The organism is Collimonas sp. (genome assembly GCF_044339385.1).
GTDB lineage: Bacteria > Pseudomonadota > Gammaproteobacteria > Burkholderiales > Burkholderiaceae_D > Collimonas.
The window spans coordinates 1-43114 of the sequence record NZ_JBIIVN010000002.1; the positions used below are offsets into that span (position 1 = coordinate 1).

General features: G+C 57.2%; 36 protein-coding genes and 2 pseudogenes. 25 read left to right on the forward strand and 13 right to left on the reverse strand.

Annotated features, from left to right (window positions below; all coding sequences use genetic code 11):
- Positions 1-126: 126 nt before the first annotated feature.
- Positions 127-1212: pseudogene (gene xdhA, locus ACIQ0R_RS00240) on the reverse strand (xanthine dehydrogenase small subunit); the annotation flags it as partial.
- Positions 1213-1548: 336 nt separating this feature from the next.
- On the opposite strand from xdhA, the gene ACIQ0R_RS00245 reads away from it, so the two are divergent.
- On the forward strand, positions 1549-2850 hold the full coding sequence (locus ACIQ0R_RS00245) for an NCS2 family permease (RefSeq protein WP_395822588.1): 1302 nt from the start codon (positions 1549-1551) through the stop codon (positions 2848-2850).
- Between the two features lie 71 nt (positions 2851-2921).
- Here ACIQ0R_RS00245 and metH read toward each other — a convergent pair whose 3' ends face one another.
- From metH to rocD, 3 genes are all read right to left on the reverse strand, one after another.
- A complete protein-coding gene (gene metH, locus ACIQ0R_RS00250) occupies positions 2922-6716 on the reverse strand; it encodes a methionine synthase (protein ID WP_395822519.1) in 3795 nt (1264 codons plus the stop codon).
- 128 nt (positions 6717-6844) lie between these two features.
- Entirely contained in the window at positions 6845-7723 is an 879-nt protein-coding gene (locus ACIQ0R_RS00255) for a dimethylarginine dimethylaminohydrolase family protein (protein WP_395822521.1), read from the reverse strand.
- Positions 7724-7739: 16 nt separating this feature from the next.
- Positions 7740-8966: an ornithine--oxo-acid transaminase gene (rocD, locus tag ACIQ0R_RS00260; protein WP_395822523.1), complete on the reverse strand. Its 1227-nt coding sequence runs from the start codon at positions 8964-8966 to the stop codon at positions 7740-7742.
- A gap of 233 nt (positions 8967-9199) precedes the next feature.
- Here rocD and ACIQ0R_RS00265 point away from each other — a divergent pair, with 233 nt between their 5' ends.
- Entirely contained in the window at positions 9200-9667 is a 468-nt protein-coding gene (locus ACIQ0R_RS00265) for an Lrp/AsnC family transcriptional regulator (RefSeq protein ID WP_395822525.1), read from the forward strand.
- A 291-nt stretch (positions 9668-9958) separates the two neighbouring features.
- A complete protein-coding gene (locus ACIQ0R_RS00270; protein ID WP_395822527.1) occupies positions 9959-10375 on the forward strand; it encodes a 4-oxalocrotonate tautomerase family protein in 417 nt (138 codons plus the stop codon).
- An 8-nt stretch (positions 10376-10383) separates the two neighbouring features.
- On the opposite strand, the gene ACIQ0R_RS00275 is transcribed toward ACIQ0R_RS00270, so the two are convergent.
- On the reverse strand, positions 10384-10704 hold the full coding sequence (locus ACIQ0R_RS00275; protein WP_395822529.1) for a 2Fe-2S iron-sulfur cluster-binding protein: 321 nt from the start codon (positions 10702-10704) through the stop codon (positions 10384-10386).
- A 129-nt stretch (positions 10705-10833) separates the two neighbouring features.
- Positions 10834-11808 (reverse strand): LysR family transcriptional regulator, encoded by a 975-nt coding sequence (locus tag ACIQ0R_RS00280; protein ID WP_395822531.1) that lies wholly within the window; start codon positions 11806-11808, stop codon positions 10834-10836.
- 220 nt (positions 11809-12028) lie between these two features.
- Here ACIQ0R_RS00280 and ACIQ0R_RS00285 point away from each other — a divergent pair.
- Positions 12029-12800: pseudogene (locus tag ACIQ0R_RS00285) on the forward strand (class II glutamine amidotransferase).
- 10 nt (positions 12801-12810) lie between these two features.
- On the opposite strand, the gene ACIQ0R_RS00290 reads toward ACIQ0R_RS00285, so the two are convergent.
- Positions 12811-13578, reverse strand: coding sequence for an exodeoxyribonuclease III (locus ACIQ0R_RS00290; protein ID WP_395822533.1), 768 nt, complete (start codon positions 13576-13578; stop codon positions 12811-12813).
- A 238-nt stretch (positions 13579-13816) separates the two neighbouring features.
- Between ACIQ0R_RS00290 and pyrE the strand changes: the two genes are divergently transcribed.
- A complete protein-coding gene (gene pyrE, locus ACIQ0R_RS00295) occupies positions 13817-14482 on the forward strand; it encodes an orotate phosphoribosyltransferase (protein ID WP_395822534.1) in 666 nt (221 codons plus the stop codon).
- 140 nt (positions 14483-14622) lie between these two features.
- Positions 14623-15225, forward strand: coding sequence for a DUF4124 domain-containing protein (locus tag ACIQ0R_RS00300; RefSeq protein ID WP_395822536.1), 603 nt, complete (start codon positions 14623-14625; stop codon positions 15223-15225).
- Between the two features lie 130 nt (positions 15226-15355).
- Here the strand turns inward: ACIQ0R_RS00300 and gatB are convergent, their stop codons facing one another.
- The 4 genes from gatB to gatC all read right to left on the reverse strand — a co-directional run bounded on the left by gatB (position 15356) and on the right by gatC (position 19319).
- Positions 15356-16816, reverse strand: coding sequence for an Asp-tRNA(Asn)/Glu-tRNA(Gln) amidotransferase subunit GatB (gene gatB / locus ACIQ0R_RS00305; RefSeq protein ID WP_395822538.1), 1461 nt, complete (start codon positions 16814-16816; stop codon positions 15356-15358).
- 102 nt (positions 16817-16918) lie between these two features.
- Entirely contained in the window at positions 16919-17443 is a 525-nt protein-coding gene (locus ACIQ0R_RS00310) for a hypothetical protein (protein ID WP_395822540.1), read from the reverse strand.
- Positions 17444-17458: 15 nt separating this feature from the next.
- On the reverse strand, positions 17459-18925 hold the full coding sequence (gene gatA / locus ACIQ0R_RS00315; protein ID WP_395822542.1) for an Asp-tRNA(Asn)/Glu-tRNA(Gln) amidotransferase subunit GatA: 1467 nt from the start codon (positions 18923-18925) through the stop codon (positions 17459-17461).
- Between the two features lie 91 nt (positions 18926-19016).
- The gene (gene gatC, locus ACIQ0R_RS00320) at positions 19017-19319 is read right to left on the reverse strand and encodes an Asp-tRNA(Asn)/Glu-tRNA(Gln) amidotransferase subunit GatC (protein ID WP_395822544.1); all 303 of its coding nucleotides are present in this window, start codon (positions 19317-19319) and stop codon (positions 19017-19019) included.
- 264 nt (positions 19320-19583) lie between these two features.
- On the opposite strand from gatC, the gene ACIQ0R_RS00325 reads away from it, so the two are divergent.
- The 13 genes from ACIQ0R_RS00325 (at position 19584) to ACIQ0R_RS00385 (ending at position 31970) form a co-directional block, all read left to right on the forward strand.
- Positions 19584-20627, forward strand: a complete 1044-nt coding sequence (locus ACIQ0R_RS00325; RefSeq protein WP_395822546.1) for a rod shape-determining protein — start codon at positions 19584-19586, stop codon at positions 20625-20627.
- Positions 20628-20856: 229 nt separating this feature from the next.
- Entirely contained in the window at positions 20857-21882 is a 1026-nt protein-coding gene (mreC, locus tag ACIQ0R_RS00330; protein ID WP_395822548.1) for a rod shape-determining protein MreC, read from the forward strand.
- Positions 21879-22391, forward strand: a complete 513-nt coding sequence (gene mreD, locus ACIQ0R_RS00335) for a rod shape-determining protein MreD (protein ID WP_395822550.1) — start codon at positions 21879-21881, stop codon at positions 22389-22391. Before mreC ends, mreD begins: the two co-directional genes overlap by 4 nt.
- Positions 22392-22475: 84 nt before the next feature.
- Positions 22476-24434 carry a penicillin-binding protein 2 gene (gene mrdA / locus ACIQ0R_RS00340; protein ID WP_395822552.1) on the forward strand — a complete coding sequence of 653 codons (1959 nt, stop codon included), beginning with the start codon at positions 22476-22478 and terminating at the stop codon, positions 24432-24434.
- A gap of 44 nt (positions 24435-24478) precedes the next feature.
- Entirely contained in the window at positions 24479-25591 is a 1113-nt protein-coding gene (gene rodA, locus ACIQ0R_RS00345) for a rod shape-determining protein RodA (protein WP_395822554.1), read from the forward strand.
- Positions 25592-25618: 27 nt separating this feature from the next.
- Positions 25619-25921 (forward strand): hypothetical protein, encoded by a 303-nt coding sequence (locus ACIQ0R_RS00350; RefSeq protein ID WP_395822556.1) that lies wholly within the window; start codon positions 25619-25621, stop codon positions 25919-25921.
- Entirely contained in the window at positions 25905-27029 is a 1125-nt protein-coding gene (locus tag ACIQ0R_RS00355; RefSeq protein ID WP_395822558.1) for a septal ring lytic transglycosylase RlpA family protein, read from the forward strand. Before ACIQ0R_RS00350 ends, ACIQ0R_RS00355 begins: the two co-directional genes overlap by 17 nt.
- Positions 27030-27211: 182 nt before the next feature.
- A complete protein-coding gene (locus ACIQ0R_RS00360; protein ID WP_395822560.1) occupies positions 27212-27397 on the forward strand; it encodes a hypothetical protein in 186 nt (61 codons plus the stop codon).
- A gap of 199 nt (positions 27398-27596) precedes the next feature.
- Complete coding sequence (gene phnC, locus ACIQ0R_RS00365) at positions 27597-28442, forward strand: phosphonate ABC transporter ATP-binding protein (protein WP_395822562.1); 846 nt, start codon at positions 27597-27599, stop codon at positions 28440-28442.
- A 91-nt stretch (positions 28443-28533) separates the two neighbouring features.
- Entirely contained in the window at positions 28534-29508 is a 975-nt protein-coding gene (phnD, locus tag ACIQ0R_RS00370; RefSeq protein ID WP_395822564.1) for a phosphonate ABC transporter substrate-binding protein, read from the forward strand.
- A gap of 27 nt (positions 29509-29535) precedes the next feature.
- A complete protein-coding gene (gene phnE / locus ACIQ0R_RS00375) occupies positions 29536-30330 on the forward strand; it encodes a phosphonate ABC transporter, permease protein PhnE (RefSeq protein ID WP_395822566.1) in 795 nt (264 codons plus the stop codon).
- 136 nt (positions 30331-30466) lie between these two features.
- Positions 30467-30961, forward strand: coding sequence for a GNAT family N-acetyltransferase (locus tag ACIQ0R_RS00380; protein ID WP_395822568.1), 495 nt, complete (start codon positions 30467-30469; stop codon positions 30959-30961).
- A 157-nt stretch (positions 30962-31118) separates the two neighbouring features.
- Complete coding sequence (locus tag ACIQ0R_RS00385; protein WP_395822570.1) at positions 31119-31970, forward strand: D-hexose-6-phosphate mutarotase; 852 nt, start codon at positions 31119-31121, stop codon at positions 31968-31970.
- A gap of 266 nt (positions 31971-32236) precedes the next feature.
- Here the strand turns inward: ACIQ0R_RS00385 and fmt are convergent, their stop codons facing one another.
- Both fmt and def read right to left on the reverse strand, forming a co-directional pair.
- Positions 32237-33193, reverse strand: coding sequence for a methionyl-tRNA formyltransferase (fmt, locus tag ACIQ0R_RS00390; protein ID WP_395822572.1), 957 nt, complete (start codon positions 33191-33193; stop codon positions 32237-32239).
- A gap of 226 nt (positions 33194-33419) precedes the next feature.
- On the reverse strand, positions 33420-33950 hold the full coding sequence (gene def, locus ACIQ0R_RS00395) for a peptide deformylase (protein ID WP_395822574.1): 531 nt from the start codon (positions 33948-33950) through the stop codon (positions 33420-33422).
- A gap of 178 nt (positions 33951-34128) precedes the next feature.
- Between def and ACIQ0R_RS00400 the strand changes: the two genes are divergently transcribed.
- The 6 genes from ACIQ0R_RS00400 to ACIQ0R_RS00425 all read left to right on the forward strand — a co-directional run bounded on the left by ACIQ0R_RS00400 (position 34129) and on the right by ACIQ0R_RS00425 (position 43014).
- Positions 34129-35202, forward strand: a complete 1074-nt coding sequence (locus ACIQ0R_RS00400; RefSeq protein WP_395822576.1) for a LysM peptidoglycan-binding domain-containing protein — start codon at positions 34129-34131, stop codon at positions 35200-35202.
- A gap of 56 nt (positions 35203-35258) precedes the next feature.
- Positions 35259-36416, forward strand: coding sequence for a DNA-processing protein DprA (gene dprA, locus ACIQ0R_RS00405; RefSeq protein ID WP_395822578.1), 1158 nt, complete (start codon positions 35259-35261; stop codon positions 36414-36416).
- Positions 36417-36587: 171 nt separating this feature from the next.
- Positions 36588-37067: a DUF494 family protein gene (locus ACIQ0R_RS00410; protein ID WP_395822580.1), complete on the forward strand. Its 480-nt coding sequence runs from the start codon at positions 36588-36590 to the stop codon at positions 37065-37067.
- Between the two features lie 266 nt (positions 37068-37333).
- Positions 37334-39964, forward strand: coding sequence for a DNA topoisomerase III (locus ACIQ0R_RS00415; protein WP_395822582.1), 2631 nt, complete (start codon positions 37334-37336; stop codon positions 39962-39964).
- Positions 39965-40160: 196 nt separating this feature from the next.
- Positions 40161-41117 (forward strand): sugar ABC transporter substrate-binding protein, encoded by a 957-nt coding sequence (locus tag ACIQ0R_RS00420; protein ID WP_395822584.1) that lies wholly within the window; start codon positions 40161-40163, stop codon positions 41115-41117.
- Between the two features lie 256 nt (positions 41118-41373).
- Positions 41374-43014, forward strand: coding sequence for a sugar ABC transporter ATP-binding protein (locus ACIQ0R_RS00425; RefSeq protein ID WP_395822586.1), 1641 nt, complete (start codon positions 41374-41376; stop codon positions 43012-43014).
- Positions 43015-43114: the final 100 nt, after the last annotated feature.

The window sequence follows — 43114 nt, forward strand, 5'->3', positions numbered from 1 at the left end:
AAAAAAGGAGTGCTTCAACACCAACTGTTTGATAGACTTATCCACAGCTGCTAACTCAAAACGCAGCGACCAGCCCTGGGTCACATTTCAATCAGCAGGCTGGGTCAAGATTCAATTAGCGCCAACAAGGTACAGCGCTTCCAGCGGCATCGGGCGTTGTCCGGCCGGGCCGCGCAAGACGACTTGTGCGCCGAGGGCAATCAGCCACGGTGGCGAATCGCCGATCGGCGAACCATTGGCGACATTGCCGCCCAGCGTGCCGGCATTGCGGATTGGCAGCGAGGCAAAGCGTTGCCACATTTCGGATAACTCGGGGTAGTGCTTGCAGATTTCTGCATAAGCGCCATTCAGCGTAACACCGGCGCCGATCTCGAGCTGCCGGTCGCGCACTGCCAGGGTATTCAATTCGGCTACCTGGCCGAGGTAGATGATATCGCCCAGATCGCGCATTTGTTTGGTCACCCACAGGCCGACATCGGTGGGTCCGGCCAGGATGCGAGCGGCGGGACAGGCAGCCCGCACTTGTACCAGTTGCGCCAGCGTGCGCGGTGCGTAGAAAGTCTGGCCTTGGTGGCGGTAGGTGAACATTGCGTCGCGCTGCAGCGCTTGCAGCGCTTGTTGCAAAGCCATGCGATCAAAGCTGACGGCGGGCAGCTCGACCATCCGATGGGCGGCGTCGATGATCGGCCGGTAGCCGGTGCAGCGGCACAGGTTGCCGGACAGCGCGATGTCAATCTGCTTGCGTTGCAGGGGCTCGCTGCGCCCATGCTCCAGATTCTGCGGTAGATTCTGCCGGAGATACAGATCCCACAGCGACATCACAAAGCCCGGTGTGCAAAAGCCGCATTGTGAACCGTGGCATTCGACCATCGCCTGTTGCACCGGATGCAGGGTACCGTCATTTTGTTTCAGATCCTCGACGGTATACAGCGCTTTGCCATCCAGCGTTGGTAAAAACCGGATGCAGGAATTGACCGATTTCAGCGTCACGCCGCCGGCCCGCTGTTCACCGATGAGCACCGTGCAAGCGCCGCAATCGCCTTCCGCGCAGCCTTCCTTGCTGCAGGTGCAGTGCAAGTCTTCACGCAGGTATTGCAGGATGGTGCGGGTAGGCGCCGCCTGCTCCACGGTGTGGATTGCGCCACGATAGTAGAAGCGGATGAGCGATTCGGTCGGGGAATTGGGGGCGGGCGTAGACAAGACGATCTCCATTCTGGCTGGGTGACTGAGCGACTAATGCAACATTTCTGCCTTGCTGGCCGCATGACCGGGCGCCGGGATGCGCTACTGATGATGGCAAGAGTGATGCCGCGGCCTGTTGATTATGATCGTAGATTAACATTTGCGCCGGCCATCCATATTGTGAAACGACCGATATCAATTATCTGTAATATGGAATAGGCAGCGAATAGGTGATTCGATTCGACCAATATCAGGCCAATATCGAGGTATCGAGGTATTGCTAGGGCGCTGTGTAGCATGGCCTTGTTGGTATTCGTCTGGCTGGTAAAAATACAAGGCAGTGACTTTAACAAGAGGGGCATGACCGTGCAATTTCTGGAAAAATTCTTCAAGCTGAAAGAAAACGGCACCGACGTTCGTACCGAGTTGATTGCTGGCCTGACCACGTTTTTGACGATGGCCTACATCATCTTCGTCAACCCCGCGATCCTCAGCGATGCCGGTATGCCGAAGGGGGCGGTGTTCGTTGCAACCTGCGTGGCCGCCGCCGTCGGCACGCTGATCATGGCCTTGTACGCCAACTATCCCATTGCGCTGGCGCCTGGCATGGGGCTCAACGCCTACTTCGCCTATGCGGTGGTCAAGGGTATGGGCGTGTCGTGGGAGGTGGCGCTCGGCGGGGTGTTCCTGTCTGGCTGCCTGTTTATCATCGTCAGCCTGGTCGGCATCCGCGGCATGATCGTCAACGGCATTCCGCCGACGATACGGATTGCCATCACCGCCGGTATCGGTCTGTTCCTCGGTTTGATTGCTCTGAAAAGTTCTGGTCTGGTGGTGGCAAATCCTGCCACCTTGGTGCAACTCGGCGACTTGCATCAAATTCCGGTGATGCTATCGATCCTTGGTTTCCTGCTGATCGTGGTGCTGGATCATCTCAAGGTCAAGGGGGCGATCCTGCTCGGCATCCTGAGCGTGACCGTGCCCAGCTTTGTGGTTGGCGACAATACCTTCAACGGCGTCCTGGCGCTGGCGCCATCGATACAGCCGACCTTGTTCAAGCTCGACATCATGGGTGCTTTGTCGATGGGTATCCTGAACATCGTGTTGGTGTTTTTCCTGGTTGAAATGTTTGACGCCACCGGCACCATGATGGGCGTCGCCAACCGCGCCGGTCTGCTGGTCAACGGCAAGATGGCGCGCCTGAACAAAGCCTTGCTGGCCGACAGCAGCGCGATTGTGGCGGGCGCCATGCTGGGCACTTCCAGCACCACCGCCTACGTCGAAAGCGCGGCGGGCGTCCAGGCCGGTGGCCGTACTGGCCTGACTGCGCTGGCAGTCGGCATCCTGTTCCTGGCTTGCCTGTTCATTTCACCGCTGGCCGGCGCGGTGCCGGCCTACGCAACGGCTCCCGCCTTGTTCTATGTTGCCGGCCTGATGCTGCGCGAAGTGGTACATCTGAATTGGGAAGACAGCACCGAAAGCGTGCCTGCCGTGATCACCGTGCTGATGATCCCTTTCACATACTCAATTGCCAACGGCATCGCCTTCGGCTTTATCGCTTACGCGGCGCTGAAGCTATTCACCGGCCGCGCCAGGCAGGTGCCGGTGATGGTGTGGGTGATTACCGCGATCTTTTTGTTCAAGTTCATTCATCTGGGCGGCGACTGAGCGCAGCGCTGGATTGACGGTTTGCCTCAGGTGAAAAAAAAGGGGGGGCTGCAGAGCCCCCTTTTTTGTTTTTACAGATTCGGCGCCAGCCAGCGCTCGATATCTTCCTTTGGCACACCACGCCGTGCCGCCATATCGCTGGCCTGATCGTCGCCGATTTTGCCGACCACGAAGTACTTCGATTCCGGATGCGCGAAATAAAAGCCGGAAACAGCGGCGCCCGGGAACATAGCAAAAGACGCCGTTAATTGCATGCCGATTTCACCGCATTGCAGCAGTTGGAACATATCAGCCTTGACCGTGTGTTCCGGACAGGCCGGATAGCCTGGAGCAGGGCGGATGCCGCTGTATTTTTCCTTGATCAGGGCCTCGTTGGACAATGCTTCATCAGGAACGTAGCCCCATAAATCCTTGCGCACCCGCTCATGCATGTATTCGGCAAACGCTTCCGCCAGGCGGTCAGCCAGCGATTTCAGCATGATCGACGAGTAATCGTCATGGGCATCTTCAAAGCGTTTTTCGTGCTTCTCGATGCCGATGCCGCTGGTGACGGCGAACAGGCCGATATAGTCGGCAATGCCGGATGATTTCGGTGCGATGAAATCGGACAGGCACTGGTTCGGCCGGGCCACGCCATCGATCACCGGTTTGACGGTTTGCTGGCGCACGCCGTAATAGGTGAAAGCGACTTTGCTGCGGGTGTCGTCCGTATAGATTTCGATATCGTCGTCGTTGACCGTGTTGGCTGGCATCAGCGCGATGACGCCGTTGGCGGTCAGCCAGCGGCCGTCGATCAATTTCTTCAGCAGCGCCTGACCTTCTTCGAATACCCTGCTGGCGGCTTCGCCAACCACTGCATCGGTCAGGATCGCCGGATACGGGCCAGCCAGATCCCAGGTCTGAAAGAACGGACCCCAGTCGATGTAGCGCGCCAGCGTGCCCAGATCGACGTTCTTGAAAACGCGGCGGCCGATGAACCTGGGTTTGACTGGCGCAAATTCGAGCCTGGTACGATCCTCGCGCGCCGCAGCCAGCGCCAACAACGGTGCGGCTTTCTTGTTGGCGTGCTGCGCGCGGATGCGTTCGTAATCGAGCGCGATTTCCGCAATGTATTGGTCGCGCTGTTGCGGCGTCAGCAGCGATTGCGCCACCGAGACTGAACGCGAAGCATCCGGCACATACACCACCGGGCCGTCGTAATTCGGCGCGATCTTGACTGCGGTATGGGCGCGGCTGGTGGTGGCGCCGCCGATCAGTAAAGGCATCTTGATGCTGCGGAAGTAAGGGTCGAGCTGCATTTCCTTGGCGACGTAAGCCATTTCTTCCAGCGATGGGGTGATCAGACCGCTGAGGCCGATGATGTCGGCATTCTCGGCCTTGGCCATTGCCAGAATTTCCGAGCACGGCACCATTACGCCCATGTTGACCACTTCAAAATTATTGCATTGCAGGACCACCGAGACGATATTCTTGCCAATGTCGTGGACATCGCCCTTGACCGTGGCGATGATGATCTTACCCTTCGGTTTGGCAGCGATACCGGTCAGTTCTTCGTGCAGTCGTTTTTCTTCTTCGATGTACGGGATCAGATGCGCCACCGCCTGCTTCATCACGCGCGCCGATTTGACCACCTGCGGCAGGAACATCTTGCCCTGGCCGAACAGGTCGCCGACGATGTTCATGCCATCCATCAGCGGCCCTTCGATCACGTGGATCGGGCGGCCGCCATTGCTCAGCAATTGCTGGCGCGCTTCCTCGGTATCTTCCACGATCCATTGCGTGATGCCTTGCACCAGCGCATGCGCCAGCCGCTGCTGCACGCTGCCGTTGCGCCACTCCAGCGTTGCTTCTTCTTTCTTGTCGCCGGCTTTCAGGGTCGAGGCAATTTCGATCATGCGCTCGGTCGCATCCTCTCGGCGATTGAGCACCACGTCTTCGACCCGCTCGCGCAGCTCAGCAGGCAGGTTGTCGTAGACGCCCATCATGCCGGCGTTGACGATCCCCATGGTCATGCCGGCCTTGATGGCGTGATACAGGAATACCGTGTGGATCGCTTCACGCGCCGGATCATTGCCGCGGAAGCTGAAGCTGACGTTAGAAACCCCGCCGCTGATCTTGGCGTGCGGCAGATTCTCGCGGATCCAGCGGGTAGCGTTGATAAAATCGACCGCGTAGTTGTTGTGTTCTTCGATGCCGGTGGCAATGGCGAAAATATTCGGATCGAAAATGATGTCTTCTGGCGGGAAACCGATCTGCTCGACCAGCAATTTGTAGGCGCGTTCGCAGATTTCGATCTTGCGTTCGAACGTGTCGGCCTGGCCTTTCTCATCGAAGGCCATGACGATCACCGCCGCGCCGTAACGGCGGCACAGCCTGGCCTGACGCAGGAATTCTGCTTCGCCTTCCTTCATCGAAATCGAGTTCACCACCGCCTTGCCCTGCACACATTTGAGGCCCGCTTCGATGGCGCTCCATTTAGACGAGTCGATCATGATCGGTACGCGCGCGATATCCGGCTCGGATGCGATCAGGCTGAGGAAGCGCTGCATGGCGGCGACTGAATCCAGCATCGCCTCATCCATGTTGATGTCGATCACCTGGGCGCCGTTCTCCACCTGTTGGCGGGCTACCGCTAACGCTTCGTCGTATTGTTCGTTGAGGATCAGCCGCGCAAACGCCTTGGAGCCAGTAACGTTGGTACGTTCGCCGACGTTGACGAACAGGGAGTTGTCATCGATGGTGAACGGCTCCAGTCCCGACAACCGCATTTCATGCGTAGTTTCCGGTACGCTGCGCGGCGCAATCCTGGCCACGGTGTCGGCAATCGCCTTGATGTGCGGCGGCGTGGTGCCGCAGCAGCCGCCGGCGATATTGACGAAGCCGCTCTCGGCGAAATCCTTCAGCAGCGACGAAGTCACGTCCGGGGTTTCATCGAAACCGGTGTCGCTCATCGGATTGGGCAGGCCGGCGTTCGGGTAGATGCAGATGAAGGTGTCGGCGATCTTCGACAGTTCTTCCGCATACGGGCGCATCAGCGCCGCACCTAGTGCACAGTTGAGGCCGACGGTGAGCGGCTTGGCATGGCGGATCGAGTTCCAGAAGGCGGCTACGGTCTGGCCGGAGAGAATACGGCCGGACGCATCGGTGACCGTGCCGGAAATCATGATCGGCAAACGCGCCTTGCCGTTATCTTTGGATTCTTCGAAGAAGGTATCGATGGCGAACAGCGCCGCCTTGCAGTTCAAGGTGTCGAAAATGGTTTCCACCAGCAGCACGTCGGCGCCGCCTTCGACCAGGCCGCGGGTTTGTTCCAGGTATGCGGCGACCAGTTGGTCGAAGCTGACATTGCGCGCCGCCGGATCGTTGACGTCAGGCGAGATCGACGCTGTTTTCGGCGTCGGGCCGAGTGCGCCGGCGACGAAGCGCGGCTTGTCCGGCGTCGAATATTTATCGCAGGCGGCGCGTGCCAGCCGGGCCGATACGACATTCATTTCGTAAGCAAGATGGGCCATGTGGTAGTCATCTTGCGCAATCGTGGTGGCGCCGAAGGTGTTGGTCTCGATCAGGTCGGCGCCGGCGGCCAGGTATTGCTCATGGACTTCGCTGATGATGTGCGGCTGGGTCAGCGACAGCAATTCATTGTTACCCTTGACGAACAGCTCGCGTCCCGGACCGGTGAAGTCGATGAAACGGCCGCCGGGACCGCCGCGGTAATCTTCTTCCGTCAGCTTGTATTGCTGGATCATGGTGCCCATCGCCCCATCCAGAATCAGGATGCGTTGCGCCAGCAGCTCACGCAGGCGGGTTTCGGTGGGATTGATCGGAGCGGTAGCAGTTGTTGCTGAAGGCGTCACGGCAGGTCTCATGAGGGTACTCTGGTCAAGGACGCAAAAAACCCGGTCGCCGATAGCGCCGGGTTTTTTACAAGGGTCATGCCTAAAATTATACGTTAAATCAGGGGCTTGCATATTTTCAATGGCAGCCCAAAGGCAGATTACGCAGCTTCCTGACGGACCACCTGCGCTGCGTCTTGACGTGGTTCATTGAGCTTCAAGGTCAGGCATTTTGCTGCGCCGCCAGCCTTCAGGAACTCGGTCAGGGCAGTCTGGTGAACGATGAAGCCACGGCTTTGCAGTTGCTCGACCAGCGCCGGGGACGCCTGATTGAGGAAGATATGACGGCCAGAGTTGACGGTATTGCAAGCAAAATGCAGCGCATCTTCGCTGCCGACCACGATGCGCTTGTCGGCCGGCACACGGGCGACGATTTCTGCTTGCGACGCTGCATCGAATGCTTCCGGGAAATACATGACATAGCCGCCAGCCAGTGGGCAGAAGCAGGTATCCAGATGATAGAAGCGCGCATCCACCAGCTTCAGCGGTTGCACTTCGATATCCAGCAATGCCGACAAGCCGGTCGCGCAGGCGCTATCAGAGCGGTGACCGTGACCGAACCACAACAAGCTCTCGCGGCGATCCATCAGCGCATCGCCGGCACCTTCAAACGGTAGTTCCGGCGGCAGGGTCAGCACTTCAAAGCCATGTTCGGTAAAGGCTGCGTCGAAATAGGCTTCTTCAGCTTGCCGCTCAACGTGGCGGAAACGCGACAGCACTACCTTGTTGCCGAGCACGACGCCGGCATTGGCGGTAAACACCAGATCCGGCACGCCCGGCATGGCTGGCATCAGCTTGACCCTGGCCACCTGGCGCATGGAAGCCACCAGTGCTTGCCATTGCTGCATGGCGAGGCTGCGGTTGCCATGCGCAATATTGCCGGCCATCCACGGATTAATGACATAAGACACTTCAAAATGATCCGGAGCGCACATCAGGAATGTGTCTTCCGCGGTATGGTCCAGCAGATGGTGGGTCATGCGTAGCTCCTTTCGGTCAGGTAATTTCGGGTGTATCGATGGTGGCAAATGTGTGGTGAATCGCAGCCAGTGCGGCGTCGATGTCGTTGGCAGTAATGATCAGCGGCGGCGCAAAACGCACTACGGTGTCATGAGTGTCCTTAGACAAGATGCCTTGCGCCATCAGGCGTTCGCAGAATGTGCGCGCAGGGATAAAGGCAGGATCGAGATCCATGCCGATCAACAGGCCTTTGCCGCGGATTTGCCGGATAGCGGGATGTTTAATCGCACGTAATCCGGCCAGCAACTGTTCGCCCATGCGTGCGGCATTCTCTGCCAGTTTTTCCTCGCGCAGCAAGCGCAGCGCGGCATGGCCGACCGCGGCCGACAGCGGGTTGCCGCCGAAGGTGCTGCCGTGGTCGCCGGGTGTGAAGACGGCCATCAGATCTTCACGGGCCAGGAAAGCCGACACCGGCAGCAAGCCGCCGCCCAGTGCTTTGCCGAGGATCAGGCCGTCCGGCTTGACAGCATCATGGCCGCTAGCCAGCAAGCGGCCGGTGCGGCCGAGGCCGGTCTGGACTTCGTCGCAGATCAGCAGCACGTTGTGGCGGTCGCAGATTTCGCGGCATTTGGCCAAATAACCTGTCGGCGGCACGATGATGCCGGCTTCGCCCTGGATCGGTTCCAGCAGAAAGGCGGCGGTGCGCGGCGTAATCGCCGCTTCCATGGCGGCCGCATCGCCGAACGGCACGCTGGCGAAACCGCCGGAAAACGGCCCGAAGCCGTCACGGTACTGGGCTTCCGACGAGAAACCGATAATGGTTGTGGTGCGGCCGGAAAAATTGCCATGGCAAACGATGATTTCAGCGCTGTTTTCGGCAATGCCTTTTACTTTGTGGCCCCATTTGCGGGCCGCCTTGAGCGCGGTTTCGACAGCTTCGGCGCCGCTGTTCATCGGCAACGCTTTCGGCATGCCGGTCATTTCGCACAGCAGTTGCAGGAACGGACCGAGCTGGTCGCTGTAGAAGGCGCGCGAGACGATGGCCAGCTGCGCGGCTTGTTTGGTCAGCGCCGCCACCAGCGTCGGATGGCTATGGCCGAAGCTGACGGCGGAATAGGCCGACATCATATCCATGTAACGCTTGCCGTCCTGATCCCACAGCCAGATCCCTTTGCCGCTGCTCAGTACCACTGGCAGCGGTGCATAGTTGTGCGCACAGTATCGGTCTTCGAGAGTTATTGCATGGTTCTCATGGTTCTTCATGATCTGCTCCGGTTGAGGCCACTTCTGTAAACCTAGCCTGACCAGAGGCCGACAGGCCGCTGAATTTGTCCGTTGGCGGACGCTGGCTGAGACGTGTAGAGGGGCACTAAAATGCTGTTAAATAGCTGCAATACATCTGACTACATGATAATCACAAGCACTGGAAATATTTGTGCATAATTGCTCAGGTATTGCATGTAATACGCACGAATCGTGCATCAACGGAGATTGAGATGGAAAAACTGGATCGTTACGATCGAATTTTGCTGCGAACCTTGCAGGCCAATGGCCGCGCCTCCAATGTCGAATTATCAGAGCAGGTGAATTTGTCGCCGCCGCAGTGCTATCGCCGGGTGCAGCGGCTAGAGAAGGAAGGCATCATTCGCGGCTATACGGCGCAGGTGGAGCCGGCGGCGATCGGGCTGGGCGTAGTGGCTTTCGTCAACCTGAACATCGCGCGTGAGCAGTTCAAGCAGGTACGCAAACTGGAAAAGGCGATCCGCCTGTTTCCGGAAATATTAGAGTGCTACACGATTTCCGGAGATTTCGACTACCTGCTGAAAGTCGCCGCAAGCGACTTGAAATCGCTGTCGGCATTCCTGACTGATCGCCTGATGCAAGTGCCGGGCGTGGCAGGGGTGCGCTCGATGGTGTGCCTGGAAGAAATCAAGCTGTCCAGCCCTTTGCCGTTGGCCGATTGAAGCTTGGAAATGTGAAGTCGTCTGGATAACCGGTCTGCGCATGCAACAGCGATTTGTGCGGAAACAGCACAAATCATGTACCACCTGCCTGCTGTGCTGTCGTTGTGCACGGCCTTAAGCTGTCTACTCCAAGTCAGCATCAGGTGTTCACATGAATCTCTCGTCTAGCCTCCCGAGCCGTAACGCAACCATTCGGAGCTCCGACGAAATCCTGGATTTTATCTGTTGACGCGGGATTTTTTGGTTGCTGCAAACATTGTTTATTTAATTACCCAACATTGAAAGTACATCATGCCCATACTTACCGTCATCCTATCCACGGCCCCGGACGCTGCGGTTTCCTTCAGCGTCGCCGCCACACTGTCGCGTCTGACCGAGGAAATCCTGCACAAGGACCCACAGCTGACCGCGATTGCCATTTCGCATATTGATCCGATGCACTGGTTTATCGGCGGCGCTTCTTTGGCTGCGCAAAAGAAAACCAGCTTCTTCCTGGATATCCGTATCACCGATGAAACCAATACCGCTGCCGAAAAGGCGCACTATATCGATGCCGTCTTCAGGGAAATAGAGGCGTTGCTGGGCCAGCTGCATCATGCAAGCTACGTCCATGTACACGATGTGCGAGCGGCGGCCTACGGCTTCGGCGGTTTGACGCAGCAGCACCGGGCCGTAGCGGCGCGCTTGCACAGTCCGGTGCCGGTTTAGGGCACGCTTTATCGGGAGATACGCGTGGCGCGCGGTTCCAGGATGACCAGGCCTGATTGCGGCCGGGCGATGCAGGGCAAGATGTAGCCTGCTTTCTTTTCGTCGCTGCTCAGGCCCGGCCACTCGATCTGGTAGCGTATTTGTCCGCTCAGTAGCAGGCACATGCAGGTTCTGCAGGTGCCATTCCTGCAGGAACTAGGCAAATCAATGCCGCACTGGCGCGCGGCCTCGCGCAGTGACATGCTGTCCGCTGCCGTGAAGCGCCATCCGCTGGGTTCAATCCGCACGCTGAATGCGCCATCGGCGGCGGGCAGGCTTTCGTTGCTCACAATTTCCTCTGGAAAATCATGGCATGAGCGCCGCGATCTGTTGGGATTTCCAGCTATTTTGCCGATGCGTTATAGCTTGCATTGTCGATGCATAAGCAGATTGCTGATGAATAAACATGTTCTCTCCTTTCACTCATTTCCGTTGTTGCCAACGGCCTGACAGATTGATGCCAGATCAGTCACGCTCGTCGCTACTGAACCAGCTTGTTCCCGGCACGGCCTGCTGTACCAGGACACTGCAAAATCGACGAAGGCCCTGACTTTGGGCGACAAATGGCGATTTTGCGGATACATCGCATACAACTCGCGCGGCTTCATCGTGAAGCCGGGAAGTATGCGCAACAGGTCGCCGCGCCGTAAATCCTCCTGCACGATAAACGCAGCGGTAGCGGTAATGCCTAGCCCGGCAAGCGCCGCCGATCTGAGTGCGATGCCGGTATTAGCTTGCAGGTTGCCGCGCACATCCACGACCTGTTCATCGCCGTCGGTACCATGAAAAATATACTCGCCGGGCTTTTCTGCGAGCGTATAAATCAGGCAATTGTGCTGCATTAAATCGGCCGGCTGACGCGGCACGCCATGTCGTTTCAGATAGCCAGGCGAGGCGACCAGCAGCACATCGCTGGTCGTCAGTCGCTTTGCCACTAAGGTCGAGTCGGCTAGCGAGCCGGTCAGCCGCAAAGCGACATCGAACCCTTCTTCAATGATGTCGACCAAGCGGTCGTTGCACACCAGGTCGACCTTGATCAGTGGGTTGGCGAGGATGAACTGGGGCAGCCATTGCGCCAGTTCCAGCGTGCCGAACGCCATTGGCGCATTGATCCGCAGCAGGCCGGATGGACGTGCCTGATGGGCAGAAACCGCGATCCCGGCGTCATCGATTTGATCCAGGATCAGTCGGCAGCGCTCATAGTATTGCCGCCCGGCCTCAGTCAATGCGAAGCGGCGCGTGGTGCGATTGAGCAGTTGCGTGCCCAGATGCACTTCCAGTTGGCGGACCTGGCGCGAGACGATCGTGTGCGATTGATTGAGTTCTGCGGCGGCGGTGAAGCTGCCGCTTTCCACCACGCGCCGGAACGCGCGCATCGCTGCCAGTTGATCCATGCCGCCACGCCCCAGAACAAATAAAAGCCCAACGCTATCAGAATCGGCGATGTATTGTCATCTGTTTGTGGCGCTTCACTTGCCACGCTTTGCTTGCCGGTTGCGATTGTTTGATTTTCAGAGGATGAGAAAATGCATCACCATATTTCACTTTTTATTACGAGTCACGCGTGATACCGTTATCAGATTGTGTTTTGCAAATTTTATTTGGCTCAGGAATATGTGTCAGTTACTAGGAATGAATTGCAATGTGCCGACCGACATTGTGTTCAGCTTTACCGGCTTCGCCACCCGCGGCGGCCAGACCGATCATCACAGCGACGGCTGGGGCATCGCTTTTTTCGAGGGCAGCGGGGTGCGCCATTTCGTCGATTATCAGTTCCGCCATCGCGTCGCCGGTGGCGGAACTGATCCGGCGCTGCCCGATCAAGTCAAAAAACGTCATCGCGCATATCCGCAAGGCCACGCAAGGCCAGGTTGCATTGCAAAATTGTCATCCATTTGTGCGGGAATTGTGGGGACGTTACTGGGTTTTCGCTCATAACGGCGATCTCAAGGAATTTGCGCCGCGTATCGACGGCCCGTATCGCCCGGTCGGCAATACCGACAGCGAACTGGCGTTCTGTTATCTGCTACAACAATTGCGCCAGCGTTTTGGCGATACGCCGCCGGCACAGGCCGATCTGACTGCAGCGCTCTCTGAGTTGACGCGCGAGATTGCCGCCTATGGCACCTTTAACATGATGCTGTCGGACGGCTCGGCCTTGTTCACCCATTGCTCGACCAATCTTTACTGCATCGTGCGCAAGCACCCGTTCGCCGAAGCGCATTTGTCGGATGAGGATGTCAGCGTCGATTTCTCGCAGCTCACCACGCCGCAGGACCGGGTCGCGGTGATTGTCACTCAGCCGCTGACCAGCAATGAAGTATGGACTAAATTCGCCGAGGGCGAATTGATCGTGTTTGTCGACGGCGAGCCGCTGCTGGCGTAATGACGCTTGGCTACGCATAGTCGATAGTCAGCGGCGCGTGGTCAGAGAAGCGCTCATCCTTATAGATGCCAACCGTGTGCGCCCGCGCTCCGATGCCGGGCGTGGTGATGTGATAATCGATACGCCAGCCGACGTTCTTGGCCCAAGCCTGGCCGCGGTTGCTCCACCATGTGTATTGCTCATCGCGCTTATCGACCTTGCGGAAGGCATCGACCAGGCCGACTTCATCGAACAGCTGCGTCAGCCAGGCGCGCTCCTCGGGCAAGAAGCCCGAATTTTTTTTATTGCCTTTCCAGTTTTTCAGGTCGATTTCCTGATGCGCGATGTTCCAGTCGCCACAGATCACCACTTCGCGGCCGCTCGCTTTGAGTTCCTGCAAATGCGGCAGAAAAGCTTCCATGAAACGGAATTTAGCAAGCTGCCGCTCCTCGCTTGACGAACCGGAAGGGCAATACAGAGAAATTACGGTCAGATCGCCGAAATCGCATTCGACGTAGCGGCCTTCGGCATCGAACTCGGCATTGCCGAAGCCGATGCGCACCGCATTCGGCGTGCGCTTGCTGTATAGGCCGACGCCGGAATAGCCTTTTTTCTCGGCATAGTGAAAATGGCCGACATAACCGGCAGGAGCCAGGAATTCCGGCGTCATGTCAGCGGCCTGGGCTTTCAATTCCTGAACGCAGACGAAATCGGTGGCTTGCTTTTCCATCCACTCGAAGAAACCTTTTCTTGCGGCCGAGCGAATGCCGTTGAGGTTGGCGGAAATGATTCTTAGCATGTTTGGGCGATAGGAAAAAAGTTGCAGGCAGAAATGCCGGGCATAAGGATAACCGATTCCACTCGGATGGCGCGTCGGTCATGGTGGTCAGTCATACAAAACATTGCCCCAAAGCAGGCACAGTGTTTGCACTTACTGCTGTGTATCGGATGAACTCCATTTAAAATGGCGGTTTGGTGTCGCTTTTGCCGGGCAAATAGCGACAAAATTTGTCAACTTAAACCGTCTGGAATGCATTTTGAACAATTTACGTCAACAATTTATTGAATTTGCGGTCAAGGCCGGGGTGCTGCGATTCGGCGAGTTTGTGACCAAGGCCGGGCGTACCTCGCCGTACTTTTTCAATGCGGGCATGTTTAACGAGGGCGCTGCGCTGGGTCAGCTGGCGCAATTCTATGCGCGCACCCTGATTGATTCGGGTTTGCAATTTGATATGTTGTTCGGGCCGGCTTATAAGGGCATTACGCTGGCATCGGCAACTGCGGTCGCGTTGGCAGCAGAAGGACGCAACGTACCGTTTGCGTACAACCGCAAGGAAGCCAAGGATCATGGCGAAGGCGGCAACATCGTCGGCGCTGAGCTGAAGGGCCGTGTGCTGATTATCGACGACGTCATTTCAGCTGGCACTTCGGTGCGCGAATCGGTGGAAATGATCCGTGCGGCTGGCGCCACGCCGTGTGCGGTGGTAATTGCGCTGGACCGGATGGAGCGCTCCGGCAAGGACGATGCGCTGTCGGCTAACTCCGCAGTCGAGGAGGTGACCAGGTCATATGGCATACCGGTGATTTCGATCGGCAACCTGAACGATTTGCTGGAATATATTTCCGGTGCCGGCGCCAATGCGGAACTGACGCGTTACAAGGCGGCAGTGGCGGCTTATCGGGAGCGATACGGCGTAGCCTGATCCGCGGTTTGATGCGACACGCAAGCCGTGGTTCTGGCGTTTTCTATGTGCTGCAGGAATAGAAAAAACTGTGTCGATACATGTCGTGGGTGGTGGGAATGAAGCGGATTGCGATAACTCTTGGACGCGGGTTGCTGTGCATGGTTGCGGGTTTGTCGCCGTTACTGGCGCACGGCCAGATTTTTACCTGCAAGGACGCGACCGGGCGCACGGTCACCGGCGATCATCCGATGCCGGAGTGCGCCGATCGCAAAATCGTCGAATTAAGCAAGACCGGCGTGGTCAAGCGAGAAATTCCTGCGCCGTTGACTGCCGAACAAAAGCGCCAGCAGCAACTGCTGGAGGACAAGCGCAAGGCTGAGACTGTGGCTGAAGATTTGCGTCGCCAACAGGACCGCGCCCTGTTGGCGCGTTACCGCAGCGAGGGCGATATCGAAGATTCGCGGCGCTATTACCTGTCGTTATCGCAAGATCTGGTCAAGCGCGACCAGGCCATGATCGACGATGCACGCAACCAACTCAAGGCCGCCAATACCGAAGCCGAATTCTATAAAAACCGCAAGACCCTGCCCGCAGAGCTGCGCAACAAGATGGACGAGGCAAACCGCGCCATTTCCGCCAACCAGAAGAGCATGGCCGATCATCAGGCCGAGATGGCGCGCATCAACGGCAAGTATGATGAAACGCTGAAGCACTACCGGGAACTGGTCAGCAACATGCCGGAGGCTCAGGGCGGGCGTTAGCCGCGGGGGCGATGAGGCGAGGTTTCGGGCGAAGAAAGCACGGCGGGCCATGGTTTTTTTGCCCACGCGTGTCACACAACAAATGCCAAGAACCGGCACGGGCGTCCAGCGCCCATGCCGCAAGCGCTCTTTAAGCCGTCAATTTCTGCTTCAACAGCTCGGTCAACTGCGCCGGATTGGCCTTGCCCTTGGTGGCCTTCATGGCCTGGCCGATCAAGGCGTTGAATGCCTTCTCCTTGCCAGCGCGGAATTCCTCGACCGATTTAGCATTCGCCGCCAGCACTTCATCGATGATTTTCTCCAGCGCGCCGCTATCGGAAATCTGCTTCAATCCTTTGCTTTCGATGATCTCGTCTGCCAGGTTTTCTTGTGCCGATTTCGCTTCCCACATCGCCCCGAACACTTCCTTGGCGATCTTGTTGGAGACGGTGCCGTCAGCGATTCGTTGCAGCAAAAGCGTCAGTTGCGCAGCGCTGACCGGGGCATCCGCGATATCGACATTTTCCCGGTTTAACGCCGAAGAAACATCGCCCATCAGCCAGTTGGCGGCAGGTTTGGCTTGTTGCTTGCCGGCCTTGGCAGTCACCGCTTCAAAGTAGCTGGCCATTGATTTCGATTGGGTCAGTACCGCAGCGTCGTATTCCGACAGGCCGAAATCGTTGACAAAGCGTTCGCGCATCGCGCCCGGCAATTCCGGCATGGTGGCGCGCACGCGTTCAACCCATTCGGCGCTGATGGCCAGCGGCGGCAGGTCCGGGTCCGGAAAGTAGCGGTAATCCTGCGAATCTTCCTTGCTGCGCATCGAGCGCGTCTCTTTCTTGTCAGGATCGTACACGCGGGTTTCTTGCACGACGGTGCCACCGTCTTCGATCAGTTCGATCTGACGGCGCACTTCGTAGTTGATGGCTTCTTCCAGGAAGCGGAATGAGTTCAGGTTCTTGATTTCGCTGCGGGTACCGTAAGCAGCCTGTCCCACCGGGCGCACCGAAACGTTGGCGTCGCAGCGGAACGAGCCTTCCTGCATATTGCCGTCGCAAATGCCCAGCCACATCACCAGCGAATGCAATGCCTTGGCGTAGGCAACCGCTTCGGCGGCGCTGCGCATATCAGGTTCAGTGACGATTTCCAGCAGCGGCGTGCCGGCACGATTAAGATCGATGCCGGTCATGCCTTGATAGTCTTCATGCAGCGATTTTCCGGCGTCTTCTTCCAAATGCGCGCGCGTCAACTGCACGCTGCGCAGTTCGCTCTTGCCGTCTTTCTCCAGCACGAAGGAAACCTTACCGCCCTGAACCACAGGAATCTCGAACTGGCTGATCTGGTAGCCTTTCGGGAGGTCTGGATAGAAATAATTTTTCCGCGCGAAAATTGATTGCGGTGCAATCTTCGCATTCACCGCCAGACCGAACTGAATTGCGCGCTCTACGGCGCCGCGGTTCAGCACTGGCAATGCGCCCGGCAGCGCCAGGTCAACCGGGCTGGCCTGAGTGTTGGGAGTAGCGCCGAACCGCGTCGATGCGCCACTAAAAATTTTTGAGTTGGTCGAGAGTTGCGTATGCGTTTCCAGACCGATCACGACTTCCCACTGCATAATAATTCCTCATCTGATTAGTTGGCGACAGCCTCGCTCGGATAGCGTAATTTGGCGCACGGCGGTGCCTTTTAATGTTCTCCGAGCGGCTTTTCCCCACAATTATTTTTGTTCGTAACTGCATGTACCGGTTTTTAAGTCTACCGACAGTGTCGTAAAATTTCCTCTTGATCCGCACAGTGCCGGGCAACTCGGTATGACGTGCAGCTTATCGCCATCGCGCTGCAGGCGGATACTGCAATTCATGCCGTGATTGAAAAAATCGTAGCCGCGTCGCTGGCGCGCCGCTGCCGGATCTTTCAACGTAATCCGCCAGTTTTCCCTGGCGCCGTCGCGCTGCACCTCTGCCTGCGGATCGTCGCTGCTGTCGATGCTACATTCGAAACCGTGGGTCGGCCGGTACAGCGCCGATTCCCAGCGCAATGCCTCGATGCGCTTGCCGTTGAGCCTGAATTCTCCGGTATCGCCGTAAATCACCTTTTCACCATCTTCATTGCGCGTCATGTTGCAGCCGAATTTAGTCTGCAACTGTTGCGCCTGGGCGAGCGGCGCCAGCAGCGCCGTTGCCAGTACAAACAGCAGCAGGCCGGTGCGGCGGCGGAAGTTGTTGCGTAAGGTCGATGGCATGGTGTGCTTTACTTTTTAATCCGGCGCGCGCAGGTGCCAGTCGGTTACGCGCTGGTACTGGTGCGCGACGTTCAGTAATCTGGCTTCATCATAGTAATTGCCGATGATTTGCAGCCCAACCGGTCGCCGCCCGTTCTTCTCGCCCTGGCCGAAACCGCATGGGATCGAAATGCCGGGCAAGCCGGCCAGGCTGGTCGACAGGGTGTAAATATCGGCCAGATAATTGGCCACCGGATCGTTGGCCTTGGAGCCAAGATCCCAGGCCACGGTCGGCGCTACCGGCCCCATGATGACGTCGCACTGGCGGTTCGGGCCGCTTAGCGCATTCTGGAAATCTTCGGCGATCAGGCGGCGGATTTTTTGCGCTTGCAAGTAATAAGCGTCGTAATAACCATGCGAAAGCACATACGCGCCGACCAGTATGCGGCGCTTTACTTCGTCGCCGAAGCCTTCTGCGCGTGATTTCTTGTACATGTCGGCCAGGTCTTTGTAATCTGCTGCGCGATGGCCGTAGCGGACGCCATCGAAGCGGCTCAGGTTAGACGATGCCTCGGCCGGTGCGATGACATAATAGACCGGGATTGACAGCTCGGTTTTGGGTAGCGAAATCTCAACCAGCTTGGCACCCAGCTTTTCATATTCGTGCAGCGCGGCACGTACCGCCTGTTCGACATCCGGCGCCAGGCCCGCGCTGAAATATTCGCGCGGAATGCCGATACGCAGACCCTGCAGGTCGTTGTTCAGGTCGCGGCTGAAATCTTCTTTTGGACGTTCCAGGCTGGTTGAATCGCGTGCGTCGAAGCCGGTCATGGCGTTGAGCAGCAAGGCGCAGTCTTCCGCGGTTTGTGCAATCGGGCCAGCCTGATCGAGCGATGAAGCAAAGGCGATCATGCCAAAGCGCGAGGCGCTGCCGTAAGTCGGTTTGATGCCTGTCACGCCGCACATGGCCGCCGGTTGGCGGATTGAGCCGCCAGTGTCGGTTGCGGTGGCTGCTGGCGTCAGGCGCGCGGCAACTGCGGCGGCCGAACCGCCGGACGAACCGCCCGGAATTGCGCTCTTGTCCCATGGGTTCTTGACCGCGCCGAAATACGAATTTTCATTCGACGAGCCCATCGCGAATTCGTCGCAATTCAGCTTGCCCAAGGTGACCATACCGGCGTTGTTGAAGTGTTCAACAACGGTCGCGTCAAATGGGCTGATGTAATTTTCCAGCATCTTCGAGCCGGCGGTGGCGCGCCATCCGCGCGTGACGAAAATATCCTTGTGAGCGATCGGCACGCCGGTAAGCACGGTGCTGTCGTTTTTCGACAAGCGCAGATCGGCTGCGCGCGCCTGTTGCAGTGTCAGATCCTGGTCAACGTGCAGAAAAGCGTTGAGATCACTTTCCGCGATTTTAGCCAGATACAGTTTTGCCAACTCTTCGGCGGAAATTTTCTTTTCGTGTAGCAGTGCCGACAATTGTTTGAGTGTTTTGGTATGCATGAGTACTTTTAAATATTAACTTTGCGTGACAGCCGCTCAGGCCGGGGACGACAAACCGCTTGCGGCGCAGCGCAAGCGCGCGCGAACCGGTTTATTCAATCACCTTTGGCACCAGATAGAGGCCGTCTTCGGTGGCCGGAGCAACCGCCTGATATGCTTCGCGCCGGTCAGGCTCGGTGACCTCATCTGCGCGCAGGCGCAGGCAAAGATCAGCACGAATCGCTGCTATCGGATGGCTCAGCGGCGCGATGCCGGTCGTGTCGACGGCGCGCATTTGTTCGACCAGACCGAAGATGCCGTTGAGTTTGTCCAGAGTCGATGCGGCTTGGTCTTCGGTGAGTTCCAGGCGTGCCAGATTGGCAATGCGTTTAACGTCGGAAAGTGCTAATGACATGGTTTTCAATGGCGCACCGGAGCACGCTTGCATAAAGGATGGTTAAAAGAAGAAGGCAGATGCTTGTAGGGGGAATCCTAAAATTTTGTGGAAAGCAAGCATTTTGAGCGCCATACGCCCTAATTTGAGTCAAATTATAAGGTAGAATGTTGCGTCCATGCGGCAGGTAATCGATCTTTGCCATGCGCCGGATACGAGACATATTAGACACCCCCCCCTAAAAAACGTACTTAAGCGCACCATTGTTGCGCATTGGAACAATTCATGTTTGGATTTTTACGCAGTTACTTTTCGAATGACCTGGCGATTGACTTGGGTACCGCGAATACGCTGATTTATGTACGCGATCAAGGTATTGTCTTAGACGAGCCTTCGGTTGTTGCGATTCGCCAGCAGGGCGGCCCTAACGGTAAGAAGACGATTCAAGCTGTAGGTAAGGAAGCAAAGCAAATGCTGGGTAAGGTTCCCGGCAATATTGAAGCGATCCGTCCGATGAAAGATGGCGTGATCGCCGACTTTACCGTCACCGAGCAAATGCTCAAACAATTTATCCGCATGGTGCACGACACCAAGCTCTTCAAGCCATCCCCACGCATCATCATCTGCGTACCTTGCGGCTCGACCCAGGTTGAGCGCCGGGCGATTCGTGAGTCCGCGCTGGGTGCCGGCGCTTCTCAGGTGCTTCTGATTGAAGAGCCGATGGCGGCGGCAATCGGCGCTGGCTTGCCGGTGTCGGATGCAACCGGTTCGATGGTAGTCGATATCGGCGGTGGCACTACCGAAGTCGGCATCATCTCGCTGGGCGGGATGGTCTACAAGGGTTCGGTCCGTGTCGGCGGCGACAAGTTCGACGAAGCCATCGTCAATTACATCCGCCGCAATTACGGCATGTTGATCGGCGAACAAACCGCAGAAGCGATCAAGAAGGCCATCGGTTCGGCCTTCCCGGGTTCGGAAGTGCGTGAAATGGAAGTCAAGGGACGCAACCTGTCCGAAGGCATCCCGCGCTCATTCACTATCTCTAGCAATGAAATTCTGGAGGCGTTGACCGATCCGCTCAACAACATCGTATCGGCGGTCAAGAACGCCCTGGAACAGACGCCGCCGGAACTTGGCGCCGACATCGCCAAAAAGGGCATGATGCTGACCGGCGGCGGCGCGCTGCTGCGCGATCTGGATCGCCTGTTGATGGAAGAAACCGGCCTGCCGGTGATCGTCGCCGAAGATCCGCTGACCTGCGTGGTGCGCGGTTGCGGCATGGCACTGGAGCGCATGGACAAGTTGGGTTCGATTTTTTCTTACGAGTAAGCCAGGCTGATGCGATGCGCGCCCTGCCTCTCCATGTCGCTATTGAGGTTGGGTGACGGCAACCGGATCGGTGCGTCGCTGCATCGGTGCCTGCGGCTCGCTTGCGTAGCGACGCCAGTTCCGTTAAGGCGATACCGGCAATCGGGCGGGCGCGCCGGCGAGTGCGACAACCGATGCTGTGCATGCCTAGGCCGCCCGCCGCTGACCAATCTCAATCTGTCTGTTATTGATGGAATATAGTCCACCACCTCTCTTCAAACGAGGTGCTTCGGCGCGCGCCAAGGCGGTGATATGCACGCTGCTGGCGCTGGCGCTCCTGATTGCCGATTCCCGGCTTCATGCCTTGCTTATAGTGCGGCAAGCGGTCGGTACCGCGCTGTATCCGTTGCAGATGGCAGCCTTGATGCCGCGCGACGCGGCGAATAAGGTCGTCGATTATTTTTCTGCACTCTCGACGGTGGAGAAAGAAAACCAGGCATTACGCAGCCAGCAAGGCGCGCGTGCGCAGCAGTTGCAGCAGGCGCAATTGCTTGCCGCTGAAAATGCACAACTGCGCAAAATGCTGGGAGCGCAGCAGCGCTTGCAAGTAAAGTCGGTGATGAGTGAAATCCTGTATGACGCGCGCGATCAGTTTGCGCGCAAGGTGATCATGGATCGCGGCTCCCAGCAAGGTGTTGCCACCGGCCAGCCGGTGATTGACGATGCTGGCATCGTCGGCCAGGTGACGCGTGTTTTCCCTTTCACTTCCGAGGTAACGCTGTTGACCGATAAGGATCAGGCGATCCCGGTGCAGGTGCTGCGCAATGGCTTGCGCAGCGTCGCTTACGGTCGCGGCCAGTCCGGATATCTCGATTTGCGTTTCATGTCCTACAATGCCGATATCCAGAAGGGCGACCTGCTGGTGACATCCGGTATCGATGGCGTTTATCCGGCCGGTTTAGCGGTCGCCAAGGTGGTTCAGGTGGAGAGTAAGTCGACCGATGCCTTCGCCCATATTGTTTGCGAACCGGTGGCCGGCATCGATCGCCACACCCAACTGCTGATTTTGCTGGTTGACCCGAATCCGGTGGCCCGGCCCGACGACGAGCCGGCCGTTGTCAACAGCAAGAATGATGTACTCAACAAGCGCCGCCTGACCGATAGCACCCGCGACAAGACGGGGGCCGCGAAAGAAGTCGCTAAAGACGCTGCCAAGGATGGCGGCCCGGAGGCGGCACGCAAGAACCAAAATCCCCGCAGCGCCGGAGTCAGATGATGCGCCCTCATTACATCCTGTTGCCCGCCAATCCGTTGTTCATTGCGATGACGTTGCTGTTGGCTTTTCTGTTGAATCTGCTGCCTTGGGGGCAGTGGAACGGCGTGCCCGATTTTGTCGCGCTGGTGCTGGCTTTCTGGAGCATTCATCAACCGCGCAAGATCGGTATCGGCATCGCCTTTTGCATGGGCTTGCTGATGGACGTGCACGAAGCCACGCTGCTCGGACAGAACGCGTTGGCCTATACCCTGCTGTCTTATTTTGCGATCATGATCCATCGCCGCGTTCTGTGGTTTCCGGTCAGCGTGCAAGTCTTGTACGTGTTCCCGCTGATGTTGATGACGCAAGTGGTGCAACTTGTGATCCACATATCGGTTAGCGGTAAATTCCCGGGCTGGTTGTATTTTGCCGAAGGCTTCATCTCGGCGGCGCTGTGGCCGATCGTGGTCTGGCTGTTGCTTGCGCCGCAACGACGTGCAGTAAACCGTGACGACAACCGTCCCATTTAGTCGCTGCAACAGCGTCAGCGGCAGGCTGTATAGTTTGTCGATGCTGTCATCGCAGTTGGCGTATCCGCTGGTGCAATATTAACTATGACCGAATTCAAAAACACAGAACGTGAACTACGAAACTTCCGTCTGCGGATCACCGCCGCCATCGTGTTCGCGTTGATCTGCTTCGGCTTGCTGTGCGCGCGCTTTATCTGGCTGCAAGTTGTGCGTCACGATGCCTACGCGGCACAGGCCGAGGATAACCGCATTTCGCTGGTGCCGGTGGTGCCTAACCGCGGCCTGATCATGGACCGTAACGGCGTTGTCCTGGCGCGTAACTATTCTGCCTATACGCTGGAAATCACCCGCTCCAAAATCAAGGGCGACCTCGAAAGCGTGATTGACGATCTGGCGCAAGTCGTCACCATCACTCCCAAGGACCGGCGCCGCCTCAAGAAACTGCTGGAAGACTCTAAGAGTTTCGCCAGCCTGCCGATCCGTACTCGTCTGAGCGTTGAGGATGTGGCGCGCTTCACCGCGCAGCGCTATCGCTTCCCCGGCGTTGATGTGCAGGCGCGTCTGTTCCGCCAATACCCGCTGGGAGATGTGGCCGCGCATGTGATTGGCTATATTGGCCGCATCAACCAGCGCGATGCCGACCGCATTGACGACAGCGACGAGGCGGCTAACTATAAAGGCACCAGTTACATCGGCAAGGACGGCGTAGAGAAAAGCTATGAGCGGCAACTGCACGGCACCACCGCATATGAAGAGATTGAGATTGCCGCCAGCGGCCGTGCGGTGCGCAGCATGTCGCACGTATCGGCAACGCCTGGCGACAATCTGATCCTGTCGATCGATATTGAACTGCAAAAAGTCGCCGAGGAAGCATTTGCCGGGCGGCGTGGCGCACTGGTGGCGATCGAGCCGTCCACCGGCGATGTGCTGGCCTATGTCTCGCAGCCGTCCTTCGATCCCAACCTGTTTGTTGAAGGTATCGACCAACAGAGCTGGGACGAGTTGAACAATTCTCCCGATCATCCGCTGATCAATCGTCCGATGAGTGGCACCTATGCCCCCGGCTCGACTTATAAGCCTTTCATGGCGCTCGCCGCGCTGGAACTGGGCAAGCGCACCACATCCTTCGCCATTAACGATATCGGCTATTTCATGCTGGGCGGCCATCAGTTCCGCGATGACAAGGTGGGCGGCCATGGTCGGGTCGACATGTACAAATCGATCGTCGAATCGTGCGACACCTATTACTACATGCTGGCCAACGATCTCGGCCCGGATACCATCCACGATTTCATGAAGCCGTTTGGTTTCGGCCAGTTGACCGGCATCGATCTGGAACATGAGCAGCGCGGCATCTTGCCGTCTACCGACTGGAAACGCAAATACTACAAACGGGTAGCTGCGCAAAAATGGGTCGGCGGCGACACCATTTCGCTTGGCATCGGCCAGGGTTTCAACGCCTTTACGCCGTTGCAGATGGCACATGCGGTAGCAACGCTGGTCAACGACGGCGTGGTGATGAAGCCGCATCTGGTGAAGATCGTTGAAGATGGCAACACGCACAAGCAGACCCAAACCGTGCCGAAAGAAAGCTATCGGATTCCACTGAAACAGGAAAATATCGAGTTCATCAAAAAAGCGATGGTCGGCGTCACGCGCGAAGGCACCGGCAAGGCCATCTTTGCCGGTGCCGGCTATGAGTCAGGCGGTAAAACCGGAACCGCGCAGGTGCTTGGTATCAAGCAAGGCGAAAAATACGACAAGCGGCACAATGGCACGCGCCTGGCCGACAATGCCTGGTATGTCGGTTTCGCGCCGGCTGACAAACCACGCATCGCGATTGCGGTGATTGTCGAAAACGGCGGCTGGGGAGCTTCTACGGCAGCGCCGATCGTGCGCAAGGCGATGGATTATTATTTGTTAGGCAAACGTCCTGGCGTTGCCGGTAAAACAGCGGCGCTAGCCGTTGGACCAGCGGACAATACCGAGCCTGCAGCGCCGTCCGACGCCGAAGTCCGGCGACAAAGCCGAAGAAAGCTATAAACCCGGCGAGGCAACCCCGGCAGTCGCGAGTGACGAGAGGAATCATGAATCTGACAGACAAACATAATATATGGCAAAGCATCAAATCGTACATCACGGTATTTGATGGCGCACTGTCGTTGATCTTGTTTCTGATTCTGTCGGTCGGTATTGTTACCCTGTACTCGGCTGGCATCGATTTTCCGGGGCGGGTGGAAGATCAGTTGCGTAATATCCTGGTGGCGTTCGTGATCATGTGGGTGGCTGCCAACATTCCGCCACAGACCTTGATGCGGTTTGCCATCCCGGTGTACGCGCTTGGTGTGTCGCTGCTGATCGCGGTGGCGGTATTCGGCATCGTAAAAAAGGGATCACGCCGCTGGATCAATATCGGTATGGTCATCCAGCCTTCCGAAATCATGAAAATTGCGATGCCGCTGATGCTGGCCTGGTACTTCCAGAAACGCGAAGGCATGATCAACTGGCGCGACTATCTGGTTGCAGCGTTGCTGCTGGCGTTGCCGGTGGGGCTGATCATCCGTCAGCCGGATCTGGGCACCGGCACGCTGGTGATGGCGGCCGGGTTCTATGTGATTTATCTGGCCGGGCTGTCGTGGCGTATCTTGATTGGCCTGGCGCTGGCGGTTGGCGCCAGCCTGCCGGTGCTATGGTCGGTATTACATGATTATCAGCGACAGCGAGTGATGATGCTGATCGATCCCAGCTCCGACCCGCTTGGCAAGGGCTTTCATATTATCCAGTCGGCCATTGCAGTCGGATCAGGCGGTATTTTTGGCAAGGGTTGGTTAAAGGGTACGCAAGCCCATCTGGAATTCATCCCGGAGCGCACCACCGATTTCATCTTTGCAGTATTTTCAGAAGAGTTCGGCCTGATCGGAAATGGTGTGCTGCTGTTCTTGTACCTCTTGTTGATCGGCCGTGGCATGATGATCGCGGTCAATGCGCCGACCATGTTTACGCGGCTGCTGGCCGGTGCCATCACGTTGATTTTCTTTACTTATGCCTTCGTTAATATGGGCATGGTCAGCGGCATCTTGCCGGTGGTCGGCGTACCGTTGCCGCTGATGAGCTATGGCGGTACCGCGCTGGTGACGCTGGGCCTGGGGGCTGGCATACTGATGAGCATTCAGCGCCATCGCAAGTTGATACAGACTTGATTGCCAACATGCCGCGCTTGAACTTACATGGCAAGCATACGGTCCATCGATTCAATCATTGCGGTTGCCGCTCATAGTCGCCTAATTGTTGCACCAGCGGTTGCATTAGCGGTTGCATTAGCGGTTGCACCAGCGGTTGCATTAGCGGTTGCATTAGCGGTTGCATTAGCGGTTGCATTAGCGGTTGCATTAGCGGTTGCATCAAATGTTGGATTAACTGTTGGATTAACTGTTGGATTAACTGTTGCATTAATCATCGCGTTAATCGTTGCATTAGTCTTTGGATTAATCATCGAATTGTCAGGGAGGGTGCATGCAATTCAGCCGTAACCGACATCTTTTTAGTCTTGCAGGATATGCAAGTGCGCTACTGCTGTCGCTGATTCTGGTTGGCTGCGGCAGCCCTCCGACAGCGCCTGCCGCAGCCGTTTCACCGGCCAAGACTGCTGCCAGCAACAGCGTCGGCCGCGGGATTCCGGCGTTGCCGCCGGCAGGTTCAGGGCGCGGCGGTTACTACAAGGATGATGGCCCGGGCGACGCGATACCGGAAGGTTTGCTCGATGTGCCGGACGCGATTCCGACCGTCGAACCCTATTCGCGCACCGGCAACAAGCCCTATGTTGTGTTCGGCAAAACCTACACGCCTATCACCGATGACCAGCCTTTCAAGCAGCGCGGCATCGGCAGTTGGTACGGCAAGAAATTCCACAAGCAGAGAACTTCGTCGGGCGAACCGTACGATATGTACAAGATGACGGCCGCGCATCCGACCTTGCCGATTCCGTCATACGCCCGGGTCACCAACCTGAAAACCGGCACCCAGGTGATTGTTCGGATCAATGACCGTGGGCCGTTCCACTCCAGCCGGATCATCGATCTGTCCTACACCGCAGCGCTGAAACTCGGTTACCTCGGCAGCGGCAGTGGCGAACTGGAAGTTGAACGCTTGCTGCCGGCTGACATCATCGCCATGAAAAAACAGTTGCAGAACGGTGCGCCTGCGGCAGCACCGTCGTTGCAGCAGGCCCAGGCCGAGCCGCTTAGAGACAATGGCGGCCCGGCAAGCGTGACGACTGAATCGGTAGATACGCCAGTGCTGAAAGCACAGACGCTGCTGCCCGATCCCGCGTCATCTTCTTTAGCGACGAGCGCCGCGCCGGGTTTGGTATCGACACCGCCATCGAGTCATGGCGGCGCTGCCCTGGCAAGCGGTTTCTACATTCAATTCGGCGCCTATTCCCAGCAAGCCAATGCCGAAGGGGCCCGTAGCCGCCTGATGCAGGATTTATCCGGACTGGTCAACTCCTTCAGCAGCGTTGCTGTCAATGGTCTGTATCGCTTGTATGCCGGGCCCTATGCTAGCCGGGTCGATGCCGACAGCTTGTTGCCGCAAATCCGCCAACGCACTGGGGTTAATCCGATTGTGGTGCAGCGCTAGAGCGCAGTCCCGCCCATCTCCCTGGTGTGGAAAGCGCTTGAGCAGAAGTGAGTAGTCGTTGGTAGTAGTTAGAGTAGCTACTACTAGCCAGTTGCGCCGCGCGTTGCTGTGGCGCATTGGCGTCTTCAATTCCATGCGCTCCGGCTCCGTCCCGGAAAATCGCCTCTGTTCTGGATCGCGTATTGTCATCTGTCATCGGCGCTAACATGCCGCTAGTCATCGGCGCAATGGCCGGCGTCGTCAAGATCCAGTCTTATCGTCTTGCCGATGCCGGCAAAACCATCAAAAAACAGCCCAATCCAGCGCGACTAAAGCGTGCTGCTGAGGCGACGGCGACGGCCCGCGCAACCGCTTTCGGCCAGTTTTGAAGTAACGCACAAAAATAGGCAAAACTGCTTAAATTAGACGCAAAAGAGCATTTTTTAGACGACGTAAGTGACCAAAAAACACACTGTAGATTGTCTACATTTTTTGGTTTGTAACCGAATGGTCATAAAACGTTCATACGCCTGACATATTTGACCGCAATACTTCGCCCATTCGAAAAGCCCATTGGCGGTGTACATCATGGTTGAAATCAAAGGTTTATCTCAGACATTCCGGGGCGGGTTTCGGGCTCTGGATAATGTATCCCTATCGTTTGCTCAAGGCGAAATGGTGGCGCTGATTGGTGCATCCGGTTCTGGAAAATCGACGTTGTTGCGGCATATTTCCGGGTTGATGTCTGCGGACGCGAGCGGCGGCGAAATTACTATCGATGGCAAGCTGGTGCAGAAAGACGGCGTCGTCGACCGCAATATCCGTGCGGTGCGCGCAAACGTCGGTTTCGTGTTCCAGCAGTTCAATCTGGTCGGCCGCTTGCCGGTCCTGACCAATGTCCTCACCGGTGGCTTGTCGCGCATTCCGCTTTGGCGCAGCTGCTTTAAATTGTTTACTGCAGAAGAAAAAGCGCTGGGTCTGGAGGCGCTGGCACGTGTAGGCATCTCCGATCACGCCTACAAACGCGCTTCGGCGCTGTCCGGCGGTCAGCAGCAACGCGCTGCAATCGCCCGCACTATCGTACAAAAAGCTCGCATCGTACTTGCCGACGAACCGATCGCTTCGCTTGATCCGGAATCGGCACGCCGTGTGATGCAAACTCTGGCCGACGTCAATCAGCGCGATGGCAGTACCGTGCTGGTGTCGTTGCACCAGGTCGATGTGGCGCTGCGCTTCTGTCCGCGAACCGTGGCTCTGCACAAGGGCCGCGTGGTATACGACGGTCCTTCCAGCGCGCTCACGGAGCCGATGCTGCGCGAGCTGTACGGTAGTGAGGCAGAAGACATTATCGGCGCCTCCAATACGCTGACTCGTCCTGCCGCAGAAGCAGCGACAACCGTCGACAACATACCGCCGCTGGCGGTTACTGCCTGAACCGAATCAGGCCGGGCAACAAAACAGCTATCGCACTAATACTACCCAACCAATACCACCCAACTCTCATAACAATCAGGAGTTTTAAATCATGTTTGCAAAATTATTTTCCGGTGTGGCCATCGCAATGTTGGCAGTGACTTCCTCCGCCGGATATGCTGATGACGCCAAGGTACTTAACTTCGGCATCATCTCGACCGAGTCGTCTCAGAACCTGAAGCATGACTGGCAGCCCGTGCTGGATGAAATGAGCAAGCGCATCGGCATCAAGGTTAATGGCTTCTTCGCTTCCGACTATGCCGGCATCATCGAAGGTATGCGTTTCGGCAAAGTACAGATGGGCTGGTTTGGCAACAAGTCGGCGATGGAAGCGGTTGACCGTTCCAGCGGCGAAGTGTTTGCACACGTGGTCAATGTGGACGGCACATCCGGTTATTACAGCCTGGTCGGCGTGCAAAAAGATAGCCCATACAAGAGCATCGACGACGTTCTGAAAAACTCCAAGAATCTGACTTTCGGTATCGGAGATCCGAACTCGACTTCCGGTTTCCTGCTGCCGAACTATTACATCTTCGCCAAGAACAATATCGATCCGAAGACCGCGTTCAAAGTAACCCGCACCTCAAATCATGAAGCCAACATCCTGGCAATCGCCAACAAGCAGATCGATTCTGCTGTGTTTGCATCCGATACGATGGATCGCATCGAAGAGCGCCAGCCGGCTGTCGCCAAGGAAGTACGCATCGTTTGGAAATCGCCGCTGATCGTCGCCGATCCGCTGGTATGGCGCAAGGATTTACCGGCCGACACCAAGGCCAAGATCAAGGAATTCTTTGTCACCTATGGCAAGACCGGTCCTAATGCAGCCCAGGAAAAAGCGCAATTGGCCAAGTTGCAGTACAGCGGCTTTGTCGAATCCAATGACGCCCAATTGAACCCGATCCGCCAGCTGGAACTGTTCAAGCAAAAAGGCAAGATTGAATCCGATGCCAACCTGAGCGCTGATGAAAAGAAGTCCAAGCTGGATGAAATCAATCGCAAAATGTCCGACCTGGTCAAATCCTAAGCAATGACAAGTTCTGTACCTGTGAAAATGCCAGCAACTTTTCCTGAGCCGCCCAAGCAGTCGATTGGCCGCACGTTGTGCTGGGCGGTGCTGCTGGCCGCCCTGATCGCGTCCTGGAAAGGCGCCGACATGCGGCCGCTGGAACTGTTGCGCGACGGCGGTAATATGGGCTCCTATGCGGCCAGCTTCTTCCCGCCGGATTTCCATGAATGGCGCACCTACCTGCAGGAGTTGTTGGTGACCGTACAGATCGCGGTCTGGGGCACAGTCCTGGCCGTGGTGTGTGCCGTGCCCTGCGGTCTGCTGGCATCGTCCAACATCATGCCGGCCTGGGGTAACCAACCGGTGCGCCGCCTGATGGATGCGGCGCGCGCCATCAATGAAATGGTGTTCGCGATGCTGTTCGTGGTCGCGGTAGGATTGGGGCCTTTTGCCGGGGTGCTGGCGTTGTTTGTGGCAACCACGGGGACTTTATCGAAACTGTTTTCGGAAGCGGTCGAAGCCATCGATCCGCAACCGGTCGAAGGAATCCGGGCTACCGGCGCCAACGCGCTGGAAGAAATCGTCTACGGCGTGTTGCCGCAAGTGATGCCGCTCTGGATTTCCTACGTGCTGTATCGTTTCGAAGCCAATGTCCGTTCAGCGACGGTGGTCGGTATGGTCGGTATGGTCGGTGCTGGCGGTATCGGCGTGATTCTGTGGGAAGTGATCCGCAGTTTCGAATACGCTCAAACTTGTACCACACTGATCATGATCATGATCGTGGTTGCGGTTGGCCTGATCGATCTGGTGTCGTCGCGTTTGCGCAAGCTGTTTATTTAATCAAGTTTCATTACGGATTCCCGTTGATGGCGCATCGCTTGCGAGGTATCGCAAGTTGATAGCGCCATTTTTTTGTGTGTCGGATTTTCGTGATGATCTGTGTTTTCTGCCGCATTCCGACATGGAGTAAAGGCGTATGACTTCCCCCGCTTCCATCGATTCATCAGCGCACGTAACCATAGAGGTGCGCCAGGCGACTCTTAACGATGCCGAAACCCTGGTGGCGCTGCTGGCCGAAATGGACGACGAACCGACGCGCAACACGACCCTGGATGCCGACGGCGCTCGCCAGATCATGGAGAAGATGGGCGCCTATCCGGATTTCCGGGCCTATCTGGTCTTTGCCGATGGCATTGCAGTTGGCACCTTCAGTATCCTGGTATTTTGCAGCCTGACCCACGAAGGAACGCAGCAAGCGGTGCTAGACGCCGTCGTCATTAGCCGCGCTCGTCGCGGCCAAGGCATCGGGAGCGTGATGCTCGATCACGCGTTGCGGATTGCCGGTGAGGCCGGTTGCTACAAAATTGCGCTGTCGTCTAACCTGAAACGCATGGACGCTCACCGTTTTTACGAGAATTTTGGCTTCAGGCAGCATGGCATCAGCTTGGCAATTGCGCTGCCCAAGGGGTGAAAATCATGCCGATAGTGGCGCTACAGGAGTGCAACAGGGCTTCAACAGCAGGCCGATGGCGGCCTGATGACAGGCCAAGCCCAGATCAATGCCGCTGAGGCATGGGAGACTCTTGGCGCAGGTGCATAATGTGCGGATCGCCTGAGGAGAAAAAATCTTGTCCAATTCGGAAAATCAACAACCGACCAACGCATTCATCGTCGCCACCGCGGCCGACGGCGCGCAAGTGCAGGTTACCCTGCACGGCGGCCACGTCTGCTCCTGGTGCACGCCGGACGGCGTCGAACGGTTGTTCATGAGTCCGCTGAATAGCTGGCGTAGCGACAGCGCAATTCGCGGCGGTATTCCTGTCATTTTTCCGCAATTCGCCAGCGAGGGGCCATTACCCAAGCACGGTTTGGCTCGTCTCAGTCAGTGGGGTTTGCTGGAATCGTCGCAGCAAGCCGACGGCAGCGGATTACTGCGACTAGGCTTGAGCGAATCTGCGGCAACAAGAAAAATTTTCCCGCAGGCCTTTGCGTTAGAGCTACGCGTTAAGTTCTCTGGTCAGAACCTCAACATTGCGTTGGTAGTGACGAACAACGACGAACAATCCTTCGATTTCACCTGCGCCTTGCATACTTATCTGAATGCGCAGATTGCCGCCACCGCGCTATACGGCCTCAATGGCTATCGCTACCGAGACTCAGCCGACGGGCGCCGCATCAAGCAAGCCGATGAAGAACCATTGCATATCACCAGGGAAGTAGACCGCGTGTATTTTGCGGTCAAGAAGCCGATCATCGCAAGCGGCCGTCAACACAGCATCATCGCAACCCAAGCCGGATTTGCCGATGCGGTGGTCTGGAACCCATGGGAAAACGGCTGCAAAAAAATTGCCGACCTGAAGCTTGATTCCTACCAGCATTTTGTCTGTGTGGAAGCTGCTACCGTCGAGCATCCGATAACGCTGGCGCCGCATGCCAGCTGGCGCGGGTATCAAAATCTGGAGTGCGTGACAGTCGTTTAACGTTAAACCAAATTCACCTCGCCTGCGATCATCCCGGTTCCCGACGTGATCTAATATAAACCTTACTGGGCCGCGCGCATGTGTGACCCTCCTTGCCGCAGTGATGTCCTGAACGTATTCCTTCCGAGTTCGGGACTCAGGGTGTGAAAAATCTGGTAAGGGGATGGGATACTGTCTGATATCGGCGCTGCAATGTAACCTGGTAACGGTCAATCAGATCAGGCAGGCGGCCCGCAAATTTTTCAATTTGAACGGGCCGTATTTGTTCAGTCGAACTGTCCGCCCTGCATCGGAAAAGCCCGTAAAAACTCCGCCGCCGGCAACCGCTTGCCGCCAGGCTTCTGCAATTCGGTGATGTGCAATGCGCCGCTGCCGCAGGCGACGATCAAGCCTTCTTGCGGGTCGGCGCTGATGATGCTTCCGGGCTTGTGCTGAGCATCGTGGGTGGCGACAACTTGTGCCTGCCACAGTTTCAGCGTGGTCCCCGCGAACGTCGCAGCAGCGGCTGGGAACGGATTGAATGCGCGGATTTTTCGCTCCAGCACTTCGGCCGGCAGTGTGAAGTCGAGGGCGGCTTCTTCCTTGCTGATTTTGGCGGCGTAGGTAATGCCTTGCCCGGGTTGCGGCGTGGCTGGCAAATTATTTTGTTCGAGGCGGTGCAGCGCTTCGACGATCATATCGCCGCCAAGCTTTGCCATCTTGTCGTGCAGGGAGGCGGTGGTCTCGCCGGCGCCGATCGGCAATTTTTCAATCAGCAGCATCGCGCCCGTATCCAGCCCCTGATCCATCTGCATGATGGTGATGCCGGTTTCGGTGTCGCCGGCTTCGATCGCCCGATGGATAGGCGCCGCACCGCGCCAGCGCGGCAGCAGCGAGCCGTGGATGTTAAGGCAGCCGTGCGGCGGAATGGTCAGCACGCTGGTCGGCAGGATCAGGCCGTAGGCGGCGACCACCATGACGTCGTGCGGTGTTGCTTGCAACAGCGCGTGCGTCTCCTTGGCAATATCCGGATACTTGCCGTCGAGTCGTAGCGATACCGGTTGCGCCACCGGTATCTGATGTGCCAGTGCGAACTGTTTGACTGGCGATGCCTGCAGTTGCATACCGCGCCCAGCCGGACGATCAGGCTGGGTCAACACCAGCGTGATATCGTGACCGGCATCGTGTAATGCTTGAAAAGCTACGGCGGCGAATTCGGGCGTACCCGCAAAGATAATTTTCATGGTGCGATCATAGCAATTGAGAGGCAGGGTTCAAGGGTCGGCAACGCCTGCTCTGACGATGACAGGCAGAACGGCGAATGAGTTGCTTGGACAATTAATTTTTGTGCAGGCGGTTGTGCAGCCAGCGCTGCAAACTAAAAGCAAAGCATCGCGGGCGTTGAATGTACGAAAGCGCAAGAGTCGGATGGCTGACGATTCTTGCGCTTGTTTCATAATCACAACAGTTTTATCTTGTTGCGTATTGCTTCTCGCGTTTCTGCCCGCGTTCTTCCTTGATCATTTTCGCCTTGATTCGGTTGCGCTTCAGCGGTGACAGGTATTCGACGAATACCTTGCCCTGCAGGTGATCCATTTCGTGTTGGATACAGACCGCCAGCAGGCCGTCGGCATCGATTTCAAACGGCTGACCATCAGCATCCAGAGCACGTACCTTGACGCGTGCCGGACGTTCGACGCCGTCGTAGACGCCGGGTACCGACAAGCAGCCTTCGTCGTAGATTTGTTTTTCTTCGCTGGCCCAGAGGATTTCGGGATTGATGAATACGCGCAGGTCGGTGCCGGTGTCGGAGGTGTCGATGACAATCAGCTGTTCATGGACATCGACTTGCGAAGCGGCTAGGCCGACGCCCGGGGCGTGGTACATGGTTTCGGCCATGTCGGCGATCAATTGTTTGAGGCGGGTGTCAAAAACTGTCACAGGCTTGGCAATTTTGTGCAAGCGAGCGTCAGGGTAGCGCAGGATATTTAATAAAGACATACGAGGGTGCTTAACAAATTAGGCTGTTGGGAACGGGGGTTTCTCTTGCTAGTTGAATCGATTATGGGCAAAATTTGATTCAATATGGCAAGTTTTTTGCTTTGTATCAATCAAAGCCATGGCGGCGAGCCGACAAGGGTATAGGCGCCAATTTAACGCAGTAACCACCGGAAACGATATGAAAAAGTTTAGCACAGCTGCACTCCTTCTTGCTTTATGCGCCGGATTTGGCATGTCGAGTGCGGCTTACGCGCAGGCGGCAGCGCCTAAGCGCTGCGAGTTTTTGGCCAATGCTCCAGATCAGCACGTGGTGGTGCGGGGCGATACGTTGTGGGGAATTTCCGGGCAGTTTCTACAGCATCCTTGGTGCTGGCCGCAAGTCTGGAGTCTGAACCAGGAGCAGATCCGTAATCCGCACTGGATTTATCCTGGGCAGATCGTGTATTTCGACCGCGCTAGCGGTCGCTTGCGCCTGGGCAATGACGCCGGTGGCGAGCCTGGTGTGGTCAAGCTGTCGCCGCAAACGCGGGTGCAGGGTATCGGGCGTGATGCCATCACTGCGATTTCGACCGATGCGATCGGCCCTTTTCTGTCGCAGCCTCTGATTATCGAGGAAGGCGAACTGGCGCATGCGCCGCACATCGTCGCGGTGCAGGACGGGCACTTGAATCTGGGTAAGGGCGACAAGGCCTATGTGCGCGGCGATCTGGGAGATGCCACCGCATTCCAGGTATTTCGTCCTGGCAACGCGCTCAAGGACCCGGTCACCGGCAAAGTCATTGCCAATGAAGCGTTGTACCTCGGCGCGCTCAAGCTCGATCGTAAAGGCCGCACGCCGGATGAGGCGCACACTTTCAGCGTGGTCGACACCAAGGAAGAAATGCAGGTCGGCGACCGTATTATTCCGCGTCCGCTCGAGCCGATCCTGAACTACGTGCCGCATGCGCCGGCCAACAACGTCGACGCCCGTATCGTGTCGATCTACGGCGGCGTCGCCACCGCTGCGCAGAACCAGATCGCAACGATCAATCAGGGCAAGGATGGCAATATCGATATCGGCACCGTGTTGCAACTGTATCGTTTTGGCAAAACCGTTGCCGATCCGTTCGATCGCAACAAGAAGGTCAAGCTGCCCGACGAACAATACGGTACCCTATTCATTTTCCGCGTGTTTAATCATATTTCGTATGGTTTGATCATGGAAGTTCAGAATACGGTCGACATTGGCGATGTTGCCAGGTCGCCGGAGTAACCTTAAAGGTTGGCGCTGTTAATACAGATAATTTTCTTGCCAGCGGCGGGTCAGATTTGACCTGCCGGACTGCTTCAGCGGATGACGCTGAGCTTGCCGCATGGTTGCGTCTGGAGCAGACCGACGGTGTTGGTCCCGATACCGGGCGCCGTCTGCTGGCGGCTTTCGGTTTGCCCTCCAATATTTTTTCCACATCGTTTTCCGCCCTGCAAAAAATCGTCCCAGAGCGGGTTGCCCATGCACTATTGGCATCGCCGTCGGATGCGTTGCTAGCGTTGATCGAACGCACTTTGGCGTGGCAGCAGCAGCCCGGTAATCATTTGTTGACGCTGGCTGACAGCGGCTATCCCCAGGCGCTGCTGGATATCGCCGATCCCCCTCTGATGTTGTACGTAAAGGGGCGCGCCGAACTGTTGGGCCGGCCATCGCTGGCCGTCGTCGGCAGCCGCAATGCCACCGTGCAAGGCATCGCCAATGCCGATCGCTTTGCCGAGACGCTCAGTCAGCGCGGCCTGACCATCATTTCCGGGCTGGCGCTGGGCATTGATGCCGCCGCCCATCAGGGCGGTCTGCGCGGTGTCGCCGGCAATCCAGACGGCGGCAGTACGGTGGCGGTGATCGGCACCGGTGCCGACATCGTCTATCCGGCGCGTAATCGCGAACTGGCGCATCGCATAGCCGAAGCAGGATGCATTATTAGCGAGTATCCACTCGGGATGCCAGGTATCGCCGCCAATTTTCCGCGCCGCAACCGCATTATCTCGGGTCTTTCGAGCGGCGTACTGGTGGTTGAGGCGGCGTTGAAATCGGGGTCGTTGATTACTGCGCGTATGGCAGCAGAGCAGGGGCGCGATGTGTTCGCGATTCCCGGTTCGATTCATTCGCCGCTGGCGAAAGGCTGTCATCAACTTATCAAACAGGGCGCCAAGCTGGTGGAGTCGGCGCAGGATATCCTGGAAGAACTGAGTGTATTGCGCGGCTTGGCGGCCCCGCGGGAAGTGCCGGATGAGCGCGCCGCAGCAGGCAAGCCAGACGTTACCGCCGATGGTGGTCAGAGGCTGCTGGCGGTACTCGGGTATGATCCGGTCAGCCTGGACCTGTTGGCGGCTCGCAGTGGTTGTGATGCGGCAACGTTGAATGCGCAGTTGCTGGCGCTAGAACTGGCAGGTCTGGTTGAGGTTCTGCCAGGTGCAATTTATCGGCGGATCGGCTGATGTGGCAGGATGTTACTGCGATATGCCCCGGATGCAAATTGTCGCTATCGGCAGCGTTGCGTCAATCCTGCGATACGCGACATGCATGTACATACTTGCATATTCGCAACGCAGCGGGCAATCATCTTTCTGTCACTTGTTTTACTCTTACCTTAGCGATACAGTAGATCCATGTTTGAAGTCCTCGTATACCTTTATGAAACTTATTATCGGCCCGACGCCTGTCCTGAACCGGAAGCGTTGGTCAAGAAGCTGTCGGCAATCGGCTTTGAAGAAGACGAGATCGCCAAAGCGCTCGGCTGGCTGACCGATCTGGCTGAAGCCAATCACGAATTCGCCGACAAGTATCCGCAACAGACAGCTTTTTCCTTTGGTATCCGCATCTACGCCCAGCAGGAGATCGACGTGCTGGGCATTCCCGCCATCGGCTTCATCCAGTTTCTGGAATCCGCCAAGATGCTCAACCCGGTCCAGCGCGAGATTGTCATCGAGCGTGCGTTGACTGTCAGCGAGACCCCGGTCCCGCTCGATAAGCTCAAGGTGATCGTACTGATGGTGCTATGGAGTCAAGGAAAGGAGCCGGACGGCCTGATGTTCGATGAACTGTTTATCGACGAAGACGATGATCCGGAGCCGCGCCAGTTACACTAACCCCGCTTGATGCCAGCCATGTCATGTGGATCGGGGCCGGCCGTGCTTGCGATTTTCCCAACAACCCGCTTATCATTGCCCGCAGTTGCCAAGTTGGCCTTGAGGTCCGCTCCGATGTTGATTAAGTTGTTTGCTGATATATTATGGAAAATTTCCAATTTGCAACAATTTCGAACATCAAGCACCGCCTTGAACATGATTAACCCATTGCGAGCACAAGCAAAATAATGCGCTGAAATAATGCGCGCCACTTTCGAGACGATACTATGAGTAAGACCCTCATCATTGCTGAGAAACCTTCTGTCGCGAACGATATCGCGAAGACGCTCGGCGGCTTCACCAAGCACGATGAGTACTTTGAATCCGACGAATACGTCCTGTCATCGGCCGTAGGCCATCTGCTGGAAATCGCGGTTCCTGAAGAATACGACGTCAAGCGCGGCAAATGGACTTTCACTCATCTGCCGATGATTCCGCCGCATTTTGCGCTCAATCCGATCGCCAAGACCGAATCGCGCCTCAAGGTGCTCAACAAACTGATCAAGCGCAAGGATGTCGCCGCCCTGATCAACGCCTGTGACGCCGGGCGCGAAGGCGAGCTGATTTTCCGCCTGATCGCGCAATATACGAAAGCCAGGCAGCCGGTCAAACGCCTGTGGCTGCAATCGATGACGCCGGGCGCGATTCGCGACGGCTTCACCCATCTGCGCGAAGACAAGGACATGCTGCCGCTGGCCGATGCTGCCCGTTGTCGCAGCGAAGCAGACTGGCTGATCGGTATCAACGGCACGCGCGCGATGACCGCCTTCAATTCGAAAGAGGGCGGTTTCTATTTGACCACCGTCGGCCGCGTGCAGACGCCGACCTTGTCCATCGTGGTTGAGCGCGAAGAGAAGATCAAGAAGTTCGTGCCGCGCGATTTCTGGGAAGTGCGCGCCGAGTTCGTTTGCGCGGCTGGTATTTACGAAGGCCGCTGGCTCGATACTGCGCACAAGAAGGATGAGAACGATCCGGAAAAGCGCGCCGAGCGCCTGTGGAGCAAGGCCGCCGCCGAATCGATCGTAGCCGCTTGCCGCGGCAAGATGGGCGCAGTGCGTGAAGAATCGAAGCCGACCACCTCGATGGCGCCGGCGCTGTTCGACCTGACCAGTTTGCAGCGCGAAGCCAACTCGCGCTTCGGCTTCTCCGCCAAGAACACGCTGGGCTTAGCGCAAGCGCTGTATGAGAAGCACAAGGTGCTGACCTATCCGCGTACCGATTCGCGCCATCTGCCGGAAGATTATCTGAACACCGTCAAGCAAACGCTGGAAACGGTCTCCGAGAACAACAATTACCAGCAGTTCGCTGCACAAATTCTGAACAAGGGCTGGGTCAAGCCGAACAAGCGGATCTTCGACAACACCAAGATCAGCGATCACTTTGCGATCATCCCGACCACGCAGGCGCCGAAGAATCTGTCGGAGCCGGAGCAGAAACTGTATGACCTGGTGACGCGCCGCTTCATGGCGGTGTTTTTCCCGGCTGCCGAGTTTCAGGTGACTACCCGCTATACCGAAGTGTCCGGCCATCAGTTCAAGACGGAGGGCAAGGTCATGACGAACCCGGGCTGGCTGGCGATCTACGGCAAGGAAGCCGCCGATGATAAGGACCCGGAAAACAGCGGCACGCTGGTTGCGGTAGCCAAGGATGAGAAGGTCAAGACCGACAAAATCAGTGCCAACGGTCTGGTCACCAAGCCGCCTGCGCGCTATACGGAAGCGACCTTGCTGTCCGCCATGGAAGGTGCCGGCAAGCTGCTCGATGATGGCGAGTTGCGTGAAGCGATGGCCGGCAAGGGCCTCGGCACGCCAGCCACGCGCGCTGCCATCATCGAAGGTTTGCTCAACGAAAAATACCTGCTGCGCGAAGGCCGCGAGATGATGCCTACGGCCAAGGCGTTCCAGTTGATGACCTTGCTGCAAGGCCTTGGCGTCGATGAACTGACCGAGCCGGAACTGACCGGCGAGTGGGAGCACAAGTTGTCGCAGATCGAGCGCGGCACCATCAGCCGTGAAGAGTTCATGCGTGAAATCGCGCAACTGACGCAGGTTATTGTCAAGCGCGCCAAGGAATACGATAACGATACGATCCCTGGCGACTACGCGACCTTGCTGGCGCCGTGCCCGAATTGCGGTAGCGTGGTCAAGGAAAACTACCGTCGTTTCGCCTGCACCAAGTGCGAATTCTCGATGAGCAAGACGCCGGGCAGCCGCCAGTTTGAAATTCCTGAAGTTGAGGAATTGCTGACCAAGCGCACCATCGGCCCGCTGCAAGGCTTCCGCTCGAAGATGGGCCGGCCGTTTGCGGCGATCCTGAAAATCAGCCGCGATGAAGAGATCAACAACTTCAAGCTGGAATTCGATTTCGGTCAGAACGATGGTGAGGGCGAAGATGGCGAGGGTGTCGATTTCAGCGGCCAGACCGCGCTTGGACCATGTCCGAAATGCGCCAGCGGCGTGTATGAAATGGGCTTGGCTTATGTTTGCGAAAAAGCCGTGGCCAAGCCGAAGGCCTGCGATTTTCGTAGCGGTCGTATCATCTTGCAGCAGGAAATTCTGCCGGAGAAAATGGTCAAGCTGCTCAACGATGGCAAGACCGATTTGCTGCCTGGGTTTATTTCGCAACGTACCCGTCGTCCGTTCAAGGCGTTTCTGGTCAAGGGCAAGGATGGCAAGGTGAGCTTCGAGTTTGAAGAGCGCAAAGCCAAGGCTCCCGCCAAGGGCAAGGCTAAGGCCGCAGCCGTCGAGGGCGAAGCCGATGAGGCCGGCGCAGTGGTAGCCAAGAAGCCGGCCGCCACCAAGGCGGTGGCGAAGAAGGCCGCGCCTAAACGGGTGGTCGCCAAGCGCAAAGCTGCATAAGTATTGCTCTTAGGGCAATTGAGGGCCGTTCAGTGTAGACTGAGCGGCTTTTTTTCGCTGTATCTGGTGCTATGATCAACAGAGCGCAAACGTTTGCGCGTTAAAATTGACGGCATGCCGATCCGACGAACATGCCGCGCCCAGTGCGTTTAATAATAATCCCAGTGCGTTTAATAATAATTTCAGGAGACTGTTGATGAATACCCGTATCCGCCTGCGGCTGATGGCCGCCACCGTTCTGGTCTGTGCATTACCGTCGTTGCCGACACTGGCGCAGAGCGCACCGAAACCGAAGGTTGCACTGGTGATGAAGTCGCTCGCCAATGAATTCTTTCTGACCATGGAAAACGGCGCCAAGGCCCACCAAAAGGCGCACGCCGCGCAGTACGACCTGATCGCCAATGGCATCAAGGACGAGCAGGACACCTCGAACCAGATCAAGATCGTCGAGCAGATGATCGTCTCCAAAGTCAACGGTATGGTGATCGCGCCGGCCGATTCGAAGGCGCTGGTGCCGGTCATCAAGAAGGCCATAGATGCCGGCATCATCGTCGTCAATATCGACAACAAGCTGGACGACGACGCCCTCAAGGAAAAGGGTATCGTGGTGCCTTTCGTTAGCCCGGATAACCGCAAGGGTGCCAAACTGGTCGGCGACTATCTGGCCAGGCAGCTCAAGAGCGGCGACAAGGTTGCCATCATCGAAGGCGTTTCTACCACTATCAATGCGCAGCAACGCACGCTGGGCTTCCAGGATGCGATGAAGACGGTCGGTGCCAATGTAGTGTCGGTGCAATCCGGCCAATGGGAACTCGATCCGGGCAACAAGGTAGCCGCTGCGATGTTGAACGCACATCCCGACATCAAGGCCTTGTTGGCCGATAATGACAACATGGCCCTCGGCGCAGTCGCCGCCGTCAAGGCAGCGGGCAAGAGCGGCAAGGTGCTGGTGGTAGGCTACGATAATATCAACGCCATCAAGCCAATGCTCAAGGACGGCCGCGTGCTGGCGACAGCCGACCAGTTCGCTTCGCAGCAAGCGGTGTTCGGCATCGACACCGTATTGAAGGCAATTGCCGACAAGAAGTCGCAAAACAGCCTGGGCGGCACGGTTGAAACCAAAGTTGAGTTGGTGACCAAGGACAGGAAGTAAGACCGCCTGCCGGAAGCGGGCTTAATGTCGCCGCAATGTCGCCGCAATGCCGCTGCAATGCCGCTGCAATGCCGCTGCAATGCCGCTGCAATGTGTCCTTAAGCCCGCTCTGCGCGCATCAGGCGTGACCTGTCAGTTAGTCAGTTATACAGAAAAAGCTGATTTTGGAAAGCCGCACAAGGCGCTCTCGCAGCGCCTTGTGCGGGCCGTACCTCAATGCAGATACAAAACCACGGTCGACCTTGGTGGAGGCTGAATGTCCAATGAATTCAACGCGGCGCACCAGTCCGGCATGCGCACCGCTGCATCCGCAGTTCCCCTGCTGAGTTTGAGCGGAGTCGGCAAGACCTATATCGAACCGGTTTTGAGCGATGTGTCGATCAACATCAGCGCCGGACAGATTCTGGCCTTGACCGGTGAAAACGGCGCTGGCAAAAGCACGCTGTCAAAAATCGTCTGCGGACTGGTGCCAGCGACCACTGGCGGCATGCTGCTCGATGGCCGGCCCTATCGACCGACGTCGCGCAAGGAAGCCGAGCAGCTTGGGATTCGCATGGTGATGCAGGAATTGAACCTGATTCCGACCCTGAGCATCGCCGAAAACCTGTTCCTGAATCAGTTGCCGCAGCGCTTCGGCTGGATCGACAAGCCCAAGCTCGCCGACTTGGCGCGTGCGCAGATGATGAAGGTGGGATTGACCGATATCGATCCTTGGACGGCGGTCGGCGCACTCGGCGTCGGCCACCAGCAGATGGTGGAAATTGCGCGCAACCTGACCGGCAGCTGCCGTCTGCTAGTGCTCGATGAACCGACCGCGATGTTGACCAACCGTGAGGTTGAGTTGTTGTTTGCACAGATTGCGCGGCTACAGTCGGAAGGCGTGGCGATCATCTACATTTCGCATCGGCTGGAAGAACTCAAGCGCGTGGCCGACCGCATCGCCGTGCTGCGCGATGGCCAACTGGTGTGCGATGACGCCATCAGCGGTTACAACGCTGAGGCGCTGGTGCAACTGATGGTCGGCCGCGCTGCCGAATCCGATTTGGATCTGCGCCAGCGCAGTATCGGGGCACCATTGCTACGCGTACGCAATCTGGGACGCGGTACGGTAGTCGCACCTGCCTCCTTCGATTTGCGTGCCGGTGAAATTCTCGGTATTGCCGGATTGATCGGATCGGGCCGCACAGAATTGCTGCGGCTGATTTTCGGTGCCGACCGCGCCGACCAAGGCCACGTGTTCATCAGCGATCAAACCAAGGCGGCAAATATCTCGTCGCCGAAGCATGCGATTGCTGCCGGCATCGCCATGATCACCGAAGACCGCAAGAGTCAGGGACTCTTGCTGCCGCAATCGATCGGTGTCAATACCACGCTGGCCAAGCTATCGTCGGTCAGTAAGTTAGAGGTGCTTGACCGGCATGCGGAAAGCGCAGTGGCAAACGATTACATCAAGCGCCTGCGAATTCGTTCGCGCGATGGCACGCAGGCAGCAGGCGAACTGTCTGGCGGCAACCAGCAGAAGGTGGTGATCGCCCGCTGGCTGTATCGCGATTGTCCGATCATGTTGTTCGACGAGCCGACCCGCGGCATCGACATCGGTGCCAAGTTCGATATCTACAAATTGTTGGCGGAGCTGGCGCGGCAAGGCAAGGGGCTGCTGATCGTCTCCAGCGATCTGCGTGAGCTGATGCTGATCTGCGACCGCATTGCGGTGATGAGCGCCGGTAAGTTGGTCGACAGCTTCGAGCGCGGCCAATGGAGCCAGGAGGCGATCCTGGCAGCGGCATTCAGCGGCTATGTAAATGGTCAGGGCGCTGGCTGCGGCGATGATCACGACGATGACCGCGGCGATGGCAGCGCTACAGCAACACAAGCGCCAAGCGCCAAGAGGGTGTAATTAGTTTTGTGTAAACGGTCATTTGGCAGCACACTGCCACCATAGAGGAAAAAATGACCTACGTAAAACGCACCAAACGGGCCAAGCCCGATCCTGAGTT

Bases quoted from the DNA above. Each gene is read 5' to 3' on its own strand.
- metH (WP_395822519.1), bottom strand. From the start codon at position 6,716: ATGAGACCTGCCGTGACGCCTTCAGCAACAACTGCTACCGCTCCGATC.
- ACIQ0R_RS00255 (WP_395822521.1), bottom strand. From the start codon at position 7,723: ATGACCCACCATCTGCTGGACCATACCGCGGAAGACACATTCCTGATG.
- rocD (WP_395822523.1), bottom strand. From the start codon at position 8,966: ATGAAGAACCATGAGAACCATGCAATAACTCTCGAAGACCGATACTGT.
- ACIQ0R_RS00265 (WP_395822525.1), top strand. From the start codon at position 9,200: ATGGAAAAACTGGATCGTTACGATCGAATTTTGCTGCGAACCTTGCAG.
- ACIQ0R_RS00270 (WP_395822527.1), top strand. From the start codon at position 9,959: ATGCCCATACTTACCGTCATCCTATCCACGGCCCCGGACGCTGCGGTT.
- ACIQ0R_RS00280 (WP_395822531.1), bottom strand. From the start codon at position 11,808: ATGGATCAACTGGCAGCGATGCGCGCGTTCCGGCGCGTGGTGGAAAGC.
- ACIQ0R_RS00290 (WP_395822533.1), bottom strand. From the start codon at position 13,578: ATGCTAAGAATCATTTCCGCCAACCTCAACGGCATTCGCTCGGCCGCA.
- ACIQ0R_RS00300 (WP_395822536.1), top strand. From the start codon at position 14,623: ATGGTTGCGGGTTTGTCGCCGTTACTGGCGCACGGCCAGATTTTTACC.
- gatB (WP_395822538.1), bottom strand. From the start codon at position 16,816: ATGCAGTGGGAAGTCGTGATCGGTCTGGAAACGCATACGCAACTCTCG.
- ACIQ0R_RS00310 (WP_395822540.1), bottom strand. From the start codon at position 17,443: ATGCCATCGACCTTACGCAACAACTTCCGCCGCCGCACCGGCCTGCTG.
- gatA (WP_395822542.1), bottom strand. From the start codon at position 18,925: ATGCATACCAAAACACTCAAACAATTGTCGGCACTGCTACACGAAAAG.
- gatC (WP_395822544.1), bottom strand. From the start codon at position 19,319: ATGTCATTAGCACTTTCCGACGTTAAACGCATTGCCAATCTGGCACGC.
- ACIQ0R_RS00325 (WP_395822546.1), top strand. From the start codon at position 19,584: ATGTTTGGATTTTTACGCAGTTACTTTTCGAATGACCTGGCGATTGAC.
- mreC (WP_395822548.1), top strand. From the start codon at position 20,857: ATGGAATATAGTCCACCACCTCTCTTCAAACGAGGTGCTTCGGCGCGC.
- mreD (WP_395822550.1), top strand. From the start codon at position 21,879: ATGATGCGCCCTCATTACATCCTGTTGCCCGCCAATCCGTTGTTCATT.
- mrdA (WP_395822552.1), top strand. From the start codon at position 22,476: ATGACCGAATTCAAAAACACAGAACGTGAACTACGAAACTTCCGTCTG.
- rodA (WP_395822554.1), top strand. From the start codon at position 24,479: ATGAATCTGACAGACAAACATAATATATGGCAAAGCATCAAATCGTAC.
- ACIQ0R_RS00350 (WP_395822556.1), top strand. From the start codon at position 25,619: ATGGCAAGCATACGGTCCATCGATTCAATCATTGCGGTTGCCGCTCAT.
- ACIQ0R_RS00355 (WP_395822558.1), top strand. From the start codon at position 25,905: ATGCAATTCAGCCGTAACCGACATCTTTTTAGTCTTGCAGGATATGCA.
- phnC (WP_395822562.1), top strand. From the start codon at position 27,597: ATGGTTGAAATCAAAGGTTTATCTCAGACATTCCGGGGCGGGTTTCGG.
- phnD (WP_395822564.1), top strand. From the start codon at position 28,534: ATGTTTGCAAAATTATTTTCCGGTGTGGCCATCGCAATGTTGGCAGTG.
- phnE (WP_395822566.1), top strand. From the start codon at position 29,536: ATGCCAGCAACTTTTCCTGAGCCGCCCAAGCAGTCGATTGGCCGCACG.
- ACIQ0R_RS00380 (WP_395822568.1), top strand. From the start codon at position 30,467: ATGACTTCCCCCGCTTCCATCGATTCATCAGCGCACGTAACCATAGAG.
- fmt (WP_395822572.1), bottom strand. From the start codon at position 33,193: ATGAAAATTATCTTTGCGGGTACGCCCGAATTCGCCGCCGTAGCTTTT.
- def (WP_395822574.1), bottom strand. From the start codon at position 33,950: ATGTCTTTATTAAATATCCTGCGCTACCCTGACGCTCGCTTGCACAAA.
- ACIQ0R_RS00400 (WP_395822576.1), top strand. From the start codon at position 34,129: ATGAAAAAGTTTAGCACAGCTGCACTCCTTCTTGCTTTATGCGCCGGA.
- ACIQ0R_RS00410 (WP_395822580.1), top strand. From the start codon at position 36,588: ATGTTTGAAGTCCTCGTATACCTTTATGAAACTTATTATCGGCCCGAC.
- ACIQ0R_RS00415 (WP_395822582.1), top strand. From the start codon at position 37,334: ATGAGTAAGACCCTCATCATTGCTGAGAAACCTTCTGTCGCGAACGAT.
- ACIQ0R_RS00420 (WP_395822584.1), top strand. From the start codon at position 40,161: ATGAATACCCGTATCCGCCTGCGGCTGATGGCCGCCACCGTTCTGGTC.
- ACIQ0R_RS00425 (WP_395822586.1), top strand. From the start codon at position 41,374: ATGTCCAATGAATTCAACGCGGCGCACCAGTCCGGCATGCGCACCGCT.